General features: G+C 64.8%; 60 protein-coding genes and 2 pseudogenes (1 of these 62 cut by a window edge). 22 read left to right on the forward strand and 40 right to left on the reverse strand.

The genetic code is table 11. The annotated features are described in order from the left end of the window. Positions 1–180: 180 nt before the first annotated feature. From MU521_RS00005 to MU521_RS00045, 9 genes are all read right to left on the reverse strand, one after another. Entirely contained in the window at positions 181–645 is a 465-nt protein-coding gene (locus MU521_RS00005) for a MaoC family dehydratase (protein WP_092687445.1), read from the reverse strand. Positions 646–660: 15 nt separating this feature from the next. Continuing rightward, on the reverse strand, positions 661–2376 hold the full coding sequence (locus tag MU521_RS00010) for an acyl-CoA carboxylase subunit beta (protein ID WP_092687442.1): 1716 nt from the start codon (positions 2374–2376) through the stop codon (positions 661–663). Between the two features lie 2 nt (positions 2377–2378). Further along, the gene (locus tag MU521_RS00015) at positions 2379–4160 is read right to left on the reverse strand and encodes an acetyl/propionyl/methylcrotonyl-CoA carboxylase subunit alpha (RefSeq protein ID WP_092687440.1); all 1782 of its coding nucleotides are present in this window, start codon (positions 4158–4160) and stop codon (positions 2379–2381) included. Next, on the reverse strand, positions 4160–5326 hold the full coding sequence (locus tag MU521_RS00020) for an acyl-CoA dehydrogenase family protein (protein ID WP_092687437.1): 1167 nt from the start codon (positions 5324–5326) through the stop codon (positions 4160–4162). Before MU521_RS00020 ends, MU521_RS00015 begins: the two co-directional genes overlap by 1 nt. A 34-nt stretch (positions 5327–5360) precedes the next feature. Next, complete coding sequence (locus MU521_RS00025) at positions 5361–7043, reverse strand: acetate--CoA ligase (protein WP_092687434.1); 1683 nt, start codon at positions 7041–7043, stop codon at positions 5361–5363. 210 nt (positions 7044–7253) lie between these two features. After that, entirely contained in the window at positions 7254–8624 is a 1371-nt protein-coding gene (locus MU521_RS00030) for a UbiD family decarboxylase domain-containing protein (protein ID WP_092687431.1), read from the reverse strand. Beyond that, positions 8621–10126: a UbiD family decarboxylase gene (locus MU521_RS00035; RefSeq protein WP_092687428.1), complete on the reverse strand. Its 1506-nt coding sequence runs from the start codon at positions 10124–10126 to the stop codon at positions 8621–8623. The genes MU521_RS00030 and MU521_RS00035 overlap by 4 nt, the downstream gene beginning before the upstream one ends. Positions 10127–10129: 3 nt before the next feature. Further along, positions 10130–10624, reverse strand: coding sequence for a ubiD operon protein (locus tag MU521_RS00040; protein ID WP_092687425.1), 495 nt, complete (start codon positions 10622–10624; stop codon positions 10130–10132). A 220-nt stretch (positions 10625–10844) separates the two neighbouring features. Further along, positions 10845–11948: a DUF7537 family lipoprotein gene (locus tag MU521_RS00045; RefSeq protein ID WP_139171028.1), complete on the reverse strand. Its 1104-nt coding sequence runs from the start codon at positions 11946–11948 to the stop codon at positions 10845–10847. A gap of 226 nt (positions 11949–12174) precedes the next feature. Between MU521_RS00045 and MU521_RS00050 the strand changes: the two genes are divergently transcribed. Next, positions 12175–13044, forward strand: a complete 870-nt coding sequence (locus MU521_RS00050) for a DUF2250 domain-containing protein (RefSeq protein ID WP_092687419.1) — start codon at positions 12175–12177, stop codon at positions 13042–13044. A 419-nt stretch (positions 13045–13463) separates the two neighbouring features. Here MU521_RS00050 and MU521_RS21325 read toward each other — a convergent pair whose 3' ends face one another. After that, a complete protein-coding gene (locus tag MU521_RS21325; protein WP_281186981.1) occupies positions 13464–13589 on the reverse strand; it encodes a hypothetical protein in 126 nt (41 codons plus the stop codon). A 432-nt stretch (positions 13590–14021) separates the two neighbouring features. Here MU521_RS21325 and MU521_RS00055 point away from each other — a divergent pair, with 432 nt between their 5' ends. Further along, positions 14022–15140 (forward strand): DUF4367 domain-containing protein, encoded by a 1119-nt coding sequence (locus tag MU521_RS00055; protein ID WP_250864782.1) that lies wholly within the window; start codon positions 14022–14024, stop codon positions 15138–15140. Positions 15141–16086: 946 nt separating this feature from the next. On the opposite strand, the gene MU521_RS00060 is transcribed toward MU521_RS00055, so the two are convergent. Beyond that, positions 16087–16431 carry a hypothetical protein gene (locus MU521_RS00060; protein WP_175452719.1) on the reverse strand — a complete coding sequence of 115 codons (345 nt, stop codon included), beginning with the start codon at positions 16429–16431 and terminating at the stop codon, positions 16087–16089. 7 nt (positions 16432–16438) lie between these two features. Here MU521_RS00060 and MU521_RS00065 point away from each other — a divergent pair. The 3 genes and pseudogenes from MU521_RS00065 to MU521_RS00075 form a co-directional block, all read left to right on the forward strand. Further along, a pseudogene (locus MU521_RS00065) lies at positions 16439–16513 on the forward strand (IS6 family transposase); the annotation flags it as partial. A gap of 57 nt (positions 16514–16570) precedes the next feature. Next, positions 16571–17851 carry a DNA polymerase IV gene (gene dinB / locus MU521_RS00070; protein WP_092687410.1) on the forward strand — a complete coding sequence of 427 codons (1281 nt, stop codon included), beginning with the start codon at positions 16571–16573 and terminating at the stop codon, positions 17849–17851. Between the two features lie 77 nt (positions 17852–17928). Further along, a complete protein-coding gene (locus MU521_RS00075) occupies positions 17929–18546 on the forward strand; it encodes a class I SAM-dependent methyltransferase (RefSeq protein ID WP_092687407.1) in 618 nt (205 codons plus the stop codon). 24 nt (positions 18547–18570) lie between these two features. On the opposite strand, the gene MU521_RS00080 is transcribed toward MU521_RS00075, so the two are convergent. Next, the gene (locus MU521_RS00080) at positions 18571–18960 is read right to left on the reverse strand and encodes a hypothetical protein (protein ID WP_092687403.1); all 390 of its coding nucleotides are present in this window, start codon (positions 18958–18960) and stop codon (positions 18571–18573) included. Positions 18961–19094: 134 nt separating this feature from the next. On the opposite strand from MU521_RS00080, the gene MU521_RS00085 reads away from it, so the two are divergent. Next, the gene (locus MU521_RS00085) at positions 19095–20981 is read left to right on the forward strand and encodes a helicase HerA domain-containing protein (RefSeq protein ID WP_092687400.1); all 1887 of its coding nucleotides are present in this window, start codon (positions 19095–19097) and stop codon (positions 20979–20981) included. Positions 20982–20997: 16 nt separating this feature from the next. Here MU521_RS00085 and MU521_RS00090 read toward each other — a convergent pair whose 3' ends face one another. From MU521_RS00090 to tpiA, 5 genes are all read right to left on the reverse strand, one after another. Further along, the gene (locus MU521_RS00090; protein ID WP_092687397.1) at positions 20998–21708 is read right to left on the reverse strand and encodes a methyltransferase domain-containing protein; all 711 of its coding nucleotides are present in this window, start codon (positions 21706–21708) and stop codon (positions 20998–21000) included. Positions 21709–21789: 81 nt separating this feature from the next. Beyond that, positions 21790–23115: a hypothetical protein gene (locus MU521_RS00095; RefSeq protein ID WP_092687394.1), complete on the reverse strand. Its 1326-nt coding sequence runs from the start codon at positions 23113–23115 to the stop codon at positions 21790–21792. A gap of 75 nt (positions 23116–23190) precedes the next feature. After that, the gene (locus tag MU521_RS00100; protein WP_092687391.1) at positions 23191–23763 is read right to left on the reverse strand and encodes a rhomboid family intramembrane serine protease; all 573 of its coding nucleotides are present in this window, start codon (positions 23761–23763) and stop codon (positions 23191–23193) included. A 174-nt stretch (positions 23764–23937) separates the two neighbouring features. Then, positions 23938–25038 carry a hypothetical protein gene (locus tag MU521_RS00105; RefSeq protein WP_092687388.1) on the reverse strand — a complete coding sequence of 367 codons (1101 nt, stop codon included), beginning with the start codon at positions 25036–25038 and terminating at the stop codon, positions 23938–23940. Positions 25039–25159: 121 nt separating this feature from the next. Continuing rightward, a complete protein-coding gene (tpiA, locus tag MU521_RS00110) occupies positions 25160–25807 on the reverse strand; it encodes a triose-phosphate isomerase (RefSeq protein ID WP_092687385.1) in 648 nt (215 codons plus the stop codon). Positions 25808–25910: 103 nt separating this feature from the next. Between tpiA and MU521_RS00115 the strand changes: the two genes are divergently transcribed. After that, on the forward strand, positions 25911–26477 hold the full coding sequence (locus MU521_RS00115; protein WP_245681126.1) for a response regulator transcription factor: 567 nt from the start codon (positions 25911–25913) through the stop codon (positions 26475–26477). Here MU521_RS00115 and MU521_RS00120 read toward each other — a convergent pair. Beyond that, positions 26474–26989, reverse strand: a complete 516-nt coding sequence (locus tag MU521_RS00120; RefSeq protein ID WP_490166455.1) for a multiprotein bridging factor aMBF1 — start codon at positions 26987–26989, stop codon at positions 26474–26476. The genes MU521_RS00115 and MU521_RS00120 overlap by 4 nt on opposite strands. On the opposite strand from MU521_RS00120, the pseudogene MU521_RS21910 reads away from it, so the two are divergent. Further along, positions 26883–27221, forward strand: a pseudogene (locus tag MU521_RS21910) (DUF8138 family protein); the annotation flags it as partial. The gene MU521_RS00120 and the pseudogene MU521_RS21910 sit on opposite strands and share 107 nt — an antisense overlap. On the opposite strand, the gene MU521_RS00125 reads toward MU521_RS21910, so the two are convergent. The 3 genes from MU521_RS00125 to hisC are packed head-to-tail and all read right to left on the reverse strand — an operon-like array spanning position 27103 to position 29347. Next, positions 27103–27729, reverse strand: coding sequence for a CDP-alcohol phosphatidyltransferase family protein (locus MU521_RS00125; RefSeq protein WP_092687379.1), 627 nt, complete (start codon positions 27727–27729; stop codon positions 27103–27105). The pseudogene MU521_RS21910 and the gene MU521_RS00125 sit on opposite strands and share 119 nt — an antisense overlap. After that, positions 27726–28232 (reverse strand): adenylate kinase family protein, encoded by a 507-nt coding sequence (locus MU521_RS00130; RefSeq protein ID WP_092687376.1) that lies wholly within the window; start codon positions 28230–28232, stop codon positions 27726–27728. The genes MU521_RS00125 and MU521_RS00130 overlap by 4 nt, the downstream gene beginning before the upstream one ends. Next, on the reverse strand, positions 28229–29347 hold the full coding sequence (hisC, locus tag MU521_RS00135) for a histidinol-phosphate transaminase (protein WP_092687373.1): 1119 nt from the start codon (positions 29345–29347) through the stop codon (positions 28229–28231). The genes MU521_RS00130 and hisC overlap by 4 nt, the downstream gene beginning before the upstream one ends. Positions 29348–29440: 93 nt before the next feature. Here hisC and MU521_RS00140 point away from each other — a divergent pair, with 93 nt between their 5' ends. Then, a complete protein-coding gene (locus tag MU521_RS00140; RefSeq protein WP_092687370.1) occupies positions 29441–29902 on the forward strand; it encodes a transporter in 462 nt (153 codons plus the stop codon). Between the two features lie 16 nt (positions 29903–29918). Here the strand turns inward: MU521_RS00140 and MU521_RS00145 are convergent, their stop codons facing one another. Both MU521_RS00145 and MU521_RS00150 read right to left on the reverse strand, forming a co-directional pair. Continuing rightward, positions 29919–31547, reverse strand: coding sequence for a GMC family oxidoreductase (locus MU521_RS00145; RefSeq protein ID WP_092687367.1), 1629 nt, complete (start codon positions 31545–31547; stop codon positions 29919–29921). Between the two features lie 97 nt (positions 31548–31644). After that, positions 31645–32418 (reverse strand): fumarylacetoacetate hydrolase family protein, encoded by a 774-nt coding sequence (locus tag MU521_RS00150; protein ID WP_092687364.1) that lies wholly within the window; start codon positions 32416–32418, stop codon positions 31645–31647. Positions 32419–32480: 62 nt separating this feature from the next. On the opposite strand from MU521_RS00150, the gene MU521_RS00155 reads away from it, so the two are divergent. The 3 genes from MU521_RS00155 to MU521_RS00165 all read left to right on the forward strand — a co-directional run bounded on the left by MU521_RS00155 (position 32481) and on the right by MU521_RS00165 (position 34314). Next, entirely contained in the window at positions 32481–32726 is a 246-nt protein-coding gene (locus MU521_RS00155) for a hypothetical protein (protein ID WP_092687361.1), read from the forward strand. A gap of 61 nt (positions 32727–32787) precedes the next feature. Next, complete coding sequence (locus MU521_RS00160; RefSeq protein ID WP_092687358.1) at positions 32788–33516, forward strand: metal-dependent hydrolase; 729 nt, start codon at positions 32788–32790, stop codon at positions 33514–33516. Between the two features lie 327 nt (positions 33517–33843). After that, entirely contained in the window at positions 33844–34314 is a 471-nt protein-coding gene (locus MU521_RS00165) for a DUF5799 family protein (RefSeq protein WP_092687355.1), read from the forward strand. Here MU521_RS00165 and MU521_RS00170 read toward each other — a convergent pair. From MU521_RS00170 to MU521_RS00205, 9 genes are all read right to left on the reverse strand, one after another. Then, positions 34308–34460: a DUF7557 family protein gene (locus MU521_RS00170; RefSeq protein WP_175452743.1), complete on the reverse strand. Its 153-nt coding sequence runs from the start codon at positions 34458–34460 to the stop codon at positions 34308–34310. The two genes, MU521_RS00165 and MU521_RS00170, sit on opposite strands and share 7 nt — an antisense overlap. Positions 34461–34594: 134 nt before the next feature. Further along, positions 34595–35575: an isocitrate/isopropylmalate dehydrogenase family protein gene (locus tag MU521_RS00175; protein ID WP_092687352.1), complete on the reverse strand. Its 981-nt coding sequence runs from the start codon at positions 35573–35575 to the stop codon at positions 34595–34597. A 123-nt stretch (positions 35576–35698) separates the two neighbouring features. Further along, positions 35699–36316, reverse strand: coding sequence for a 3-isopropylmalate dehydratase small subunit (leuD, locus tag MU521_RS00180; RefSeq protein WP_092687349.1), 618 nt, complete (start codon positions 36314–36316; stop codon positions 35699–35701). Beyond that, positions 36313–37734, reverse strand: coding sequence for a 3-isopropylmalate dehydratase large subunit (gene leuC / locus MU521_RS00185; protein ID WP_092687346.1), 1422 nt, complete (start codon positions 37732–37734; stop codon positions 36313–36315). The genes leuD and leuC overlap by 4 nt, the downstream gene beginning before the upstream one ends. Continuing rightward, positions 37731–37847, reverse strand: coding sequence for a DUF7989 family protein (locus MU521_RS21915; RefSeq protein ID WP_490166453.1), 117 nt, complete (start codon positions 37845–37847; stop codon positions 37731–37733). Before MU521_RS21915 ends, leuC begins: the two co-directional genes overlap by 4 nt. Then, entirely contained in the window at positions 37844–38845 is a 1002-nt protein-coding gene (gene ilvC / locus MU521_RS00190) for a ketol-acid reductoisomerase (RefSeq protein WP_092687342.1), read from the reverse strand. The genes MU521_RS21915 and ilvC overlap by 4 nt, the downstream gene beginning before the upstream one ends. Further along, complete coding sequence (gene ilvN, locus MU521_RS00195) at positions 38838–39485, reverse strand: acetolactate synthase small subunit (RefSeq protein ID WP_092687339.1); 648 nt, start codon at positions 39483–39485, stop codon at positions 38838–38840. Before ilvN ends, ilvC begins: the two co-directional genes overlap by 8 nt. A gap of 2 nt (positions 39486–39487) precedes the next feature. Then, positions 39488–41281 carry a biosynthetic-type acetolactate synthase large subunit gene (gene ilvB, locus MU521_RS00200; protein ID WP_092687336.1) on the reverse strand — a complete coding sequence of 598 codons (1794 nt, stop codon included), beginning with the start codon at positions 41279–41281 and terminating at the stop codon, positions 39488–39490. Positions 41282–41563: 282 nt separating this feature from the next. Then, positions 41564–42802 (reverse strand): LeuA family protein, encoded by a 1239-nt coding sequence (locus tag MU521_RS00205; RefSeq protein WP_175452742.1) that lies wholly within the window; start codon positions 42800–42802, stop codon positions 41564–41566. A 128-nt stretch (positions 42803–42930) separates the two neighbouring features. Here MU521_RS00205 and MU521_RS00210 point away from each other — a divergent pair, with 128 nt between their 5' ends. The 3 genes from MU521_RS00210 (at position 42931) to MU521_RS00220 (ending at position 45255) form a co-directional block, all read left to right on the forward strand. Continuing rightward, the gene (locus tag MU521_RS00210) at positions 42931–43593 is read left to right on the forward strand and encodes a hypothetical protein (protein WP_092687330.1); all 663 of its coding nucleotides are present in this window, start codon (positions 42931–42933) and stop codon (positions 43591–43593) included. Positions 43594–43651: 58 nt separating this feature from the next. Continuing rightward, the gene (locus MU521_RS00215; RefSeq protein WP_092687327.1) at positions 43652–43942 is read left to right on the forward strand and encodes a DUF5779 family protein; all 291 of its coding nucleotides are present in this window, start codon (positions 43652–43654) and stop codon (positions 43940–43942) included. 296 nt (positions 43943–44238) lie between these two features. Next, positions 44239–45255, forward strand: a complete 1017-nt coding sequence (locus MU521_RS00220) for a CPBP family intramembrane glutamic endopeptidase (protein ID WP_175452741.1) — start codon at positions 44239–44241, stop codon at positions 45253–45255. A 101-nt stretch (positions 45256–45356) separates the two neighbouring features. Here the strand turns inward: MU521_RS00220 and MU521_RS00225 are convergent, their stop codons facing one another. From MU521_RS00225 to MU521_RS00235, 3 genes are all read right to left on the reverse strand, one after another. Beyond that, positions 45357–45674: a DUF7521 family protein gene (locus tag MU521_RS00225; protein WP_092687321.1), complete on the reverse strand. Its 318-nt coding sequence runs from the start codon at positions 45672–45674 to the stop codon at positions 45357–45359. 1 nt (position 45675) lies between these two features. After that, the gene (locus MU521_RS00230) at positions 45676–46017 is read right to left on the reverse strand and encodes an ArsR/SmtB family transcription factor (protein ID WP_092687318.1); all 342 of its coding nucleotides are present in this window, start codon (positions 46015–46017) and stop codon (positions 45676–45678) included. A 101-nt stretch (positions 46018–46118) separates the two neighbouring features. After that, a complete protein-coding gene (locus MU521_RS00235) occupies positions 46119–46805 on the reverse strand; it encodes a VOC family protein (RefSeq protein WP_092687315.1) in 687 nt (228 codons plus the stop codon). Between the two features lie 155 nt (positions 46806–46960). Between MU521_RS00235 and MU521_RS00240 the strand changes: the two genes are divergently transcribed. Further along, positions 46961–47641, forward strand: a complete 681-nt coding sequence (locus tag MU521_RS00240) for a hypothetical protein (protein ID WP_217630093.1) — start codon at positions 46961–46963, stop codon at positions 47639–47641. Position 47642: 1 nt separating this feature from the next. On the opposite strand, the gene MU521_RS00245 is transcribed toward MU521_RS00240, so the two are convergent. Continuing rightward, positions 47643–47936 carry a PadR family transcriptional regulator gene (locus MU521_RS00245; protein ID WP_092687312.1) on the reverse strand — a complete coding sequence of 98 codons (294 nt, stop codon included), beginning with the start codon at positions 47934–47936 and terminating at the stop codon, positions 47643–47645. Between the two features lie 163 nt (positions 47937–48099). Here MU521_RS00245 and MU521_RS00250 point away from each other — a divergent pair, with 163 nt between their 5' ends. Further along, a complete protein-coding gene (locus MU521_RS00250; protein WP_092687308.1) occupies positions 48100–48510 on the forward strand; it encodes a JAB/MPN domain protein-containing protein in 411 nt (136 codons plus the stop codon). Here the strand turns inward: MU521_RS00250 and MU521_RS00255 are convergent. Then, a complete protein-coding gene (locus tag MU521_RS00255) occupies positions 48507–48716 on the reverse strand; it encodes a ribbon-helix-helix domain-containing protein (RefSeq protein WP_092661711.1) in 210 nt (69 codons plus the stop codon). The genes MU521_RS00250 and MU521_RS00255 overlap by 4 nt on opposite strands. A 121-nt stretch (positions 48717–48837) precedes the next feature. Here MU521_RS00255 and MU521_RS00260 point away from each other — a divergent pair, with 121 nt between their 5' ends. Further along, positions 48838–49164 carry a DUF5789 family protein gene (locus tag MU521_RS00260; RefSeq protein ID WP_092687305.1) on the forward strand — a complete coding sequence of 109 codons (327 nt, stop codon included), beginning with the start codon at positions 48838–48840 and terminating at the stop codon, positions 49162–49164. Here the strand turns inward: MU521_RS00260 and aglJ are convergent. Then, positions 49161–50204, reverse strand: a complete 1044-nt coding sequence (gene aglJ / locus MU521_RS00265; RefSeq protein ID WP_092687302.1) for an S-layer glycoprotein N-glycosyltransferase AglJ — start codon at positions 50202–50204, stop codon at positions 49161–49163. The two genes, MU521_RS00260 and aglJ, sit on opposite strands and share 4 nt — an antisense overlap. Positions 50205–50279: 75 nt before the next feature. Continuing rightward, positions 50280–50393 carry a DUF8595 family protein gene (locus tag MU521_RS21920; RefSeq protein WP_490166454.1) on the reverse strand — a complete coding sequence of 38 codons (114 nt, stop codon included), beginning with the start codon at positions 50391–50393 and terminating at the stop codon, positions 50280–50282. 89 nt (positions 50394–50482) lie between these two features. Here MU521_RS21920 and MU521_RS00270 point away from each other — a divergent pair, with 89 nt between their 5' ends. From MU521_RS00270 to MU521_RS00285, 4 genes are all read left to right on the forward strand, one after another. Further along, entirely contained in the window at positions 50483–51331 is an 849-nt protein-coding gene (locus tag MU521_RS00270) for a TrmB family transcriptional regulator (protein WP_092687299.1), read from the forward strand. Between the two features lie 48 nt (positions 51332–51379). Then, complete coding sequence (locus tag MU521_RS00275) at positions 51380–52486, forward strand: glycosyltransferase family 4 protein (protein WP_139171027.1); 1107 nt, start codon at positions 51380–51382, stop codon at positions 52484–52486. After that, positions 52483–54012, forward strand: a complete 1530-nt coding sequence (locus tag MU521_RS00280) for an oligosaccharide flippase family protein (protein WP_092687296.1) — start codon at positions 52483–52485, stop codon at positions 54010–54012. Before MU521_RS00275 ends, MU521_RS00280 begins: the two co-directional genes overlap by 4 nt. A 67-nt stretch (positions 54013–54079) precedes the next feature. Continuing rightward, positions 54080–54940 carry an alkaline phosphatase family protein gene (locus MU521_RS00285; protein WP_092687293.1) on the forward strand — a complete coding sequence of 287 codons (861 nt, stop codon included), beginning with the start codon at positions 54080–54082 and terminating at the stop codon, positions 54938–54940. Between the two features lie 21 nt (positions 54941–54961). On the opposite strand, the gene MU521_RS00290 is transcribed toward MU521_RS00285, so the two are convergent. Next, a protein-coding gene (locus MU521_RS00290; RefSeq protein WP_092687290.1) for a sulfatase family protein crosses the window boundary here: on the reverse strand, positions 54962–54985 show its 3' portion. 1335 nt of this gene lie beyond the right edge of the window; only the last 24 of its 1359 coding nucleotides appear in the window; the start codon falls outside the window, past its right edge; the stop codon is at positions 54962–54964.

Raw genomic sequence — 54985 nt, forward strand, 5'->3', positions numbered from 1 at the left:
CGCCGTCGATGTCGGTCGTGGTTCGCTCGATCAGCGCCTCGTAGTCGTCGATGCCGTAGGTCTGCATGAACTCCCAGACGTTCGTCGATTCGACGAACGCCTGGCTCGGCTCGTGGACGATCTCGTCCATCTCCGCAATCGAGTCTGTCATGATACTAAAATTCTGAATTCGGGAAGCTGTTACTCGGTGTGTTCGCGTTTCAGTGAGAGTGCGGTGCGGTCGAACTCACAGACGAGTTGTTCCTCGTCGCCGTTCACCTTGTACACCTCGACGTGCATTGTGACGATGCCGCGTTCGCCGTCGCTGGTCTCGCGCTTGTCGGTCACGGTCGACTGGACGCGGATCGTGTCGCCGTGGAAGAGGGGATTCGGGTGTTCGACGTTGTCGTACGAGAGGTTCGCGACGATGGTCCCGTCGGTTGTGTCCGGAATCGTCAGCCCGACGGCCAGACTCATCGTGTAGAGGCCGTTGACCAGTCGCTCGCCGAACTCGGTGTCGGCCGCGAACTCGGCGTCGAGGTGCAGCGGCTGCTGGTTCATCGTCATGTCGCAGAACTGCTGGTTGTCGCTCTCGCTAACCGTCCGGCGTTTCCCGTGTTCGATGGTCTCGCCGACCTCGAACTCCTCGTAGTACTTCCCTGTCATTGTCTCTCTCGTGTGTTAGAGAATCGTGCCGTGTTTCTTGTCCGGCAGGTCCTTCTCGACGGTCTCGTAGAACGCGAAGCGGTTCGACAGCTCTTCTCGGAGATCGCTGGGCGGGACGATCTCGTCGATGACGACCTCGCTGGCCATTCGGTGGATGTCGATGTCCTCGCGGTACTCCTCGCGGAGTTCCTGTTCGCGTTTTGCGCGTTCTTCTTCGTCATCGATCTCCGAGAGTTTCCGGGCGTAGACGGCGTTGATCGCCGCTTCCGGCCCCATGATCGCGATCTCACCGCTGGGCAGGCCGAGGGTCGATTCGGGGTCGTAGGCCGGGCCGGACATCGCGTAGATGCCCGCGCCGTAGGCCTTCCTGACGACGACGGACTGTTTGGGAACCGTCGCTGAGGACGTGGCGTAGATCATCTTCTTGCCCTGTTCGAGGATCCCCTCCTTCTCGACGCCGGAGCCGGCCATGAAGCCGGGGGTGTCACAGAGATACAACAGCGGGATGTTGTAGGCGTCGCAGGTCCAGATGAACTGAGCCGCCTTCTCGGCGGCGTCAGGGAAGATCGCACCGGCCCGGTGGTTGGGCTGGTTCGCGACGATCCCTATGGGTCGGCCGTCGATCCGGGCAAACGAGGTGATGATCTCCTTGCCGTATTCGGGTCGCAGTTCGAGCGTCGAGCCGGCGTCGACCACCCGGTCGATCACGTCGAACATATCGTAACCCTTGTTCGGCTCCTGGGGAACGACGGCGTCGATCCCCTCCGGGGAGAGCTTCGGCGCAGCGCCGCTGGTCTGTGGTGGGTCCTCGTCGGCGTTGTCGGGCAGGTAGCCGATGAGTTTGGCGACGAGTTCGCGTGCGTGTTCTTCGTCGTCGGCGACGAGGTCGGCACTCCCTGAATACTGGGCGTGGACATCAGGGCCACCCAAGTCTTCGAGGCTGATCTCCTCGCCGGTGACCATTTCGACCATCCGGGGACTGGCGATCGCCATCGCGCTCATACCTCGGACCATGACGGTGAAGTCCGCGAACACTGGGGTGTAGGCCGCACCGGCAATAGAGGGCCCGTACAGCACGCAGATCTGTGGCACCCGACCCGAGAGCATCGAGTGGTTGTAGTAATACTTCCCGATGCCCTCGCGGTTGGCGAAAAAGCCCGTCTGCTGGTCGATCCGGCCGCCCGAAGAATCCATCAGGTAGAGGACGGGCCGTCCCGTTTTCAGAGCCCGTTGTTGCATCCGCAGGAACTTCTCGACGCCCTTGGAGGCCATCGACCCGCGTTTGACCGTGTAGTCGTTGGCCATGAAGTGCAGGTCCCGGCCCTCGAACTCCGCGGCCCCGGTGATGAGCCCGTCGGCCGGGAGCTGGTCGTCGGAGTCGAACTCCGCGAACGTTCCGTCCTCGAACAGGAAGTCGTCGCCGAACCACAGGTCGACCCGGTCCCGAACGAAGAGTTTGCCCTGCTCGGGCAACTGCTCTTTGTACTTTTCGGGACCGCCTTCGAGGATCTCCTCGATCTCCTCGATCAGGCTCTCCTCGCGCTCGGTCGGGCCGAGGTCGTCCGCGCGCCGTTCGGCCGCCTCGCGCTCGTCGCCGTCGTAGGTCGCGCTGCCGATCTCCTCGCCGCTGTCGACGACGAGGATCACGTCGTCCTCGAAGTGCGTCGCCAGCGCCTCCGCGATCGCCTCTGCCTCCGATTCGGTCGTGTCGTCCGAGATTCTGATGCGCATGATTACTCCTCCAGAACGACGAGGGTGTCGCCCATGTCCACCGAGTCGCCCTCCGCGACTGGGACCGATGCGACGGTCCCGCCGGTCGACGCCACCACGTCGTTTTCCATCTTCATCGCTTCCAGCACGCAGACGACGTCGCCCGCCGCGACCTCGTCGCCGGGGTCGACCGCCACCGACAGGACAGTGCCCTGCATCTCGGCCGTGATCGCGCCCGAGGCGGCCACGTCCGCCGCGGCGCTTCCGGACGAGCCACCGCCGGAACTCCCGCCGCTCGATCCGCCGCCGTCGCCGCCCCGCGGGGTCCGTGGAAGGTCGTCCTCGACGACTACGTCGAAGCGCTTCCCGTCGACCTCCACGGCGATTTCGTCGGTCGACGCCGACGGCGTGTCGCCGCCGACCGCGTCGGCACCCCAGCGCTCGACGGCCGCGTCGAGGGCCTCGTCGTCGAGCTCTTCATCGAGGTACTTCGTGGTGTGATCGCCGCCGACGAACCGCTCGTCGTCGAGCATCAGCAGGTGGAACGGGATCGTCGTGTGGACGCCCTCGACAGTGAAGTGGTCCAGGGCACGCTTCGACCGGTCCAGACAGTGGTCGCGGTCCTCGCCGGTGACGATCAGCTTCGCGATCATCGAGTCGTAGTCGCCGCCGATCTCGTCGCCCTGCGCGACCGCGTGATCGAGGCGGACACCGATACTGCTCGGGGGCTCGTACGTTTCGAGCGGTCCCGGCGTCGGCGCGAAGTCCTCGGCCGGGTTCTCCGCGTTGATCCGGTACTCGACGGCGTGACCCTCGATCTCCACGTCGTCCTGTGCGAAGTCGAGTTCCTCGTCCGCGGCGACACGCAGCTGCCAGCGAACGATGTCGATCCCGGTTACTTCCTCGGTGACGGTGTGTTCGACCTGGATTCGGGTGTTGACCTCCATGAAGTAGAACTCGCCGTCCTCGACGAGGAACTCGACTGTGCCGGCGTTGGTGTAGCCGGCTTCCCGGACGCCCTGGCGAGCGGCCTCGCCAATCTCCTCGCGCAGCTCGGCGTCCAGCGCAGGGCTTGGGGCCTCTTCGATGACCTTCTGTTGGCGGCGCTGGAGCGAGCAGTCGCGTTCGCCTAGATGCCGGACGTTGCCGTGTTCGTCCGCGAGCACCTGCACCTCGATGTGTTTGGGGGCTTCGAGGTACTTTTCTACGTAGACCGAGTCGTTGTCGAAGTAGGCCTCGCCCTCGCGCTTTGCGCTTTCCAGCGCGTCCTCGACTTCAGCCTCGCTTCGGACGATCTTCATTCCGCGGCCGCCACCGCCGCCCTCTGCCTTGATCGCGATGGGATAGCCGTACTCCTCGCCCAACTGGCGTACTTCTTCGGGGTCGTCGACGGGGTCGGTCGTCCCGGGGACGACCGGGACACCAGCCTCCTGCATGACGGTCCGGGCTTTTGTCTTCTCGCCCAGCGTCTCCATCGCGTCGCTTGGCGGGCCGACCCAGGTGATGCCGTCGGCGGCCTCGACCCGGGCGGCGAACGCGGCGTTCTCCGCGAGGAAGCCGTAGCCGGGGTGGATCGCGTCGGCGTCCGCTCGCTGTGCCACGTCGACGATCTCCGCCTGGTCGAGGTAGGACTCGCTGGCCGGCGGGGGGCCGACGTTGTAGGCCTCGTCGGCGTACTCAACGTGGCCGCCGTTGCGGTCGGCGTCGCTGTAGACGGCGACCGTCTCGATGCCCAGTTCTTCACATGCCGCCATCACGCGGACCGCGATTTCCCCGCGGTTGGCGACGAGAACTTTCCCGAACATCAGTAGGACTTGGGGAAGCCGAGTTCCTGGCTGATGTGGTTGTACGCCATCTGCTGGGAGACCGGTGCTAGACGGGTGAGGTTGATCTCGCGCCACCACCGCTCCACGTCGTACTCCTTGGCGTAGCCCCAGCCACCAAAGGCCTGCATCGACTGCTTGACGGCCTCGATACCGGCTTCGACGGCCGTTGCCTTCGCGACGTTTGTCTCGTAGCCACAGGGCTCGCCGTTATCGTAAAGCCACTCTGCCTTCTGGCGCATCAGCGTAGCCGTCTCCATGCGTGCGTAGGCCTTGGTGATGGGGAACGAGACCGCCTGGTGTTCGCCGACGGGGCGCCCGAACACCTCGCGGTCGTTAGCGTACTCGATGGCCTGGTCGGCGGCGAGTTTGCCGATGCCGGTCCCGGCGGCCGCAAAGCCGATGCGTTCGGGGTTGAGCATCGATACGAGCGCGGGCCAGCCCTCGTCTTCCGTGCCGAGCAGGTCGTCTTCGTGGACGCGCACGTCCTCGAAGAAGACCTCACAGGATTTGGAGTAGTTGATACCGTGTTTGGGAATTGGCGACACGTCGATCCCGGGGGCGTCCATGTCGACGATGAACAGGCTGATACCGTCGGTGCCTTTTTCAACTTCCTCGCGGGGTGTCGTGCGGGTGACGAGGATCATGTTGTCGGCCCGATCGGAGAAGGTGATCCAGGCTTTCTGGCCGTTGAGGACATACTCGTCGCCGTCTTTCTCGGCCCGGGTCGCGACGTTCAGCGTGTTCGTCCCGGCTTCGGGTTCGGTGATGCCGATGGAGAAGTTGCGCTTTCCATCGGCGATGTCGGGCAGATAGGTTTGCTTTTGATCCTCGGTGCCGTTCTGTTGGATACCGACGGCGGCCATGCCCGCGGTGAGTACCAGGTACCAGGTGCCGGCCATGCCACAGCCCTCGGCACAGAGCGTCTCCATGGCCAGGCCCATCTCCTGCATGCCCATGTCGGCACCCCCGTACTCCTCGGGGACCAGCAGGCCGTGGAAGCCCGCCTCGGCCAGTTCGTCCCAGAACGCCTCGGAAAATTCGCCTTGCTCTTCTTTTTTTCGCCAGTGCTCCGGTCCGTACTCGGCCGCCACGTCTGCCGCGGTCGACCGAATCATCGAACGTTCTGCCGTGGATTCGAAGTTCATTGATATATAATATTGCGGCTCTGCTCAGCAAGCGTCAGGGCTCAACGTCGGCTTCTTCCTCGGCTTCGTCCTGGAGTTCGGTCCGGCGGATCTTGCCCGTCACCGTCTTGGGCAGTTCATCACGGAACTCGATCTCGCGTGGGTACTCGTGGGCCGAGAGTTCCTCTTTTACGTGGTTCTGGATGTCCTCCGCGAGACCATCGGACGGCTCCGACCCCTCGCTCGGAACGACATAGGCCTTGACGATGTTGCCCCGTTCTTCGTGGGGTTTAGGGACGACCGCTGCCTCGGCAACGGCCTCGTGTTCGCCCAGCGAACTCTCGACTTCAAAGGGACCAATCCGGTAGCCCGACGAGAGGATCACGTCGTCGGCCCGCCCCTCGAACCAGAAGTAGCCGTCTTCGTCTTTGTGTGCCAGGTCGCCCGAGAGATACCACTCGCCGTCGGGGCCGTCGACGAAGGCCTTCCGGGTCTTCTCGGGTTTCTCCCAGAACTCGGCGAAGAAACACGGGTAGTCCCCACGCTGGGCGATCTCGCCGGTTTCGCCAGGTTCCATGACCTCACCCGTCTCGGGGTCGACGATGTCGGCTTCGATGCCGGGCAGTGGTTTGCCCATCGACCCCGGCCGGAGATCCATCGTCGGATAGTTGTTGATAATCATATTCCCGGTCTCGGTCTGGCCGTACGTATCGAGGATGGTGACGCCGAGTTCCTCCTCGCCCCACTCGACGACGCCGGCGCTGAGTGGTTCACCGATCGAGAGGGCATGTCGCAGGTCAAGATTGGCGTCGTCGAGTACCTCTTCGTTCTCCCGAAGCATCCGGTAGGCCGTCGGGACCGAGAACAGGACGTTGATCGGGTACTCGTCGAGTAAGTCGGCCCACTCCTCGGGGTCGAACTCGCCCTCGTAGGTGAACAGTGAGGTGCCCCAGAACCACGCGCCGAGCGTGTTGATCGCACCCGTCAGCCAGCCAAGGTCGCCGGTCGACCAGTAGAGGTCCCCGTCTTGGAGGTCGACGGCGTACTTCTGGGTCGCCGCGACGCCGGCGATCCAGCGCTGTTTGTGGAGGACGCCCTTGGCGAGGCCGGTCGTTCCAGACGTGTAGTACAGCAGAGCATCGTCTTCACCGCCGGTTTCGGCAACCTCGTACTCAGTACTCGCCTCGTCCAGCGCGGTGTTGAAGACCACGTCGTCGGCCGGTGCACCACCGCCGCGGTCGACGGTGATCACGTGTTCGACTGCTGGCGCGTCGTCCAGTGCGTCTTCGACCGTATCACGGTTGTCCGTCGTCGTGACGAGGACCTTGGCGTCGCAGTCGTCCAGGCGGTAGGAGATTCCATCGGGGCCAAATCGTTCGTTGACGCTTCCCCAGACGGCGCCGTGTTTGAGCGTCCCGACCAGCGCCACGTAGTGTTCGGGGATTCGGGGCATGTACGAGAACACCCGGTCGCCCTGCTCGACGCCGAGATCGTCGAGGACGTGGGCGAACTGGCTCGACCGATCGGCGAGTTCCCAGAAGGTCATCGTCGTCAGTTCCCCGTCGGTTCCGACTTGATAGAGCGCGACCTGTCCACGGTCGGTCGCGTGGCGGTCGGCGACCTCGTGCCCGATGTTCAGTTCGTTCGGCGCATCCCAGTCGGCTTCCGCGTAGATGTCGTCCCACGAGAACTCTTCCCGAACCGTTTCGTAGTCCGTGAGGTTGTGGCTAGTCACCATACACCGCTCGGAATAGTGTCCCCTTATATAAATGCACCGTAAAATTTTATTGTTATAGTTATTGGAAGAAATATGAGCCAATATTCTTTGAGGGAAATAATAGACCGACGTATTGCGTAAACAGAAGCGTTTTCGATATATTCGTATATTTTTATTTTCAAAGTAATTCTAACGAGGGATTGCAACCTTGATGAAGTCAGGTAGCAAAACTCAGCTGGTAGTTTCTTCGTTCCACAGCGCCAATGCCGTATCGCGGACGACGCTCGGGAACGAGTTCTCGAACGTGACACGTGGTGCGATGTACGTATCCTCCCAGCGCGGATCCCAAGCTGCATTGACGTACACGCGAGACCCCGTCTCGCCGTCCCGTCTGTACCGGGGGCGTGTCGCCGCAGGCGCGTCCGGATCGCTAAAAATCCAGTCGCGAGCGGGGTGGGCCTTCAGCCAGATGTCGGCCAGAACACGGCCGAAGTCCTGTGGTGGGACGTCCTCGTCGACGATGACGACGGTATCGAACAGCGACGAGAACGAGAAGAGAATGTTGGCAAGTTGCCACTCAAACCCAGCATAGAGGACATCGCTGGCCACAAAACAGACACCAAGTTCGGCTTCCGCCGGCACGAGAATCCACTCCACGGGCGAGATGCCCCAGTAGTTGTTGACTCGGTGGTAAAGTGCCGCAGCCGTCGTCAACCCCGTGAGCTGGAGATCGTCAGCGAGCGGCCGGCCGACTGGGGTGACGGGAACGACCGGATCGTCGGTGGTGAGGACACGCTCGACTGACAGCGAGAGCGACTCACTTTTGGTAACGTACTCCCAGGCTTCTCGACGGTCGGACCGGAAGTCCGGCTGTCGGTCGGTAATCTTCGTCTCGACGACGATCTCCGTCGTACTCGGGACGAGTCCGCCGTTCGTCGGCACGAGCGGGACGGCGCTGGCCACCCCACAGGATTGAATCGGCGTGTCGACGCGCTCGGTGACGGCAAGCAGGTACGCAGCCGTGATAGCTGCCGGCGGGACGCCGAGGGTGATCGTGATCGTTGCGTCGTCGCTTAGGAGCGACTGTAAGGAATCGGGCACGCGGACCCTGAGTTTTTCACCACTCACAACCGAGCCATGGATCGGCGCCCAATGTGTCCCGTCAGCCGTTGCAACCGACGCAACACCGAGTGTCAGCGCGGGCCACGTGTCGGCCTCCCCCTGTGGCAATTGTACTTCCTGTACGTCTGCATCTGTCCCCGACGCCGACTGCCCCGTATAGGTCGGGTCCGGGTCCACGGCGCCCGGTCCGAGATCGCTGATCCGCTCCAGGAGGTCGACGAGTGTCGCGTCGGGATCCAACCCGAGTCCGAGCGAGAGTCGCGACCACGGTTGAGCGTCGCGTTGCTGCATCAGATCCGCGCCACTGAACACTCCGCTGACCAGATCGACCCCGTTGGAGCGCTCGAACTGGAGGGCCGGGCCGCTCGCACGAAGCGCCTCACCAGCGAGGACATCGACCGGAACGTCGAATGGCCCGTCGAGGTGCACGAGATCGTCGTCGCCGGCCAGTCCCTGGACGTACTGCGCAAACGGAATCATCGTGACTCGCCCTCCCGCTCGTCGAGGCGGTCGAAGCGTCCAGCGTCTAGTCCGGCCTCGACCAGGCGTTCCTGGGCTTGTTTCCGGGTTTCGGCGGCCGAAGTCGATTCCTTCGGGTCACCATCGGTTGTCGCATCGATGTAAGCTTTGGCAGTCTTGGCCTTCGAGGTTCCCACATCTGCGCTCCCTTTCTCGTCGGGCGTCTGGTAGATGTTGAGCGGGACTTTTGGCATCCGTTCGACACCGAATTGGTGGAAATCGGCATCCGGATCGGCGTCGAGTGCGATCGTCGAAAGCACCGCTCGTGGGTTGTGCGGATCAACATCGGCATCGACGAACACAAAGAAGTCGATATGGAGCATTCCCCACGTCGTGAAGATAAAGTTCGCGAGCTCGTGGAGGTATCCCGGGTAGGGACAGTCCGTCGAAATAACCCAGACGGTTCGTGACGTAAACTGCCACGGAACCGCCATTTCGACATCGAAACCGGCGGCCCTGAGCCCGACCGTCGCGTCGGGCCCGGCCGCCGCGACTCGGAGTGTGCTCGAAGAGTTTTGCCCATATCCGACGCCGGTTCCCTCGACGCAGAAGGGGAGACGTGGTTCTCGTCGGTGCGTAATCGCGTCAACCTCGAACACCGGCATGGACCGACGTGGCCCGTTCATGTACCCGAAGTAGTCCCCGAACGGGCCCTCGTCAAGACGATCCGCAGGGCGAACGTGCCCTTCGAGCACCAACTCGGCCGTCGCCGGGACGTACAGGTCACTCGTCTCGCACTCGACGAGAGTTACGGGCCCGTTCTTGAGTCCACCCGCGAAGGCAGCTTCACTCCGACCGGACGGAATCCACATATCCGCAGTGCACTCGACAGTGGGTTCCGCGCCGATGACGACTGCGATCGGCATCGGTTCGTCCCGTGGTTCGTAGTCATAGTAGTACCGGTTAGGGACCTGCTCGCCGGCCAGTAACAGCAGACTGGCCTGCGAATCGTCGTGGAGCATCATCCGATGGCTCGACCAGCGCCCCCACTCCGTGTCGGGATCCGGTGCGACGATCGTGTGGAGGTTCGAGTATCGCCCCCCGTCACCCTCGTGAATGTACGGCCACGGAAACGAGAGGAGGTCGACGTCACCGCCCGTCCGGATCGTCGTTTTGCAGGGGGCGTCCTGTCGGTCGACGAGTCGCGGCTCCGTCGGTGTGTGGAGTCGGTCGATGACACGGTCGTAGTACGTGCGCCCCGAGAGTCCCGCCGAAAACCCCAGCGCACGAGCAAAGTGGTCCCACGGACGGGAACGGGGGCCGCGGTACGGATCACCGACCAGCTTCGTCTCCGTTTCCAGCCCTGCGATCGACTGGAAAAAGGGAATCGGCCCATCACGGACATTAGCGAGCATCGTCACTGCACTGGCTTCGAGGTCCCATGATACCGACTCCTCGAACGTCCGAATCCAGCCATCCGCAGCGAGCAGGTCGAGATAGTCGCGAAACGAGTTGGCAGCCATTGGTCACTCTCGTTGCTCGAGAGCACGCCCGAGCGGATCGTCGTCCAACTCTTCACGGACCTCGGCGTAGGTGTCGATGAGGGCCGGATGTTCTGCAGCGAGGTAACTAAAGGCGATTTCGCGGAGCGCGTTGGCAGTTGATTCGTACTCGCCGGTTTCGACGAGATATCGGAGTAGTACGCTCAGGTCGTCGGACCGAGTGTTGAGGATATTCGAGCGGGTCTCTTGTTCGGTCGCTAACTGGGTCAACAACTCTCGGTCGAAGCCCGACGTATCGGTTTCATCGAGGAGCTCGATATATCTGGTTTCGCTGACGTTCTCGTGTGGGCCAGCGACGACTGTCACCGGCTCCGGATCGGTGAGTTCGTCCGGGTCCTGTGCGATCCGTACGCGTGCCTCGAAGATCCGTTTTGTCTTGGCATCTGTGATCTGCAGCGTGGTTTCAGCCTGTGACTCCTCGGGTAGATGGTCTGCTGATGTGATGTAGTGGCTTGACATTACAGGGCCCCGATTGTTTCGTGAATGTTCTTGGGACTCTCCAGCGCCACTGTGATATATGTACCGTCAACGCACTCCGAAGCGACTGGCTCGGCGGTCACTTCCCGCTGTGTCGATGGGGCCGGTGTCCTGGCTCAACTGGATGCCGCAAAAATACCGTGCTCTGGGAAAGAAATGACGACTTCGTTTTCGTTTCAATCGAAGGCGATGGACTGGCTGATTAGTCGGTACTCGGTGAGCGGGTGGGCTCGTGGGAACTGCCAGTACTTCCAGCAGAAACACTCTCAGATCCCCAGCCCATGCTGCTACTGTGCAGGACAACACCTCCGTCGGTGGTAATCTGGACTGAGGCCGGACTCGTGACAGGCGAGATCGTATCCTGCTGGGGCCGCTCGGTACTTATCCGGAGGTCCTGGGTGGAGCCATCGAAGTAGAGATAGCGAGTGGCGCCTGCTGTGAGCGAACTGTTCAAACTCACCGTCCCAGTCGTTCCGTTGGAGTCCACTCGCACTGTTGCCGTACGTGGGACGACATCGCCTTCGGTGTGCGTGAGGGAGAGATACGAGTCGTTTTCCACGTCGACGGCAAACTGGGCCTGCACGGTCGCACCCGAGGGCACGTTGGCTACCCAGTCCGGTTTGGAAACGCTCTCGACGCCGGCTTGGCGCAATCTGTACTCATAGGACACCTGCTCACCGCCTCGAGTGAGTGTGACCGACAAGCTGTGAATCTGCCCGGTCTCGGTGACTACAAGACGGCCGTCGAACCGCTCAGCCGCAGGCATCGATGTGTCCGCATCCGATGCGCTATCAGCGGTCAAAACGATCAGCCCGTCACCGGCCGTCTGATTGGCTACCGTAAATTCGCCAACTGAGAGGAAGCCTTCGATCGCGGACAGACTAGTGAGTCGCTCCTCGGATCCATCGAGAACCCGATAGTTCGACTGCCCACCTGCGGACGTGCGGACGAATTGTGTGGTTTCGTTGCTCCACTGGTCGATAGCCGTGGATTGAGTGTCACCTACCGTCCCAGAGGCCGAGAGACGATGCGTTGCGAAGCCAGCCCCGATGACGAGACGTGCGTCGATATCCATCTCCGCCGAGGACTCGTTGATCTGGAGGATAGCCCCATCAGCTGTCACAGCGTTCCGGTTCGCTTCGACGAGCGCTGACGCGTTTGACAGCGTCCCATTCGTGACGCCAGGCACCTGTTCGGTCGAGACGTTCGTCGGTTCGGAGGGCTCTGTTTCACCGCTCAAAACGCCCATGCAGCCCGCCAGTAGGAGAACTGGAACGAGTACGAGAAGGACAATTTGTCGTTTCACAGTTGAACATTATCCCGGGTAATCAAAGTGGTTGAGTAAGAACAAAGATCTCTTTGTGTGTAACCTGTTCTCACGGCTCTGAGACTGAACTTCCCGTGTCGTATTCGAATTGATAGACGATGCTGTTGAACGGAGTTTGTCACGGCGAGGAAGCGCTCTCGTTCCTTGGTGATACACTGACCGACACGGTGGCTTCAAGCGAGCGACGGGTGTACTGGGAGCTAGGATGGTCTCCGAGGCCGAGATCGAGCGCCTTCGGTTGGAAGCCGACACGATCATGACCCGCTATCAGACGGTCGAAGAAGCACTCCAGGACGCGCGAAATGAACCTGGCGACCATTGGGACGAGGAAGAACTCACGGTCACACTGGAGACCCCACAGGGTGAGTCCATCGAGGTCGTGCTGGATCTCGATCAAGACCCAGCGGCCAACGCTCAACAACGCTACGAACGGGTGAAGGAGTTAGAAGCCGAGCTCGAACAGCAACAGGCCGTCGTCGGCCAGCTGGCCCCACTACCAGCCGATCCGGTGGCGTATCGCATTCTGTATCATCTCGATACGGTGGAGGGGAACTATCCGCGGTCGATGGCCGGGCACCTCGATGCCGAACGGAAACAGGTCGAGGCACTGTGTGAGGAGATGGAAACAGCCGGCCTCCTGGAGCGCGTCGAGTCGGGGACAGTCAAGCAACGCCGTGTCAAGGCGAAGAAGGCCGACGAGGTCCGCCAGCACCACACCTACTACCGCCTCTCGCGTGAGGGCGATCATCTCCTGCGCTTTCTGGCAGACCGGGACGGGAAGAAGAACGTCCTCCGGCACTTGCCGGACGGACAGAAGATTGCAAAGCGACTGGCCCGCGGCGGCCCCGACTATCCGCGGATGACCGCCGAGGAACTGGACATGGACTTCGAGTACGTCCGCCACCTGTACCGTGCGCTTCGGCGCGTGGGACTGGTGACTACCTACGAGGGGAGTACGATCAAGGCTAGCGAGCGCAAGCTGAAACCCAAAGACGAGACCCACCGCAAGCACACCTACTACGTGACGACATCCGTGGCTGACGAATTGCTGCGGGAGTTAGACAAAGAGGATTGAATTAGTCGTGGTTAGATAGTATTTAAATATGTAATTTATGAATTTGTAGCATGAATATAAACCCACGGCTGATTTTCGTGAGAAGATCATTCGACGTCAGAACGAGCACTCAAAACCCGAACTGATAGACGCTATGGCGGAGCGGGTCGGTGAACGGACAACAAGCGTCAACCCACTCACTACGGCGATGTTTTCCGAAGTTAGACCTGGGACACAACCTGTTGAGTATGCGCGTAGGAGTGATGATTATTCTAATCAAGAACTAACAACCTCTCTTGGAATGTGCTCCGCGTTGGTTACTATTCATCTTGTTTCACTGTTGTCGGCACTATTCCGTGAGATACTATCGGGAGAATTCGGGGTCTTCGGCGCCTGGCGCGTGTCCGGCACCTGTTTGGGCTGTCCGCTGTTCGTTAGTCTCAGTCACCACTCGGAGCGATGTCGTGGCTGGTGTCGTCCTCCGAGCGTCGCCAGCGCTGAAGAGCGAGGAGAACGGTGACGGTGATCGTGACAATACCTGCGAACTGTGTTCGAGTCGGACGCATACCTGTCCCTTGTGGGGACTGGATATTAAACGACGATCCGGTGTTTCAGAGCTAGAGACTCCGTCGGATGCCGTCGCGGATTCTTCGACGGCAGCGAGTACTCGGTCGGATGGACAGACGCGCCACGGGATCATGGTTCCCAGCCGACATTGATCCACTGGAGCAAAGACGACCTCGGACTCGCTCCCTCGATGGGTGAACAGAGTCTGAACTAGACGATCGGCTACGGATGTCTCTGACGCACACTCCAGATTCACCACGAGCGCGGGGCCGTAACTGAAGCCCTCCTCGACCATCTCTCGTGAAGGCCATCTTGGGGACGGACCGCTCCCCGTCGAGCAGTGTGTCCATTGTTTATATTTTGGGGTGTGATTCCGGGTCGGAAACCCTGTTTCCCGTCTTAATGTGATGGGAACGGAAGATGGGAGTGTAATGTCCGCTGACGACTTTCCGCCCTCCAGATTGGTCGCGATGCTCGGAGCCCTCCTCCTGGTCTCCAGTGCCGTGACCGGTGCTGTCGCAATGGCAGCCCCGATAGGCAGTACACCGACCGCCGACGGACCATCTGACGTCTCCGATACGTCCGGCGAGGAGATCGTCGACACGTTCAAACAGCGAGTCGACTCGATAGACACGCTGGTGCTGACCAAGACGACGAAAATGACCATGGACGGGAACCAAACCTCGACGACCGAGACGAAACTCTGGGCCGACTTCGAGACTGATCGAATCCGACGCGAAGTCGTCGGTTCCGGTTCTGGCTCGGAGACGATCACCGTCCGGAACGAAACCGGGACGATCACCTATCGACCCGATGAGAACCAGTACAATACGTACGATGTGAGCTCGAACGTCTCGACGATGGCCACACGCATGGTCGGGTCCGCCGAGTTCGAGTACGAGGCCAGTGAGACAGTCGACGGCAACGAGGTCTATCGACTCCGTGCCATTCCGAACACCACGTCGGACCGGAATGCTGACGTAACGGGGACAGTCTGGGTCGACACCGAGACGTACTTCCCGACGAAAGTGACCGTCGACACCGACACCGAGCGGATGAACTACACCATGACGATGCAGTTCTCGAACGTCAGCCTGAACGATGACCTGTCGGACTCGCGATTCACTATCGACATCCCGGCCAACGCCAGTGAGCCCGAGCCGCATCATCACGAACGACACACCTTCGATTCACTCTCGGACGTCCGTTCGGAAGCCGAAATGTCGGTGCCCTCACCCGAGGTTCCCGACGAATACGAGTTCGAGTCAGCCTATCTCTCCGAGGGCGACGACTACTCGGTAGTGCGCCTTCGTTACACGAACGGGTCAGACGGCGACGTGAGCCTCTCGAAGCGATCTGATACTGGCTACAACTACAGCGACAACGACGTGTTCGAGGCCGTCGACATCGGCAACCGGACTGGCTGGTACAACGAGTTCGACGGCAACTCGATCCTCATCTGGGAGTCTGCTAACCACACCTACACCCTCTATGGCGACCTCTCGAAATCGGAGACGATCGAGATAGCCGAGCCCATCGAGGGTGAATAAAGCGCGTGTTTCAGACCCTGCAATAGTGCGACCCGGTTGATATCCCCACACCCCCTATCCTGACATACCCGCCCCGGGTCAGAGGCGGGACACCCAGTATCTGACCACGGTTCAGAGCCGTCTCCGTTAGTCACCCGCTACTTCCAAACCCCCACCCCTCTTTTTGGCTCTTCCGTCGGACCGCGCCAGTTTCGGTTCGGGAGACCTCGTCGGTCTTCGACTGTTTTGAAGTCGGGTATGCCGAATCCCGTTTGCCCCCCGACGGTGACAGCCGCCGGTCTCTGTGGATACCAGTTCCGGCACTGCGTCAGGCCCCGAAACACGTCGGCGGGAGTCTTTAGGACACTGGAAGTAGTGCACGATGCTGACAGCTGCTGACGGTTGGTCTCTGGTACACGCTCCGACCGCCGATCAACAGTGCGCTGTCAGCTGGTCCCCCATGAAACGTACTGATACCGACGCTCGTGACATCGCCGATCGGATCCGGGCACAACGGACCCGGCAGCACAACGGTTGCGACGACCCAGAAGGATAGGCCACCCGACCCTCCTCACCCACAGGACCCTCGACGATTTTTCCGACTCCTTACCACTACGTCGAGGACACTGGTCCAGTCGCTGATAGACAGAATTGGAATCGGACTAGTCTCACGCCCCGTGGCACGATGTAGTGGCAGAAGACGCCCTCAAGAGACACTCACGAGGGCGTTCACGAGTCCGACGAGTGACATTTGGTGTTGTCGACTTCCGACGAAACACTCGACGGCAGCCTCGTGGTCGGTATCGGGCTCGATCGAGACACGATAGACGGCACGCGTGATACGCAAATCGACACGAGCGGACGACTCCGCTTGTTTCGGCTACTCTCCGACGAATTGTCTGCTCGGTAGCTGTGCCCCGAGCGGGAATTTACTCGGGCTCGGTGGCCCGATAGCGAGGGCTGTGCGTCACTCGGGGCCCTGCCAGCGCGTGACCTCACCTGTCGCACCGTCGTCGCTCGCGAAGATCCGGACCGCCTCGCTGGCGGGGTCGGCGGCGACTTCGAGCGTGGTCCCGGCCCCGATCGTTTCGTCGTCAGCGAAGTTGCCAACCCGATCGGTGAACAGTCCCGGCGCTTCCTGTGGCTGTGCAAGGAGCGTATCCGCGTCGGTGTCCGACGTCACTTCGGTGGTGAGGGTTCCGAGGTCGCCCCCCTCGGGTGGTTCGTAGGTGAACGACGGCACCTCGGGTGGGACAGCCTGTCTCGCTTCCCCGGCCGTGAGTTCGTCGGTCGGAACCCGAACCGTGGCCACGGGGTATTTCAGCAACGCCGAGCGAGACACAGCCGACGACTGGCTCCAATCGTTCGCCTTCGCATGGAATCAGCTAATCTGACCACTACCCGTTCCGCCGGGCGAGAGACTTAGGTGGGGGCGGTCCGAACCCCAGCGCATGGACGGGCGGCTGCCGGGCGTCGACGACGGCTCGCCGGAGCAGGTGATCTGTCACGTCGACATGGACTGCTTCTACGCCGCCTGCGAACGCCTCCGTGAGCCTGCCCTCGAGGACGAACCCCTCGTGGTCGGGATGGGCTACGAGTCCGGCGAGGCACACGGCGCAGTCGCCACCGCCAGCTACGAGGCCCGCGAGTTCGGCGTCGAGAGCGCCATGGCCATCTCGCAGGCGCTGGAACTGCTCCCCCGGAAGGTCGACGCCGTCGACGACCCGGAGATCGACCCCGAGGCGGCTGGCTTCTACCGGACGGTCGACCTGGACTACTACGAGTCGGTCGCCAGCGAAGTCAAGACGATCCTGCACGACACCGCCGACACGGTGCGAGAGGTGAGCATCGACGAGGCCTACCTCGACGTGACCGAGACCGTGGAGTGGGCGGCGGCCGCCGAGTTCGGCCAGGACCTCAAGGACCGGATCGAGGAGGAGGTGGGTGTCGTCGCCAGCGTGGGGGTCGCACCGACGATGAGCGCGGCCAAGATCGCCAGCGACCACGACAAACCCGACGGGCTGGTGATCGTCGAACCCGGCGAAGTCCGGGCGTTCCTCGCACCGCTGGACGTTGCGGAGGTCCACAACGTCGGTCCCGTCACCGCCCGCGAACTCCGGTCGATGGGGGTGGAGACGGCCGGCGACCTCGCCGACGCCGATCCGGAGCGCCTCGAAGCCCGCTTCGGCGAACGCGGCCGCGAGATCTGGTCGTACGCCCGCGGCGAGGACGACAGACCCGTCGAACCCGTCGGGAAGCCAAAGAGCCTCTCCCGAGAGTCGGCGTTCACCGAAGCGACCGACGACGGCGAGCGCAAGCACGAACGGGTCCAGGCGCTGGCCGGCGACGTGGCCGAACGCGCGCGGAGCAAGGACGCGCTCTATCAGACCATCGGAATCAAGGTCGTCACGCCACCGTTCGACGTGCACACCCGCGCGGAGTCGCTCCCGGGGCCCGTCGAGGACGCCGACCTCGTAGAAGAGGTCGCGCTCGACCTCCTGACGGAATTCCACGACGACGAGGTGCGGAAGGTCGGCGTGCGCGTCTCCAATCTGGACTTTTCGGACGCCCAGCAGGCCAGCCTGGACGGCTTCGAGGACGCATCGGCGGGTGACGCAGGGACCGGTCGGCGGGAGAACCACTCGCTGGGCGCGTTTACCGAGCGGGACGACACACGGAAGGGCGACGACCAGGACCCGGAGGGGCAGACCTCGCTGGGCGAGTTCGAGTGACGGCTCTCGGGAACGGCGGACCAGACGGTTACGGCGAGACCGCACATTGTATTACCGGCGGGCGTCAGCGTCTGAACATGGACCCCGAGGACGTTCGCCAGGACTGGGCCGACCGTTCCGGGCGGTTCTCGCCCTCCTACTACGCCGAGATCGGTCCCAACGAGGTGAGCGAGACCATCGGCCGCGTCCTCGACCACTACGCCATCGAGGACGCCAGCATCCTCGAAGTCGGCTGTGGCTGTGGCCGCCACCTCGAACACCTCCGTCGACAGGGCTTCGAGAACCTCACCGGGATCGACATCAACCCGGACGCCTTCGAGGTCATGGGCGCCCACTATCCCGAACTGGTCGAGACCGGCACGTTCCTCGACGGTGCCCTCGAAGACCACCTGCCCGAGATGCCTGACGGGGCGTTCGACGCCATCTACACCGTCGAGACGCTCCAGCACGTCCACCCCGACGACGTGTGGGTGTTCGACGAGTTTCAGCGGCTCACGACCGATCTGCTCGTGACCGCCGAAAACGAGGGGAACGGACCGAACCGCGGGCGAGGCGAGACCGACGTGAGCTACGTCGACGACGAGTTCCCGCTGTACCACCGCGACTGGAAACAGGTGTTCTCCGAACGTGGCTTCGCCCAGTTGATCCGCGAACCCACGAAGCGGGACACGATCCGCGTGTTTCGGGCCGTCTGAATGGCCGACTGTCCCGCATCCGTCTCAGTCCAGCCCGCTCTCCAAGTTCTCCAGGAGTTTCCCCACGAACAGCCCCATCCGCGGCGAGAGATCAGTCCCGTTGTCTGTCTCGGCCTCGCCGTCCCCCTCACCGGCGGTCCTCGTCGGCGACTCTGACGGATGTGTCCGGAGCATCTCGACGAACGACTCGCCGTGGGTCATCGCCTCCATCATGTCCACTACGTCGACGATCATCCCCTCGTCGGACGTATCGAGGTCGTCGTAGTACTCTTTCTCCCAGTCGGAGTACTCGATGGTCCAGGCGTGTCCGCCGACGGCGTCGATGATCCGGTCGAGCGCGCCGACTTCCAACCGGCCGTCACCGGTCTCGACGTATACGGTGCGGTCCTCGACGGTGGTCTCGTGACGGCGCATGGTGAACGGGTTCGGTATGTGTGTTCTTCACACCGCTTGGTAATATTGGTTCGGCCCGTGTCGGCGGTGGAACCTCCGTCTGACGGCTGGCTGACGGAGGATTATGTCGCCTCGGTGTGAGTACCCGACAAGCGATGGGAGACGAGAAAGAGACAATCACTGTCGCCGAGTTGAGCGACGGCCCGCCGACGGGGACGACACCGAACGAGTCGGTCGACCTGCCGGTCGTCGAGATCCTGACCGGGCGCGGGTTCGTCACCGGCAAGAGTGGCAGCGGGAAGTCCAACACGGCCAGCGTGATCGCCGAGAACCTGCTCGACGCCGGCTTCGGCATCCTCATCGTCGACATCGACGGGGAGTACTACGGTCTGAAAGAGGCGTACGAGATCCTCCACGTCGGGGCCGACGAGGAGTGTGACATCCAGGTGACGACCGAGCATGCCGGCAAGATCGCCTCGCTGGCGCTGGAACAGAACGTTCCCATCATCCTCGACGTGTCCTCGTTCCTCGACGAGGACGAGGCCGAGACCCTGCTGACGGAGGTCTCCAAACAGCTGTTCGCCAAGGAGAAGAAGCTGAAACAGCCGTTCCTGATGCTCGTCGAGGAGGTCCACGAGTGGATTCCCGAGAAGGGGTCGATGACCGAAGCGGGCAAGATGCTGATCAAGGTCGCAAAACGCGGCCGGAAACACGGCCTCGGGATGGTCGGGATCAGCCAGCGGCCGGCCGACGTAAAGAAGGACTTCATCACGCAGTGTGACTGGCTGGTCTGGCACCGGCTGACCTGGAACAACGACACGAAAGTCGTCAGCCGCATCCTTGGCAGCGAGTACGCCGAGGCAGTCGAGGACCTGAACGACGGCGAGGCGTTCATGATGAACGACTGGACCGAGCGCGTCCAGCGCGTCCAGTTCCACCGCAAGCAGACCTTCGACGCCGGGGCGACCCCCGGACTGGACGACGTGGACCGACCGGACCTCAAGTCGGTGAGCTCGGATCTGGTCTCGGAACTCGAAGAGATCAGCGAGGAGAAACAGCGAACCGAGGACCGCATCCAGGAACTCCGCGAGCAACTGGACGAGAAGAACTCCCGAATCGCGGAACTGGAAAAGGAGTTGCAGGACGCCCGCGATATGTCCCGGATGGCCGACCAGTTCGTCGACGCCCTGCTGGACACCGTGAAAGGCGTCAACCCCGGCCGCACCGAACAGGAGCGGATGCGCGAGCAACGACAACTGGCGGCCGGTGAACCGTCGGTCGACGATGCGCCAGACGGAACCACCAGTGAGGCCGCCACGGAGGAAGCGGCGGGTGACACGGCCGCCGACGACGACGACCCGGACCGCCAGCCGATGCCCGATTTCGGGGCGGAGGAGGCGGACAGGAGCACGGACGACGCGACGGCCGACGGCGACGGAACTGCGACGGCCGACGGTGGGGCGACAGCAGGACATAGCGGCGACGATTCCGACCCTGAATCGGATCCGGCCACGACCCCGACCTCGTTCTTCGAGGGACCACCTGGCGAGGACAGCGGGACAGACGAGGCGATCAGCCGCAACGGCGAGGGTGACGACGCCGACGACGGCGACGTGGCGGCGGCGATGGCTGCGGTCGGAGACGACGAGGGGTTGAACGACGGCGAGTCCGGCGAAGCGGTCTCCGTCGACGCCGACCCCTGGCCCGGCGAGGTACCGCCCGAAGGCGAAGAACTCGTCGAGCAATTGCGCCAGGCCATCGACGCGATGCCGCCGAAGACGCGGGGCATGTTGCGGTACTACCGGAAGGAAGGCCCCGCCAAGCCCCTCGACGCGCACTTCGCCGGCGGCGGCGACGGCGACCGCACCAGCGCGTACGCCCACAACCGCACCCTCCGGACCCACGGCTACATCGAACACGTGGGCCGTGGCTACTACGGCTATAGACTCTCCGACCTCGTCGAGGAGGAGGTCCCCGGCGAACCGGACGCCGACGAACTCGACGCGCTGGTGTCCGCCATCGAGGAAACGTTCGTGAAGTGACTGCTGTCGTCGCCGGCTACGCTTTCTCCAGTGCGGTCCGGTAGTAATAGGCGTCGTGTGGCCGCCGCACGTCGGCGACGCGCCAGACGGTCTTCGCGGCCGCCTCACGGAGTCGGTCGGGACTCACGAGTCGGAAGAGCAGGGTCGGGTCCACCGTCCCGTCGTACTCGTAGGTGACGACGCGGAACGCGAGGCCGGGCGTGGGATCGGCCCGGAAGCCGAGCATGTCCGGGGCACCCTCGTCGGTCGGGTCGTACCCATCGACGACCACCGTTCCGTCGGCCGTCGTGACGGCGGCGAGGTCGTCGAGCAGCGACCGCAGGCCCTGCATCGATTTCGACAGCCCGAGTTGCGTGCCGACACAGAGCACCGACCGAAAGCGGTCCCGCGCGAACCGCTCGGGGAGGGCAAACATATCGCCCCGTCGCACATCTGTGACACCGCGTTCGTCCATCAGCGTCACGAGCGCCGGATCGACGTCCAGCGCGACCGTCTCGAACCGGTCCTGGAAGTGGAGGCTGTCGCGGCCGGCCCCGGCACCGAGGTCCAGCAGGGGACCGTCGAGCCACGTTGTGACCCAGTCGGCGGCCGGTTCGTCCGGAAACTCGCCGAAGTAGAAGTCCTCGACCGGGTGGACCTTGCTCGCCTCGCCATCGCGCTGGTGGAGCGGCGTCTCCCGCTCGCCGCGGTACTGATCCAGCAGGGCCTGTCCGAACGCACTGGGCATGGCAGTGAGTCGGAGCGAGCCGACTAATGGCTGAGGATTTACGCCAGTCGAGTCGGCGCTGGGGGTCCGGGAGCGGACCGTTCACCTCACGACCGATTCGAGACAGTCGAGATACCGGTCGGTGAACGACGTGGCGGCGTCGGCGTCGAACGTTCGTCGCCAGTAGCGGCCAGTGAGGTGGATCGTTCCGCCGACGGTGGCGACGCCGATCCCCACTGGAGCCAGCGTGAACGACGGCGGCGAGAACCAGAGCGTCGGGTCGTCGTCGGGGATGAATCCCGGCCACGGGGCGGGCATCCGGCCGAGATTCGACAGCACGGCGGTGTCGACGAACCGACGACCGAGTCCGTCCAACAGTTCCGGCACCCACTCCTTCAGGCCGACGGGCGTCCCTGACGGGAGGAGTTTGGCCACCTCGTGCGGTATCGTGGTCCGGTCGCGGTCTTTGACTCGACGGGTCTGCTCCACGACGGTCCGCAGGGTCGTCCCTGTGCCCCGTCTATCCCGTCGTCGGGTACTCACGCTGGCGATGGTCGTGAACATCCCGACCACGTCGTAGAACCACTCCCTGGGGCGCAGGTTCAGTGGCATCATCACGCTGATCCGTCGGGCTGGCTCCCCGTGCTCCCGGTTCCAGGCCTCGATACAGCGGTGAAGTGCCGCCAGCAACACGTCGTTGACCGTCGCCCCCTCCGACCGCTCTCCCAGCACCCGTTCGGTTAAGTCGGCGTCGAGCCGTCGCCGCTCGAACAGCCAACCCTCGGTCTCGACGCCCCCGTTTCCCGCGATTCGGGCCGGTTCTCTGAGCGTGGTTCCGAGAGAGCGGAGGCCGTCGCCCAGCAGCTTCAGGGCGGTACGTGGACTCGTCGGACCGGCGTCCCCGACCGCCGCGCGAGCCGTCCCAAGGTCCACCGATGGGGCGTCGAGGGCTTCACCGCGGTAGGCGCGACACACCGAGCGGACGAACCGCGCGCACCCCACGCCGTCGGCGGCGACGTGGTTCGAGCAGATCAGCACGCGGTCGCCGTCGGCCTGCCCGTCGCCGCGACCGACGAGGATCCGGAACGGCAACTCCGCAGTTGGATCGAATCGCTCGCGGTAGAACGCTGACGTCTCGCTCGCAGACAGGTCATCGGCGACGGTAACGGTCCCGGGCGGGAGCTCCGAGATTGCCCCGGGAACGACCCAGTGACAGCGACCGTCCCGCCCGTCGGACTCGTCGTGCGGTCGTCTGCGTGCACGGGCGAGCGGGTGGACGTTACAGGCCGTGACGACGGCCGCCCGGAGACGGGCTGGGTCGATCCCCGCCGTCGTCTCGACCTCGAACTGGACGTTCCAGGGTCCGTGCATGCGCTCGATGTAGAAGATCGCCTCTTCCAGCGGCGTGAACGGAACCGTCTCGGTCATCGGTGACTCGTCACTGTCTCCGTCTCGGGCTCCGGTCCTGATTTATTTGCGGCTTCAGGACGAGCCGTTTGCCCGTTATCCTCCGGTTCCGGCCTCCGGCCGGACGAGCCACAGCGCCTCGGCCAGTCCACCGGCGATCCAGCCCCCGAGGTGGTGGTCGGTGATCCGGACGCAGAAGAAACTCCCCGTCAGGAAGCCCCGGGTGTACAGGACCAGCGCGAGCACGGCGATTGCCCCGCCGAGGATCGCTCGCACCGCGTCCGCGTCTCCACATCCGGTCACGACCGCCGCGGCGCGGACGAACGTGGCCGCGATCAGCCCGGCCACTGCGAGGCTGGCCCCAACACCGTGAGCGGAATAGAGGATCGGGAACAGGATCGAGACGGGAACGTGCGCGGCGAGGATCACGACGAGGACGCACTCATCACTCGTCAGGGCCGTCAACACCCCGCCAAACAGCAGGAATAGGACCATGTTCCCCAGGTAGTGGCACAGTCCCTCGTGCATGAACAGACTCAGCACGTGGGCGTTGGCGAGGTTGACGAGCGAGGCGAGCGGGCCCCACACCCCGAACGCGGGAATCCGGACCAGCTGGATGCCCGCAAGCGTGAAGACCCCCGCGACGCCGAAGGCGGTCAGCACCGTCACCGGCAGGTAGTCCCGGACCGTCGGTCCGCCGCTGCCGTCCCAGTCTGCTCGCGCTCGTCCGGTACAGTTCGGCGGACGGTGTACCCCTGCTTCGCTCCGAGCCGTCGCTCACAGACGCGCACACTCACAGCGGTCACAAAAGTGTCGCTGAATCGAACAGGTCGATGCGAGCGGTTACATCAGGCCGAAGCGAGCGGCCCAGATGTAGTTCCCCTCGTTGATCGCCCGTGCGAGTGCCGTAATGTCGCCGTCGATGCGGACGCCCCGCCCGTCCGTTCGCACCGCTGTGTAGTCGACCGCAGCGGGCTCCCAGACGATTTCCTGATCGCCGCCGTCTGCTCTGAGGGCACCCTCGTCCGTGACCCCGAACCGGTCGCGAGCCTCGGTTGCTGTGGCCTCGTCCTCGAACGTGTAGAGTTCGACCTTCCGCTCGGTCTCGAAGTCGATTGCGACGGACTTCGACACGGCGTCGATCCACGCGTCGTCGTCGAGCTGGTAAGTGTGGAGCATGTCCAGCTCCGAGAGTCGGCTGACGGGGTGGTCACCGAGGTCGACGGAGGAGCCAGCGCGCTCGACTGCGCCGGTCAGGTGGCCGTAGTTTCTCTCTCCCGGCTCTTCGGATAGGCTCCCGATCTGGTCGACTAGGACGCCGTCCTCCAGCGCGTAGGTACTGCTGACGAACTGCTCGGATTCGTTGTAGGTATTGAGCGTTTTCGTGACCGAGACGGAATCGACCTGTTTGAACGTCCGCCCGTGGTTCGACATGTACTCTTTCAGTTCTTTTTTGCTGTCCGAATCGGGCAGCTCGTACACCGTGAGGTGTTTCAGGGATTCTTCGTCGTCTCCCGTCTGGATCGTCATCGACGCCATCGCGGGGATCCCCTTACTGTGGTGCCAGGACTCGCCCTCCTGCTCGACGACGAAGGGGCTGCCGCCGGCGATTACATCTCTCGGCACCAGCGGGTAGTCGGACCGGTCCGCGGGCTGTGGCGCGGGTTGGCCGTACCACTCGGTGAACGCCGACCACGGAACATCCTCCATTTCGCCGACAGCGCTGTAGATGCTGCTGAAGTCGGCATAGCCGGACGCGACTGCCTGGTCCATCCTCGTCGGTGTGATCCATGAGGCCGGTTGCAGAGAGACATCCCGCTCGTCCTCGCCCAGAATCCCGAGATCGAGACAGCCCGCGAGACCGGCGGCCGCTGCCGCACTACCCAGCCCTTGGAGTGCCCTTCGCCGGGAGAACCCCTGGCGGTCAGGTGCGTCATCGTCCATATGGACCCGGGACGACACGCGCGAACGAAAAGGGTTCGTGATCGCTCGGACCGCCGAAGGACACGCGAGGCCGACTCCGAGGATACCCTCCGGGCCCGGGAATCGCGACGCTTCCGGACTATCAGGCCACCGGGTCCACGAGGTCTTCCAGCGCCGCCCTCGGGTCGTCGGCCTTGGCGACGCCACTGGCGAGCAGGACGCCCTCGGCACCGAGGTCCTGTGCGGACGCCAGGTCCTCACCGGTGGAGATGCCAGCACCGCAGAGCACGTCCACGGAGGCGTCGACGGCGGCCGCGGCGTCGACGGCGTCCCGGACGATGTCGGGATCGGCCTTGCTGACGGGTGTGCCGGTCCCGATCAACTCCGGCGGTTCGACGGCGACGGCGTCGGGGCCCAGCGCCGCGGCGGCGGCGATCTGATCGGGGTCGTTGGCACAGACGATGGTCTCGAAGTCGACGCGTTCGGCGGCGTCGAGGCTCGCGTCGAGGTCGGCGAGTTTCAATCGGTTCTCGGAGTGGTTCAGCAGGGCCCCGACCGCGCCCGCGTCGGCGGCGGCCTCAGCGAGCGTCGAGCCGGTGTGACTGCCGTGCTCGACGGGGCTGACGTGCTGAACCCAGGTCTCGACGCCGGTGTCGGCCACGGCCGAGAGGTGGGCGGCCTGCGGTGCGATGGCGATTCGGACGCCAGTGGACTCGCTGACCTCGTGGGCCGCGGTCGCGACCGCGACGGGGTCACACGGGTACGCCTTCAGGTTGACGAGGACGAACATAGCGAGAGGGGCGACCGCGGCGTGCATAAAGGGTGGGAGTTCGGCACGGTGAGTCGGAGGGCCGTTTTAATACGCCGGGGCCAGTACGATTGCAGTGATAGTCGTGTCATCGCCAACTTCGGAGGCGACGGTGCTGGTCGCGGAGGACGAACAGCACCTCGCTGACCTCTACACCGACTACCTGGCCGAACACTACGAGGTGCTGACGGCCTACGGCGGGGAAGACGCAATCGAGGTCCTCCACGACGACACTGTCGAGGTCGACGTGGCACTGCTCGACCGTCGGATGCCCGACCTCTCGGGCGACAAGGTCCTCGCGGATATCAACGAGAACGGGTCGGACTGCCGGGTCGCGATGGTGACCGCGGTCAACCCAGGCTTCGATATCATCGACATGGGCTGTGACGACTACCTCGTCAAACCGGTCTCCCGGGACGACCTGCTCGACGTAGTCCACCGCCTGCTCAAGTTGTCCGAGTACAGCGAGAAACACCAGCAGCTCACCTCCAAGAAACTGAAACGCAACGTCCTCAAGGTCGAGAAGAGCGCCGCGGAACTAGAACGGAGCGACCAGTTCGAGCGTCTGACCGCCGAGATAGACGGGCTCGAAGCCGAGCTAGACGAGATCGGCGAGGACCTCTCTATCGAAGATGTCCAGCGTCACATCTAGGAGTCTTTTCGCTGTACCACGTCGCCCAGCGTGTACTCACCGTCACTGGAGCCGCCGCTCCACTCCGTGTCGTCGGCGCTCCCGCCACCCTCGGTCAGGACGATGTCGAGTTCACTTTCGAGTTTCTGCTGCACCGAGTCGCTCGGAAGGGTGTCACCGAGTTCGAGTTTGCGGATGAGACTGGCCTTCTCGTTGAGCTGATTGGCCAGTTCCTCCTGGTTCAGTCCCGCGTTCTCCCGGGCCTGTCGGATGCGCTGGTCGTAGTCCTGTGCCACTTCGTCCATCTCGTCGAACATGTCGCGGCGGCGACCGCCACCACCACCACCGCCACCCGACGAAGCGCTCGTCCCGGAGCTCGATCCACCGCTGGACCCCGAACTCACCGAGTCCGAGCCGGAGGAACCGCTCGTCGAGTATTTCGTGGACGAGCTAGAACTGCTCTCGGTGCGGACCTCGGTGCCGAAGTCGGCACAGTCGTCGCACACGTCGAGTTCCGCGCCCTCGACTTTCACCGTGTTCGGCGAGGCCGTATCGGCGCCGCACATCTCACACTGGACCATGAGTGACTCTTCGCCGTGCCCGTGTATAAATCGTACGCCAGGCGACACAGCCGTCGAGACGGCCGTCAGGACAGCGCCCGGAACGCCCCGACGAACCGCTGGAGCGCCGTCAGGTGACCGACGACCGCGAAGACCGCGAGCAGCCAGCCGACCGCCGTCAACCCGTAGAGTTCCGACGGAATGACGAACGAGTACAGGGCGATCACGCCGATCAGCGCCAGCCGGTCGGCCCGGCCTAGCAGACCGCCATAGACCCGATCCAGCCCCACGGCCTGAGACTGCGTGCCGAGATAGGAGGTCATGAGGACGCCGGTGACGGCCGCCAGTCCGAGCGGGTAGCGGTCGACGCCCGCCGCCAGCCCGACGATCATCACGATGTCGGCGTAGCGGTCGAGAACGTGATCCAGCAGGTCCCCGGCCCGCGAGTCCGTCCCCAGACGCCGGGCCAGTGCACCGTCGAGCAGGTCCAGCCAGCCGTTCAGGAAGACGAACAGCGCACCGACGAGGTACCAGATCGGGTCGGTCGCGCCAACCCGGCCACCGCCACCGAGGTAGAACGCGCCACCAGCACCGGCCGCCAGCACGAAGGCGATCACGCTCACGACGTTGGGCGTCACACCCAATCTGCTCGACGCACTCACGAATGGTGTCAGCGCACGGTCGGCCAGCGGCCTGAGTCTATCCAGCGTCATAGATACTCGATGAACGAGACGGTCCCCGCGCTCGGTTCGCGCTCGCCGTCGATCACGCGCTCGATCTCACCGGCCACTGCCTCGGGGTCCCGGTCGGTCGCGTCGATCTCGTAAACGGCTTCCTCGCCGTGGCGCTCGACTGCCTCCGCGAGGATCACGTCCAGGGCCTCGCTCTCGGCGTTCTCCTCGGCCTTGGCCGCAGGCTCACCCCGCTCGGTTAGTCGCCGTTCGAGTTCCTCGGGGTGACAGCGCAGGACGATCACGCGGTCCACGTTCAGTTGATGGGCCAGATGGGAGTCGAGCAAGAGGTCCTCGCAGTCGCCCAGCCAGTCGGCCACGGCGTCGAGATCGGCGACGAGGCTGTCGCGTTCCTCGTCCCGGCCGGTCGCCAGCCCCTCCTCGCGGATGACCTCGTTGAGGTGGACGGGTTCGAGGTCCGTCTCGACGAGGTCCGTCGCGGTGGTCTTGCCCGTCCCGGGCGTGCCTGTCACCGCGACTCTCACGCGTCGATCACCTCGTTCAGTACCTCGACCGCCCGCTCCATCTGCTCGGGTGTGCCGCAGGTGATCCGAATGCACTCGGGGAGGCCGAAACTCGAACAGTCACGGACGATGATCCCCTCGCGCTGGGCGGCGTCGGTGACGGCTTCGCCGCTCGCGGTCTGCGACCGCTCGCCAGCGGGACTGCCTCCCTCGCTATCCCCAACTTCCGCCAGCACGAAGTTCCCCTGGCTCTCCCAGGTTCGGGCGTCGAGGTTCTCGTAGAGGTACTCGCGGGCGTCTTCGACCATCGCCACCGTCTTCTCGATGTGTTCGTCGTCGTCGAGTGCCGCCAGCCCCGCTCGGCAGGTGAGTTCACCCGTGTCGAAGGGGGTGTGAATGCGGGCGTAGGCGTCGGCCCAGTCCTCGGGGACCAGTCCATAGCCCAGGCGCATCCCGGCCAGGCCGTAGGCCTTCGAGAAGGTCCGGAGGACGGCCACGTCGTCGCGCTCGCGGACGAGGTCCACCGCGCTCTCGACGTCCGCGAACTCGCCGTAGGCTTCGTCCACGAGGATCAGCGTGTCCTCGCCGGTCTCGTCGGCCAGCCGTTCCACTTCGTCCAGTGGCATGACCGAGCCCGTCGGGTTGTGCGGGCTGGTGACGGCGACGATGCGCTCGCCGTCGTAGGCGTCGAGGACCCTGTCGGCCGTCTGTACGAAGTCGTCGGCCTTCGACAGGCAGTAGGTCGCCACTTCGCCGTGGTGATAGCGGGCGCTCATGGCGTAGTAGGCGAAGCCCGGACGTGGCACCAGCACGCGCTCGCCAGGGCGGATGAGTGCCCGCGAGAGACAGTCGAGGACGCCGTCCCCGCCGTTTGCTAGCCAGACCTGCTCGGACGCGACGTTCCAGTCGTCGGCCAGGCGTTCGATCAGGTCGGTGTGTGAACTCTTCGGGTAGAGGTGTACGGAGTCGGCGTGCTCGCGGATCGCGGCGGCCGCCTTCGGGCTGGGACCCAGTACGTTCTCGTTCGAGGAGAGTTTGACCAAGTCGTCGGGATCGAGTCCCAGATCCCGGGCGACCTCTTCGATTCCCCGCCCGGCCCGGTAGACGGAGTGGTCCGACAGGTCCCGTGGTTCCATGTACGGGGGAAGCGGACCGCGATTCTTAAGCCTGCTTGAACGAGGTGGCCGGAACTCACCAGTTTCAAGAGGTGATGCCCACAGCACTCGGGTATGGCGTCTATCGACCTGACAATCGGGTACGTAATCCACATGCTGTTCGCCGGCCTCTGGACCGGCGCTGTCCTGTTCATGACCTACGGCGTCCTCCCCATCGCCCGGGAGGGCAGTATCGACACCGACCCCTTCGCCGACATCACGAGCCGCCTGCTCACGCTCTCGCGGGCCTCCGCACTGATCCTGTTCCTGACCGGTGGCCACCTCGCGGGCAACCTCTACACCGTCGGGACTCTGACCGGTTCGACGCGTGGCTACCTCGTCATCGCCATGATCGTCCTCTGGCTGGCGCTCGCGGGCCTGGTCGAGGTCGGCACCAGCAAGATCAGCGACGGGCTCGCGGAACGGAAACTCCGCGAACCCGCGAACAACGCTCGACCCTTCTTCCTCGCCGGCTCCGTGGCCGCGCTCGGTCTGCTCGTGGTCGCCGGCCTGCTCCTGAGCGGCTTCGGCATCTGATCACGACGCCTTTCTCTCAGAGCCGTTCGTCGACGTGATCCGCACACTTCAGCGACAGCGCCGCGATGGTCAACGTGGGATTCAGCGCCCCGGGCGTGACGAACACGCTACTCGACGCCACCGAGAGGTTGGGCACGTCGTGCGTCCGTAGTTGTGGGTTCACGACGCTCTCTGCAGGATCGGTCCCCATCCGGGTCGTCCCCATGTGGTGGAAGGCCGGGCCGGTGTTCTCGGGGCCGACCGTCCAGCCGATGTCGACGCCGAGTTCCTCCAGGATCGTGTGCTGGATCTCGTTTGCTCGTCGGATCGTCCGCTTCGTCCGGGAATCGAGCGACCACGTGATGTCGGGCACGGGGTTGCCGTGGTCGTCGGTCCGAGACGTGTCGAGCGTGATCCGGTTTTCCTTCCTGGGTAACTGGCCGACCAGTCCGCCCATCGCGATGTTGTTGCCGTACGCATCCCGCAGCGAGGAGAGCAGGTCGTCGCCGAACTCGTCGGCGCTCAGGGCCAGTTCCACGGGCGACGGGCCGGCGTAGTTCAAAAACTCCAGTTTCATCGGGCCGAGGTCGGCGTCGCTGCCCGGAATCCCGCCGTCGCTCCCCTCCGTGGCGCGGCCGGGCTCGTCGTAGAACTGGTGACACTCGCTGGTGATGAAGCCGACGTGATTCTGCCGGGTGCGCTCGTCGAGCAGGCCACCGGCACCACAGAAGAGGTGTTCGGTGAAGTAGCGGCCGACGAGTCCGGAACTGTTGGCGAGGCCGTCCGGATGATCGGTCGAGCGCGACATGAGCAACAGTCTGGGAATCTCGACGCCGCCACAGGCGAGGACGAACTCGCGAGCGGTCTGGCGGTGGGTCTCGCCGTCGGGCGTGGCGTACCGGGCGGCCTCGACCCGTCCCGCGTCGTCGGTGACGAGTTCCTGGACCGGGGCGCGGTCGATCACGCGAGCGCCCGCATCCTCGGCTTTGCGGACGTGCACGTCGGCGCTGTACTTCGCGCCGGAGGGACAGACCGGCTTGCAGGTGCCGTAGCCGACGCAGGCGCTCCGGTCGTCGTAACCTTCCGAGTTGCGGGCGTTCGGGACCGAGTGCATGACGACGCCCAGCCGCTCGCAGGCCTCGGCGAACAGCGAGTCGCTGTAGGACGGCTCGAACGCGGGCAGTGGATGTGGGTCGTCGCGGGGCGGCGCGAATGGGTTGTCCGAGGCTCCCGCGACACCCAGTTCCGTCTCCGCCGTAGCGTAGTAGGGTTTCAGATCGTCGTAGCCGATGGGCCAGTCGGCGGCGACGCCGTCCCGCGTCCGGCGCTCGAAGTCGGCCTCGTGGTGGCGCATCACCATCCCCTGCCAGTGGAGCGTGGAGCCGCCGATTCCCTTGACGCGGGCAGCGTTCAGGGGATAGAACAGCTCGCCGCTGGAACTGTAGGCGTCGCGCTCGCCGCCCATGTTCCACACCGAGTTATCGGAATGGGCCGGCCTGATGGCCCGCTCCATGCGGTCGAGGCGCGACTCGAATTCGAACCGCGGGCCCGCCTCCAGCACGACGACCTCGTGGCCCCGCTCGGCGAGTCGGTGCGCGGCGAGCGCGCCCGCCGGCCCCGCCCCGACGACACACACGTCGACCCGGTCGCTTGGCCGTCGATCCATTTCGGCCGGGATTAGGTGAGCCTAAACTTATGGCTTCTGGTGTCGGCCGACGGACACCCGTGGCTGGGAGGCGTGGAGAGAACCGAGAAAACGCGACTCAGGGGATATGAACGGTGTTGCGCAGGGTGCCGACTCCCTCTATCTCGACTTCGACCTCGTCGCCGTCGGCCAGCGGGCCGACGCCCGCGGGGGTCCCCGTCGAGATCACGTCGCCGGGTTCGAGCGTCATGTAGGTCGTGATCTCCTCGATGAGTTCGGGAACGGAGAAGATGAACTGGTCGCGCGAGGACTGCTGTTTGACTTCGCCGTTGACGCGACACTCGATGGTCGCGTCCTCGGGGACGTGTTCCGGGGTCGAGACGAGCGGGCCGATGGGTGCGGCGTCGTCGAAGGCCTTGCCGCGGACCCAGTTCCGTTCGACCTCCTGGTCGTCCCGGTTCGAGAGGTCGTTGAGACAGGTAAAGCCGGAGACGCGGTCCATCGCTTCGTCGGCGCTGACGCCCTTGCAGCGCTCGCCGATGACGACGGCGAGTTCGGCCTCGTAGTCGATGCGAGCCTTGTTCGCCGGGAGCGTGAGTTCCTTGTTGTGGCTCGTGACCGTGTTCGGCGGTTTGAGAAAGAGCATGGGCCGATCCGGCACGTCCGCGTCCTGTTCGGCGGCGTGGTCGGCGTAGTTGAGGCCGACACAGACGATCTTGGTCGGCTCACAGGGCGAGAGAATCTCCACGTCGTCGGGGGCGAACTTCTCGTCGCCAAAGGAGATGCGCCCGTACGGTCCGGCCGCGGCCGTCACCAGCTCTTCCCCGTTCTCGACGGTCCAGCGACCCCCACGCACGTTGCCCGCGGAATCCCGGAAGCGCACGCGTTTCATGTCCCGCGAATCGGAGCGCCGCCTGATAAGCGTTTACAAGCACTCATCACTTACACCGGCACGTGTCCCGACTGGCCTGCTGCCTGCTGGTGATTCTCGCCATCGTGCCGACGGCTGGGGTCGTGACGGCTGGCGCGCCCGATGGAGCATCGACGGCCGCCACGACCACCGTGAACGCGACAGCGACGGAGACTGCCACGCCCGACCGGACGGTGATGGCCTCGGACGGTACCTTCGGCGGGTTCACGCTCGGGGCGGCGATTCTGGCGGTCCTGGTCGCGGGCTCGTATCGCTATCTCCGGGGCTGAGCCGGTCGGCTCTGCAGGCTCCTGTACCGTTAAGTGGGCTTCGACCCAACCGAGTCGTGCAATGGATCTCACCTGGCACGGTCACGCGACCTGGAGTGTCTCGGTCGGTGACACGGACATCCTGATCGACCCGTTCTTCGACAATCCCAAGACCGACGCCGAGGCCCCCGATTTCGACCCGGACGTGGTACTCGTGACACACGGCCACGACGACCACGTCGCCGACGTGGGCGAGTACACCGACGCCACGCTCGGCGGGACGCCCGAAGTCGTCGGCCACCTCGCGGATGCACACGACTTCGCCGAAGACGACGTGGTCGGGTTCAACCTCGGCGGCACCGTCGAGTTCGGCGACGCCTACGTGACGATGCACCGCGCCGACCACACGAACGGCATGGGCGAGGGCTTCGTCGCCCCGAGCGGCGGCAACTGTGCGGGCTACGTCATCAGCGACACCGTCCCGACGCAGGTGGCCGACGAGGATTCGACGACGTTCTACCACGCCGGCGACACCGGCCTCATGACCGAGATGCGCGAGGTCATCGGTCCGTACCTGGAACCCGACGCCGCAGCCCTACCTGTCGGCGACCACTTCACCATGGGCCCGATGCAGGCCGCCATCGCGGCCGACTGGCTTGACGTCGATCACGTCTTCCCGATGCACTACGACACCTTCCCGCCCATCGAGATCGACACCGACCGGTTCGTCGACGAAGTGGCGGCGACCGACAGTGACGCCGCGGTCCACGTCCTCGACGGCGACGAGTCGGTCGATCTGGACGAGCTGTAACTGAGACGGCGCTGTTTTTTTCGATGGTGGCGGCGTGTCAGCGACCCCCACTGTCATAAACGACCGTCCATAACCGGCGACACTATCAGTGGGGATGGGCGAATTGAGTTAGTTGCTACTTCGGTCGGGGGGTGGGACCGGCGACCGAGGGGGCACCGTGTTACAGGCTTCGGCCTGTCGGACGACGCACCATGGGTGGGGACCCAGTTGCCACGTGGGGGTGGCACCGACACGCATCGTCCGCCGCGGACTCCGTTTCTTCGTGACCGACCATCGAGCGACGCGTCCGTGACAACGCTGAAGCCACTCGGCCGCCACACTCGATACATGGAACACTGGACCGACCGGATCGTCGGCGACCGGATGACGGTCGACCAGCAGTTCACCGACCGCGTCGAGTCGTCACCGTTCTCCCGCCAGCAGTGGGGACTGGTCATGACCGCCATCGAATTCGAGATCGAAGAGCCGACCGACGACGACGCGGCACAGCTCGTCGCCGACACGTCCGCGCTCCCGTCGGTCCTCCCGGAACTGGACTCGATGGACGAACATCCGATGGCCGGGCCAGGCGGTTCGGGCGGACCGGGTGGACGTGGGGGTGACGGCGATGGTGTGATCGGTGGAATCAAGCAGGCCCTCGGGCTGGGAGGCGGGGGCGCTGACGACGACCTCGACGAGGAGCGACTGGCGACGGCCGAGCGGCTGGCCGACGAGTACGCCACGGAGTTACAGGCACACCTCGAAGAGACCGGCCGGTGGAGTACGGTCCGGGCCGCGGCCGCCGAGTCGGATCAGTAGTCCTCGTCGCTGCCCCGGAACAGCGTCAGCTCCTCGGCCTGGTAGATGTTGATGAGTTCGTTGATGACCTCGTCGTAGCTCTCGTCTTCGACCCGGAGGCCGTCCAGTCGTTCGATGGTCTCCTCGTCGAGATCGACGGTTGGCATACACCGACACTGACTCCCCCCATTCAGTTAAGTTCCACGTCGCTTCGGTCCCGGTGGAGACCGACGGGGCCCTCCTCTTTCACTCGTTTTGCTCCGACCGCTGCCGGCCGGCGTGGGACCCGTAATCGGCTCGCCTACAGCGCGTCCAGCACCGCCTCGGTCACGTCGGCAGTCGACGCATCGCCGCCAAGATCCGGCGTCCGCGGCCCGTCCTCCAGCACGGCCGTAACTGCATCCCGGACCTGCGTCGCCTCCCCGCCGTAGCCCATGTGATCGAGCATCATCGCCGCGCTCAGGATCATCGCCGCCGGGTTCGCGATGCCCTCGCCCGCGATGTCCGGTGCCGACCCGTGGACCGGCTCGAACAGCGCGTTGTCCGGCCCGATGTTCGCGCTCGGGAGCAGGCCGAGCCCACCAACGAGTCCAGCCGCCAGGTCCGAGAGCATATCGCCCGCGAGGTTCGGACAGATCACCACCCCGTAGTCTTCGGGGTGCATGATGAGGTGCATCGCCAACGCGTCCATCAGCGCCTCGTCGTACTCGTAGTCGCCTTCCCCGGCGACGGCCTCACAGGCTTCGAGGAATCGCCCATCGGTCTTTCGCATGACGTTTGCCTTGTGTGCCACCGTCACGTCCGAGAAGCCGTTCGCCTCGGCGTACTCGAAGCCGAATTCGGCGATCCGCCGGGAGGCCGACTCGGTGATGAGCCGCGTGAGCGTTGTCACGTCGTCGGTCAGGTCGTCCTCGATGCCGGCGTAGACGCCCTCCGTGTTCTCCCGGACGAACACGAGGTCGGTCGCGGGCTTGACCGCGTCCACGCCCGGGTACGCGCGGGCCGGGCGAACGTTTGCGAACGAGTCGACGGCCTCCCGGAGCGGGAGGATCACGTCCGCGGCGGTCTCGCCCGCCGCGCCGAACAGCGTCGCGTCGGCCTCGGCCGCGAGGTCGTAGGTCTCCTGTGGGAGCGCCTCGCCGCGCTCTTCTTTCACGTAGTCGCCCGCCTCGCCGTCGACGAACTCGAAGCCGAGATCGAGTGCTTCGAGGACCTCGATGGCCGCAGGGACGACTTCGCCGCCGATACCGTCGCCGGGGATGACCGCGATCCGGTGTGTCATTACCACGTCGGGCGACCGCCCGAGCGAATAGGCTTGCGGTTTCTCGGAACGACGCGACGACAGCCCTGGCTATCGTCGGCGAGATTCCGAATCGAAAATCCGCAGGCTGTCCCGAGTGCCGGCTCAGACGTACGGCAGGCCGTCGGCCGTCTCGGAGATGGCCTGCTGGTTGGCCTTCATCAGGGCCGTCGTGTCCCAGATGCCATCCACGAGGGCCTTCCGCTGGCCCTCGTCGACGGTCACGTCGACGGTCTTGCCGTCGTAGGTCACAGTTTCGTCGGCCACGTCGATGTCGATCTCGGCGTCAGGGTTCTCGTCGACGAAGTTCTGCAGGTCCTCGATGGTCTCCTGGTCGCCCGTCACCGTCGGCATCCCGAGTGCGAGACAGTTGCCGGCGAAGATCTCGGCGAAGGACTCGCCGATGAACGCGTCGATGCCCCAGCGCATCAGCGCCTGGGGCGCGTGTTCGCGGGACGAGCCACAGCCGAAGTTCGCGTTGACGACCATGATATTGGCGTCCTGGAACCGATCCTCGTTCATCGGGTGGTCCTTGGGCTCGTCCTCGTCGTCGAACCGCTGATCGAAGAAGGAGAACTCCCCGAGGCCGTCGAAGGTGACGACCTTCATGAACCGCGCCGGAATGATCTGGTCGGTGTCGATGTCGTTCCCGCGGATCGGGATCCCCGAGCCCGTGACTTCCTTGACTTCGGGGATCTCTACCTCATCAGCCTCCCGACTCATACACTGACCACCTCCTCGAGATCGCGCACGTCAGTCACTTCCCCGTTGATCGCCGCCGCGGCGACCATCTGGGGGTTCATCAGGACCGTCCGACCGTCCTTGCTCCCCTGGCGGCCGACGAAGTTCCGGTTCGAGGAGGAGGCACAGGCCTCGTCACCCTCCAGCTGGTCCTCGTTCATCCCCAGACACATCGAACAGCCGGCGTTGCGCCAGTCGAAGCCGGCCTCGGTGAAGACATCCTTCAGCCCTTCCTCCTCGGCAGCCCGCTGGACGCGCTGGCTGCCGGGGACGACGAACGCGCGCACGTCGTCGGGGACTTGACGGCCCTCGACGATCTCCGCTGCGCGTCGCAGGTCGGGCAGGCGGGCGTTCGTACACGACCCCAGGAAGGCCACGTCGATGTCGTAGCCCTCCATCGTGTCGCCGGGTTCGACGCGCATGTGTTCCTGGGCGCGCCGGGCGGTGTCTTGTTTCTCTGGCGGGAGGTCCTCGGGTTCCGGGATGGGATCGGTGACCCCCACGCCCTGGCCGGGCGTGGTGCCCCACGTGACGACGGGTTCCAGTTCACTCGCGTCGATGTGGACCACGTCGTCGTACTCCGCGTCGTCGTCGCTGCGGATGGACTCCCAGTACGGCTTGAGTTCCTCGAATTTCTCGGGGTGCTCCTGGAAGTAGTCCGTTTGCTCCAGCCACTCGTAGGTGGTCTCGTCGGGGTTGACGTAGCCCGCGCGAGCGCCACCCTCGATGGACATGTTACAGATCGACATCCGTCCCTCCATGCCCAGATCCTCGATGGCCTCGCCGGCGTACTCGTAGACGTAGCCGACGCCGCCCTCCGTGCCCAGACGGCGGATAATCTCCAGGATGATGTCCTTGGCCTCGACGCCCTCGGCGAGTTCGCCGTCGACCTGGATCTTCCGGACCTTCTGTTTCTCCATCGCGATGGTCTGGGTCGCCAGCACGTCACGGATCTGGCTGGTCCCGATGCCGAACGCCAGCGCGCCGAACGCGCCGTGGGTGGAGGTGTGGCTGTCGCCACAGACGATGGTCTTGCCGGGTTGGGTCAGTCCCTGCTCCGGGCCGATGACGTGGACGATGCCCTGCTCGCCGGTCTCCGGCGAGAGGAACTCGATGCCCGCGTCACGGACGTTCTCCTCCAGTTCGGACATCATCTCTTCGGCCGCGTCGTCGCTGTAGGGCCGGGACTGGTCCGCGGTGGGGACGATGTGGTCGACGGTCGCCAGCGTCAGGTCTGGCCGGGCGACCTCCAGGTCCCGTTCCTGGAGCATCCCGAACGCCTGCGGGCTCGTGACCTCGTGGATGAGGTGCAGGCCAACGAACAGCTGATCCTGCCCGTTTGGCAGCGTCGTCACCTTGTGTCGATCCCAGACTTTGTCGTACAGCGTATTGTCACTCATGCTGTCTCAGCTCGTCCTTCGGTGCCACGCTCGAAGGCACGCTCCGCGCCTTCGCCGTGTGGCGGTGTGTGGTCCACGTCGCGCATCGTCTGTCGGTCGGATTCCTCGGTCATTCTTGCTCCTCGTCCCATGCGAAGAGGTCGCGCAGGCGTTCGCCGACCGCCTCGATCTGGTGGTCCTGTTCGGCCTGTCGGTACTGCTTGTAGGCCGGCCGGTTGGCCTGGTTCTCGTTGATCCACTCGCGGGCGAACTCGCCGTTCTGGACGCCCTCGAGGATCTCTTCCATCCCTTCGCGGTCGATGACCGACTCGCCGCGGGTTAGGCCGCCGTACTCGGCGGTATCGGAGACGGAGTTCCACATCTCCATGTGGCCGCCCTCGTACATCAGATCGACGATGAGTTTGAGTTCGTTCAGACACTCGAAGTAGGCCATCTCCGGGGAGTAGCCCGCGTCCACGAGCGTCTCGAAGCCGGCCTTCACGAGGTCGGTCACGCCGCCACAGAGGACGGCCTGCTCGCCGAACAGGTCGGTCTCGGTCTCCTCGCGGAACGTGGTCTGGATCGTGCCGGCACGCGTACAGCCGATGGCCTTCGCGTAGGCCAGCCCCTCCGCTTTGGCCTCGCCCGTCGCATCCTGATAGATGGCCAGCAGGCCGGGCGTCCCCTCGCCTTTCTCGTAGTTCCGGCGCACGAGGTGGCCCGGAGACTTGGGCGCGACCATGGTCACGTCCACGTCTTCCGGGGGCTCGATCTGGCCGTAGTGGATGTTGAACCCGTGGGCGAACTGGAGCGTGTCGCCGGCGTCGAGTTCGTCGCGGATCTGGTCGTAGACCGCGGGCTGAACGGTGTCGGGAACGAGCATCTTCACGATGTCGCCCTGGGACGCCGCGTCGACCGGCGTCGTCACTTCGAGCCCTTCGTCTTTGGCGGCCTCGCGCGAGGACGACCCCTTCCGGAGGCCGACGACCACGTCGACACCGCTGTCTTGGAGGTTGAGCGCGTGGGCGTGGCCCTGGCTCCCGTAGCCCAGTACGGCCACGGTCTTATCTTCGATGTTCGATACGTCGGCATCCTCGTCGTAGTAGATCTCGCTGGTAAATTCGTCAGTCATCGTCTGCTGGCACCTCTGTGTCCGCAGTCAGTTTCACTTCGTCTTCGACTTCCGCCGTCTGCTGTTCGCCGCGGGAGAGCGCGGCGTAGCCCGTCCGGACGATCTCCCGGATGCCGAACTGCTTGTACGCGTCGATGGCGTCGTCGATCTTCTGGACGTTGCCGGTGATCTCGACGGTGATCGTTCGGGGCCCGGCGTCGAGGGTCTCGCCGCCGTACATCTCGGTGATAGCGTGAACTTTGTCCGGTTCCTCGCCGTTGACCTTCACGATCACCAGTTCACGCTGTATCGAATCGTGGTCCAGTTCCCGCACCGAGATCACGGGGATCAGCTTCCGCAGCTGCTTTTTCGCCTGCTGAATCCCGGGTCGGGTCTCCTCGATGACGATCGTCATGCGCGCCCGGCTCTCGTCCACGGTTGTACCAACCGTGAGACTCTCGATGTTGAATTGCCGCCGACTGAACAGGCCCGACACCTCCGCCAGGACGCCGGGCTCGTGTTCGACCAGCGCCGACAGCACCGCGCGGCGCGGTTCGTGTTTCGCCTCCGCTTCGGGGTCGATGCGAATACCGTCCTCGTTGCGCCGGCCCTCGGGTCGCATCCGCTCGCCCGGGCCCGGCCCTGGAAGTTTCCCTGTCATCGTCAGATCTCGTCCAGATGGTCTTCCGACAGCGCGAACAGGCTGTTGTCACCGCCGCTGGGCACCATCGGGTACACGTTCTCTTCGGGGTCGATGATCGCGTCGACGACCGCCGGCCCGTCGTAGGCAAGCGCCTTCTGGATGACCTCGTCGACTTCGTCGTAGTCTTCCAGCCGGAAGCCACGAGCGCCGTAGGCCTCTGCGAGCTTGTCGAATTCGGGCACCCACGGATACTCCGAGGCCATCCGGCGACCCTCGTAGAAGCCGTCCTGCCACTGGCGGACCATCCCGACCGCCTCGTTGTTCAGGACGACGATTGTGATGTCGAGGTTCTCCCGCACCGCAACGGAGAGTTCCTGACTCGTCATCAGGAAGGAGCCGTCGCCCTCGAAGGCGATAACCTCCTTGTCGGGTTTGGCCAGTTTCGCACCGATGGCCGCGGGGAACCCGTAGCCCATCGTCCCCAGGCCGTGGGAGGTGACCCACGTCCGGGGTTCCGTCCAGGTCCAGTACTGCCAGGCCCACATCTGGTGTTGCCCGACACCGGCCGTGACGATGGTGTCGTCGGGCATGGCCTCGTCGAACTGCTCGACGATGTACTGGGGCTTGAGCGGTCGATCCTCGGGCATCTCGTAGTCCAGCGGGTACTCGTCTTTCCAGGTCTGGCACTGTTCGCGCCAGGCCTCGGCCCTCGGCGAGTCCGTCATGGCGTCGGCCAGCTGGTCCAGCACCGCCTTGGCGTCGCCCAGCAGGGGGTAGTCGGCCTTGACGTTCTTACTGATCTCGGCCGGGTCGATGTCGACGTGAACGATGTCGGCATCCGGCGCGAACGTCTTCACGTCGCCGGTCAGCCGGTCGTCGAACCGCGTCCCGATGGCGAGCATGCAGTCGGTCAGCGTGATCGCCATGTTGGCGTAGCCGGTGCCGTGCATGCCGGCGATGCCCATCGACAGCTCGTGGGTCTGGTCGAAGGCACCGGTCCCCGGCATCGTCGTCATGACCGGAATGTCGTGTTCCTTGGCGAACGCCCGCAGTTCGTCGCTGGCGTTGGCCTTGATCACGCCACCGCCGGCCAGGATGATCGGTTTCTCGGCGTCGGAGATCACGTCGGCCACCTCGGAGACGGCGTCCTCGTCGGCCTTCTCCGGCGGGTTGTACGTGTCCGGCATCTCCGGCTTGCCCGGTTCCACGTCGGTCTCGGGCTGGGTCACGTCCTTGGGCAGGTCGACCAGCGTCGGTCCCTGCCGGCCCTCGTCGGCCAGCGCGAAGGCCGTACTCACGTCGTCGCCCACCTCGTCGGGCGAGGCCGCGAAGTGGTTGTACTTGGTTATCGGCTGGGTGACGCCGATGGTGTCGGTCTCCTGGAAGGCGTCGTTGCCCACCAGGTCGGTCGGTACCTGCCCCGTCAGCGCGATTAGCGGGTCCGAGTCCATGCTGGCGTCGGCGATGCCGGTCACCAGATTGGTGGCACCCGGGCCCGAAGTGGCCATGCAGACGCCCGGATCGCCGGTGACGATCCCGTATGCGTCGGCGGCGTGGACTGCACCCTGTTCGTGGGCCATCGTGACGTGGGTCATGTCCGACTCGCTGTACAGCGCGTCGTAGACGGGCATGATCGCCCCGCCCTGCACGCCGAACAGGTAGTCGACGCCGGCGTTTTTCAGGGCCGCGACGACCGCGTCCGCGCCGGTCTCGATGGGTTCGACGTGGCTCTCGCCCTCGGGTTCGTCCGGTCTGTCGTCCGTCGCTTCCGTTTCGACTTCGTCCGCGTGTGGTGTCTGTGCGCTATCGCTCATGTGGGTTCCTCCGTCCGTTGTGTGCGTGGTCGTTGCATGTGTCGCCTCCCGGTCGCTACCGACTGTGCTGCAGAATTCGGGGTGAGAACGTGTGTAGGGGCTACAGGGCCCCTACGATACCCGCGAGAATCACGAGCGCGCCGCTGGGGTCGGGGGCGCTCCCGGGTCCAGCACGCGCGGTCATCGTATGCCGAGTAGGCCCGTCCAGTGATATAATTCTTCCGAGTCGTCACGCCCTTTACCAGCCGCTGACGGGCGCGAGCACCGCGAGGGGAGGCCATGTTAGACCCGGACCTCCTCCTCGGTGACGCCGACTTCACGGGCGAACTTCTCCAGCACGTCCATCGTGACCCGCTTTTTTTCGGCGCCGTAGTCTTTGACGCGACGGGTGACCTCACGGACTTCCTCCTCGGTGGGGTCGTACCCGGCGTCGACCAGCCGCTCCCGGACGGAGTGCTGGCCGGTGTGTTTCCCGAGGACGAGCTCGCGCTCGGCCCCGACCATCTCCGGCGTCATCACACCCGGCTCGAACGTGTCCGAGTTCTCGATGACGCCCGCGGCGTGGATGCCGCTCTCGTGGGAGAAGGCGTTCTCGCCGACCACCGGCTTGTTCGCCGGCACCGGAATCGACGACCGGTCCTCGACGAGCCGCGACAGCTCGGTGATGCGAGTCGTGTCGATGTGGGTCTCCACGTCGTAGAGACTCTCGAGGGCCATCACGACCTCCTCGTAGGCCGCGTTGCCCGCCCGCTCACCGATGCCGTTGACCGACACCTGCGACTGGCTCGCGCCAGCTTCGAAGCCCGACAGGGCGTTCGCCGCTGCCAGCCCGAAGTCGTCGTGTGTGTGAACGTCCACGCGCGCGTCGATGGCATCGACTACCTTTTCGACCATGTCGTAGAACCGCCGCGGCGTGGCGACGCCGCAGGTGTCCGGAATGTTCACCCAGTCGGCGCCGGCCGCGTCGGCGGCCTGTACGACCTCGATCAGGAAGTCTTCGTCCGTTCGCGTGGCGTCCATCGGCGAGAACATACACTCGACGCCGGCTTCCGTGACACGCTCGACGCTCTCGACGGCGGCCTGTTTGGCCTCCTCGCGAGTGGCGTGCATGGAGTCCTGTAGCTGCACGTCGCTGGTGGACACGAACACGTGTACCAGATCGACGCCGCTGTCGAGTGCAGCCTCGACGTCCTCGTCGACCACGCGCGCTAACCCACAGACTTCGCTGTTCTGTGCGGATTCGGCGATGTCGCGGACGGCCTCGAACTCCGCGTCCGAGTTGACCGGGAACCCCGCCTCGATGACGTGGGTACCCATGTCGTCCAGCACAGCCGCTATCTCGCGTTTGTCGTCGTACGAGAACGACGTGCGTGGCGACTGCTCACCGTCGCGCAGCGTGGTGTCGAAAATGCGCGCTTCTGTTATCTCAGAAGTGGAATCCAGTGTGCCCTGGAAGAACTCGATCCGCCGGGGATCCCGACGTGCCCTCTGTATCGTTGGACATTGTAGCACTTGTTCCAAAACCCCGTATCGTATATAAAACTGTCCGTGCGACACGGCGTGTGCGTTTAATTGTCATATATCCAACGGGGAACTGCCATGGCCGACCCCCAGCAGGATTTTTTATATTCCGGGCCACAGATCAGACTATGTCCCTGCAATCGCGGCCCATCGCCCTCCTCCGGCGGTACTCCCTGGCGCTAGAACTCGCCGGTACGGCCACCGGGCTCCTCCTCGTCTGGTATTTCACCGACATCTCGGCCGGCGGCCTCGGCGGTGCAGCGATCGGAATCACCGCGGCGACGGTCTGGCCCCACGTCCGGCGGCGCTACGGGATCAATCGGGGCTGGGGCAAGCTCCCGCTCGGACTCGCACTGATCGGACTGGGCGCGTACGCCCTCGCGTTCACCGGTGGCAACGACGCTCTCAAAGTGGCGTTCCTGGTCGTCGGCGCGTGGTTGGCACTCGATGGCGTCTACGACCTGCAGTCCGGTGCTGGCCGGACCGACCCGGGTGCACCCGACGCCATGGACCGGTTCGGTGACGCGTCCATCGTCGGCCAGTCCCTCGACGAACGGCCGAAATCCGTCCCGGAACTGGACGACTCGCTCGACCTCTCCCGGTCGCGGATCGAGGACGCACTCGACACCCTGCTGGATCTGGACGTGATCGAACGCGACGGGGAGCGCTACACGTCGCGGCTGGACGACCGGAGCCTCACCGACACACTCCGGACCGAACGGCGGCGGGCGCGTGAGCGGGTCGACGGCCTCCCCCAGCGCATCCTTCGGCCGTTCCGGCTATTCACCTGAACGGCGTCCCGTCAGACGTTGCGAGGGGTTTTTGCCGGGCCAGTGCGAGGGAGCCGGTATGAGCGATTTCGACCTCGACCTGCAGGCGGTCGAGGACCAGATGGACGACGACGAGCGCGAGGGGAGCCGGATCGTGCTCGGCATCCTCGACGGCTCGACGCCCGACGAGGAGTGGATCGCGGAGGTCGACGGCGGTGCCGTACTCGTGCTGGACGTGGAGGGCGACGTGAACGAACTCGCCGCCGGATTCGCCCGCCAGGTGACGGAAATGGGCGGCGAATTGATGCGGTTTCGGAACTTCCTGCTCGTGACACCGCCGGGCGTCGTCGTCGACACCGAGCGGCTGTAACGGAACGGGTCGAGACAGGGACCTCGTCCCGTCCCCCGGCAGGAACACCGAATCGTCGGACGGTCACGTCTCCGTGGACCGTTCGGTACGGGATGCACGGCGACGGAACAGCCACGGCGTCGACATGCAGTGGAGGAGCCGTACAGGGCTGCCGCTTGCATCAATCGGCTCGGGTAGTGGCCCGACGGACGCTGTTCGGGCCCCGAAACTGTGGTCGCCATCGCTTGTGCCAGACTTCAGCGTCTGAAGCCAGGCAGGTACTGTCGTTTGTGTACGGCACCTCCCCCCGAATGGCGATGTCGAATCAGAGTTCCCCCGCCGACGCGAGCGACGACACCGCACGTTCGGCCCTCGACTCGGCCGACGGAGAGAGCGATAGTCCCCTCCGGCGAGCGGGCCAGGCACTGGTCGCACCGTTTTACAACCACAGACATGGACGGGTCAGAGCGTTCTGGCGCGTCTTAGTACCGCTTCTCGTCTTTCTGGCTGGTTCCCAGGTCGTCGCCTCCGTGATCGGTCCGCGGTTCGGGATGACCGCGGGGAGCCTTCTGATGTACTCGCTCCGGGCCGCCCTCGTCGTCGGCCTGCTGATCGTCTGGGCGCGATACGTCGACCGCCGCACCGTGTCTGCGTACGGAATCCACTTCGGCTCCGACAGTCTCCAACATCTCCTCGCGGGACTGGTGATCGGTATCGGGATTCACGCCCTGGCGCTGGTCGTCTTCCTCGCTGGCGGGTGGGTGGAGGTGACCGGTTTCGTCAACATCGGAGCCGCCACGCTTCCGTTCACACTGGTCGTCCTCGGATGGACCGTCGCGTGGGTCTGTGTCGGAATCTCCGAGGAACTGCTGTTCCGTGGCCTGTTCATCCCCAACGCCGCCGAGGGACTCGGTCACCTATCGAACCGGGCCGCCCTTATCGGTGCCTGGGCCGTCTCGTCGGCGGTGTTCGCGGTGGTGCACTTCGGTCAGGTCACCTCGCCGGTGGCATTTCTGTTCTGGAGCCTGATCGGAGGTGGCTTACTCGGAACCGCGTACGTCGTCACCGGCGACCTCGCGTTACCGCTCGGGCTCCATATCGCCTACAACTTCGCCGGCAACACCCTGTTCGGGCTCACGATGGTCGAGAGCGAGCGGGTCCCGAGCGTTCTCGATCTCACGTTTACCGGCCCGAACGCCATCGTCGGGATTCCCGGGGCGGTCAACGCGGCGACCGTCGTCGTCGGCGTCGCCGCCACGCTGGCGTGGGCTCGATACCGCTGTGGCGGGCTCGGTCTCCAGACCGACCTGGCAACCTGGGAGTCCCGGGACTGACTGGCGAGTCTCCTCGGGGATGGACCGTCCCGGCACGGACAGCACGGCACGTGCGTCGATCTGGACGCCAGCGGGCCGTCGCCGATCACAGGCGGTCTGGTTCAGTCCCGACGTGGCGTCCACAGTCCGTACAGAATCAGCCCCAGACCGGCGATCTCGACGAACTGGTTGGCGCTGTTGACGATCGGAGCGGGGACGTTCAGCAGGACGTACAGCAAGAGCGCCAGAATGCCCGGAACGAACAGCACCAGAACGAACCCGATCGCGATGAACAACATGGGACGGCTCTGGTTCTCGCGGTACGCGGTGTAGGCGATGTAGCTGATCGCCACCCCGAACAGAACGACGATCGCTTCGCTGGCCTGGCGGACGACACGGAGCGTTTCGAGGTCGGTCGACTGGAGCAGTATTTCGAGCATATCAGGGTCCCTCTACGAACTGCACGAAGCGGTCGCGCATCCGATCACGACGCGAGATCGTTATCTCGAACCCATCCTCGTCGAGATCGAGTTCGATACCGTCGAGCCGTGTCCGGTACAGTTTGTAGTTTTTGCCGTCGGTGACTGGCTGAATCTCTTCGGTAACCAGATCGTACTCGCGAAGTCGTTCGAGGCGGCGATAGACCGTCGGCTCCGAGACGCCTGCGCGGTCGCTGAGTTCGGACGCGGAGCGAGGCTCCTTTTTCGCCTCCACGAGGATGGTGCGCACGCACTCGTCACCGAGTAGATCCGCGAGCCCCTCGGGATCTCGCACGTCGGACACGATATGTGATCCATCTCCCAGCTCGCTGATATGCGTTGTGTCGGCCTCCTGGTCGTGGCTGGCTTCAGCCGGTGAAGCCACACGGAACCGCTTTCAGGGGCTCAGACGAGCGTCACCCGGTGCCCGTCGGGATCTTCGAGTCGGATACCTTCGCCCAGTTCGGTCACCGACCGTGCCTGCTCACGCACGGATTCGACGACCGCGTCGCGATCCTCGACCCCCAACCCCACGTCCACGTGGACCCCGCCGCGTCCGTCCGCGAGGCCGAGCTGCGGTTCCCACAGTTCGAAGTCGAACGGCCCCGCGGTCAGCCGAACTCGCTTGCGGTCGTCACCCCGTCCCATCAGTTCCATCCCGAGGTCGCGGTAGAACTCCTCCGCGCGCTGGAGGTCGGCGACTTCGACCACGACCTCGAAGATGCCGGTGATGCCGTCCGTCGCGGTTCCCTCGTCGCGCTGGCCGATTTCGACGCAGTTCCCGTCCACGTCGTACAAGTACAGCGACTTGGCGTCCCCGAACTGGTGTTCCACGAGGTCGAATGACTCCGAGAGACGGTCCCACCAGCCGTCGTAGGCCGCCGGCGGCGTCGAGAACGCGTAGTGGGTGTGGACGCCGCCCCGTGGGACGGCGGTCGGACGGCGCAGGATCAGATCCGTCTCGCCGGCGGCCAGCACCACTTCAGCTTCCCGGTCGCGTCGCACGTCCAGATCGAGAAACGACTCGTAGAACGACTGGGCGCGATCGAGGTACTTGGCCTCCAGCGCGAGCCAGCGCAGATCCGTGAGCATACCTGCACTTGGTTCCGTCCGGCCTTAACGGTGGGCGACGGGGAACGCCGTGGCGACGCCCGGCCGGGAGCCGGAGTGTACACTGGTAGCCAACAGCCGAGGGGTCGTTGCCAGTTTACGATTATTTTTGAGTCGTGGCCCCGTACGGCCGATATATGCCGATGAAAGGCTCGGGACCGGCGACGGAGTATCGCGAGATCGACCGCCGCGAACACGGCGTCGGGTGGATGGCCTACCCCAACGAACGGATGCAGCGTGCCAGCCACGCCTTCGAGGTCGACGGGGACGTGTACGTCGTCGATCCGGTCGACGTGGGCGGACTCGACGACCTGCTCGCGGAGTTCGGCGAGGTCGCAGGCGTCCTGATCCTGCTGGATCGACACAAACGCGATTCGGCCGAGGTCGCCAACCGCCACGACGTACCGGTGTACGTGCCCGACTGGATGGACGGGGTCGCCGGCGAACTCGACGCGCCGGTCGAGCGCGTCCACGTCGAACTCGACGACACGGGAGTCGGGGTTCACAAACTCATCGACAACCGGTTCTGGCAGGAGGCCGCCGTCTCCATCGAGGACCACGGCGAGTTACTCGTCCCGGAATCGGTCGGGTCGGCGAGTTACTTCCTGTCGTCCTCGGAACGCCTGGGCGTTCACCCGGCGCTCCGGCTCAAACCGCCGACGAAGCTCAAGCGGTTCTCGCCCGGGACTGTACTGGTCGGACACGGAACCGGGATTCACGAGGACGCGACCGAGGCGCTCCACGACGCGGTGTCGGGGTCGCGCTCTCGGACACCCGCACTCTACGCGAAGATCGGCAAGGAGTTCGTCTTCGGCTGACTCAGGCTGTCACGACTTCCAGATCGTCGAGGTACGAATCCTCCCACTCCCGGCGGTCCGAGAGGGTCTCCGTGCCGGCATCGGTCAACTCGTAGGAGTTGGTCCGGCGGTCGATCTGCCCTTTCTCGACGTAGCCGCGTTCGACCAGATCGTCGAGGTTCGGGTAGAGCCGTCCGTGGTTGACCTCACCTTCGTAGTACCCCTCCAGTTCGGACTTGATCGCCAACCCGTAAGCCTCGTCGAGTCCGGCAAGGACGTACAGCACGTCGCGCTGGAACGCGGTCAGGTCGTGCATCGTCTGTTATATGTTATGGTTTGACAGGCAAAAACGTGTTGCCAGGGAGATACCACCGTCCAGTCGATTGGTAGCGTATTCCGTGTCGCCGTCGGGTCGTCGGCCCGCGGTTGGGGAATCGAGATGACGATGCAATTAAATCGCCGTGTCTCGAACAGCCACTGTGGTCTACATCACGCGGGGGTTGGCCGAGACGCTGCTCAGGCTGGGAGAGGACCGTGATCCGGAATCGACCACGATCCGGCTCTCGGTGTCACCGGCAAGCGACCTCGACGAGGCCGACCTGCCGCCGGAGACGCCGGTGTTCACACACTTCTACATGCCCGAAGCCGGCGGCTCCGTCGGCGCGGTGTTCGGCATCGACCTCGGAACGCCCCCGGGACAGACGCAGGGACTGTTCGTCTCCCATCCCGTCGGCGACCTGTCGATTTCCGAGCGTGACGACCTCGCCGAAGTCGTCTTCGTGGCTGTGCCGCCGTACGAGGAAGAGTCGCTGGCGGCGTTCGACCGGAGCGGCCGCCGGAAGGATCTGGAGGTCGTCGACGCCGAACCGCCCGAGGAACGGGTCGCCTAGTCCAGATAGCCCAGATCCTGTAGCTGTTCGGTTATCTCCTGGAACTCCGACTCGGTGAGTTCGCCGCGTTTCTCGTGTTGAATGACGATACTCCGGAGCAGGAACCGCACCAGATCGCTCGTACTCGAAAAGCTGGTGCCCTCGATGGTCTCCTCGACGCGGTCGGCCAGGTCCTGGGGGATCGAGACGGTGGTGTAGTCTGTCATGTGGGCTTGGAGGTCGACCGCCCGGAAATGGGTTGTGTTGTCGCTGGTCTACCTGTCAACAGTCCTGGGGTCGAACGGCGAGGGATAGGGTTTTCGGGGCTGGAAGCGAAAGGAGACAACGATGGGAGTTCGGCCACCACAACAGGACGACGACGAACCGGATGCCATCGAGTTCGGCATCGCGGCGCTGGACGCCCGGCTCTCGGAGGCAGGGGTGGCGTTCCCGGCGGACAAAGACAGCATCGTCGCCACGCTCGGCGACCGCAAGATTCCCTACAACGCGACCGGGAACACGGTCACTGTCGAGGAGGCCATCGACCGCTCGGGCAAGGAGTACTTCGAGACCGAACAGGAATTCCTGAACGCGCTTCACCCGGTGTTCGAGGAGATGCGCGAATCGGCTTCCTCGAGTGTCCTGATGCAGCTGCGAGCGCTCGTCCCCTTCTAATCGCGTTCGTCGGCGGACGCGAGTTCGTCGGCCTCCGGGTCGCCGTCCGCGTCGGCTGCCCCGTTAGCCGGTGCCCGTGGGGCAGGGTCCTCGGCCACCGTGTCGGGTCGCTCACCACCCAGTTGCTCGGCCAGTTCTTCGAGTCGGCGGGTCTGCTCGCGGTTCAACGCGACGATCATGTCCGAGAGGACGCCGAAGATCAGGAGCTGCACCCCGACGAGAATCGAGAACACGCTGACGATAGCGATGACCTCGTGTGACGTGCGGGGCGGAACGAACCAGTCGTAGGCGACGTACCCACCCAGGACGAACCCGACGAGCGAACTGAGTGCGCCGACGCTCCCGAAATAAAAGAGCGGGTTGTTCGTCTTGGCCATCTGGTACAGCGTCAGGATGATCGTCGCGCCGTCACGGAACGGGTGGAGGTTCGTCTCCGATTCGTCGGGTCGGGCTTCGTACCGGATCGGGACCACCTCCGTCCGGACGCCGTGTTTGACGCACTCGACGGCCATCTCGGTCTCGATCCCGAACCCCGTTTCGGTGAGTGTGAGCCGCTCGGCCGACTCGCGGGTGAACGCGCGATAGCCGCTCAGGATGTCTTCGAGGTTCCGGCCGTGAATCCAGCGGAACGCCCGGTTGATGATCCGGTTGCCCGTCCTGTTGAGCCGGGACATCGCCCCCGACTCCATGTCTGCGAACCGGTCGCCGATGACGTGTTCGGCACGCCCGGAAAACAGCGGTTCGAGCATCGCCTCGGCGTCCTCGACGCGGTACGTGGCGTCGCCGTCCAGCATCAGAATGTAGGGGGCCTCGACGTGGCGGAGCGCCTCGCGGACCGCCTGCCCCTTCCCCGTCCCCGACTGGACGATCACCCTGGCCCCGTGGTCGCGGGCGATATCGCGGGTGCCGTCCGTGGAGTCGCCGTCGATCACGAGGATGTTCTCGAAGCCGTGCTCGGAGAAGGACTCGATGACAGTACCGATAGTCTCGGCCTCGTTGAGCGTCGGCACCAGCACACAGACCTCCGAGCGGTCGGGCATCGTCGCTCTATCGTTACGGTGGCCGCAAAAAGGTACGGTTCCCGACTCCCGAACCGACCCGTGGCGGCGCGATTCTCACCCCTCGTCGCGGTGTTCGCTCATGTGTTCCCACATCTCGGTACACCCGCACCCGTCGCTCACGCCGTCCAGATGCTCGTCCGCCTCCTGTTGTGCAAGGTCGTCCGACATAGTTACTCAGTCTGTGAGTAACCAGTTCGTTGACGAGCGATAAATACCTTTCGGCGAGTTTACAAGGCCGGCCGGCGACAGGCCGAGGTATGACCGACGAAGCGGTCGGCCTGCTGGACCGACTCGGCCTGACCGAGTACGAGGCGACGGCGTTGCAGGAGTTGCTGACGCTGGGACGGACGACGGCCCCGAACCTGGCACAGGCGACGGGCATCCCGAAGGCCCGCATCTACGGCGTGCTGGACTCGCTGTCGGATCGCGGATTCATCAAGATCATCCCCGGTCGGCCCAAGGAGTACCAGCCGAAATCGCCCGACACGATCCTGGAACGGGCCAAAGAGAACCGACGCCAGGAGTTCGAGGGATTCGTCCAGGAACTCGAGGAGGTGCGCGAGGAGTTCCTCGCGGAGTTTCAGCCACGCTTCGAGCGCGCCAGCGAGGACATCACGCCGACCGAAGAACTGTTCCACGTCGTCGACGTGGGCCAGCCGAGCGAACGCGAGACCCGCCAGCTCTACCACGAGGCCGACGAACGCGTCCGGATCATCACCAAGAGTTTCGAGTACTTCGACTCGGTTCGGCCGGCCTTCGAGGACGCCATCGACCGCGGGATCGACGTGGACGCGCTCTTTCTCCATCCCGACCTGCTGGAAGCCGAGAACCGGCCGATCCAGGCCGAGATCGTCGCGGAACTCCGGGCGACGTACCCGTCCGTCGACCTGCGGTTCAGCGAGGAACAGCTCCCCTGGCGCGGGACCGTCGCCGATCCGAGCATGGATTACGAGGCCGGACGCGCGATCATCCTCGTCGAGGAGAAAGACGTGCCCCTCCACATGCGCCAGGCCGCACTGACCGACAACGGGTCGTTCGTCGCCGGACTCCAGCGGTACTTCGATCTCGTCTGGGAACACGAGAGCGTCGCCGAGTATCCGGACTGATCGGTGCGGACCGCGGGATATATTAGCTGCCCCTCCACGTCTCGGAACATGCGCGTCCTCTATCTCACCGAAGAGGCCATCTCGTTTTCCGACGCGATGGTCCGAGGGGGCGCGATTCACGTCCGGAACGTCGTCACCGGTCTCCGTGACCGGGGCCACGACGTGACCCTGCTCGACTGGAACGACGCGCCGGAACGCCCGTTCCAGCTCTCGGTGTCGCCACGGACCCGGTTCGTCGACGGACCGCTCCGGACGCTCGGCCACGCCGTCCGGATCGGCGACCGACGGAACGTGGACGTGATCGTCTCGAAGACGCGCAAGACCTACCTCCCGGGACTGTTCGCCGCCCGACGGTTGGGCGTCCCCCACGTCGTCCACGTCGGGTCGAGTCTGGACCCGCCGGTCGAGGGCCTGAGGGGACGCCTCGATCTGGCGTCGTTCGGGGCACGGCTCCGCGCCCCGCACGACGGCTACCTCGTCGTCTGTGCTCACATCGGCGACCAGTTGCGGGAGCGTGGTGTCGCTCCCGACCGCATCTTCGACGTTCGCAACGCCGTCGACGTGGACCGGTTCCACCCGGACCGGGTACCGACGCCGCTGGCCGACCGGTTCCGGGACCAGCTCCCGGCGGATGACGGACTCGTGGTCGGCTTCGTCGGCGGCCTCCAGCCCTACAAGGGCCTCGACGACTTGGCGGACGCACTGGAGCGGACGGAACGGGACTGGCACCTGCTGGTGGCCGGCGACGGGCCGGATCGGGACCGGCTGGAAGGACGATTCGGCCAACAGGCGACGTTCCTCGGCTCCGTCCCGTACGAGCAGATCCCGGCGCTGTACCACGAGTTCGACGCGTTCGCGCTCCCCTCTCACACCGAGGGACTGCCCCGCGTCGTCCTCGAAGCGCAGGCGACGGCCACACCGGTGGTCGCCACTCGCGTCGGCGGTGTCCCGGAAGTGATCGAGGACGGCGGGACGGGCCTGCTCTGTGACCCCCACCAGCCCGCCGATCTGGCGGACGCGCTGGACCGACTGACGCCGGACGCGGGGGAGCGCGACCGTCTGGGCCGGCAGGGCCGGGCGGCCGTCGAGACCGAGTTCTCCTGGCCGGCGCTGTACGAGCGGTACGAGCGGGACCTGCGGCAGGTGATCGAATGAGCGATACCGATCAGGCGATCCGCGACGTGGTCAAGGGGGCGAGCGTCGTCACCATCGGGCTGTTCCTCGAACTCCTCATCGCGTTCGTCGCGCAGGTCGTCGCCGCGCGCTACCTCTCGGCCGCCGACTTCGGTGGTCTGACTGCAGGGACGGCGCTGCTGGACATCGGAGCCATTCTCGCCGGTCTCGGCCTGGCGTCGGGACTGACGCGGTACCTCCCGCGGGTCGAAACGGGCGAGAAGCGCATGCTCGCGCTGGTGACCGTCGTGCTTTCGCTTGCGACCTCGACGGCGCTGGGTGTCGCCGTCGCGACGAACGCCGCTTTCATCGCCAGCGAGGTGTTCGGCAACCCGAACGTCACGGTCAGTATCCGCGTGTTCGGTGCCGCGATCCCGTTCGCGACGCTGTTGAACGTCGCGGTCGGCGGCATCCGCGGCCAGGAGCGGTCGACCTACTGGGTGCTGGTCAAGAACATCGTCCACCCCATCGTTCGCATCGGGCTCGTCGTCGCCGCCGTCCTGTACGGTGCCGATCAGGCCGGACTGGCCGGGGCCTACGCCGTCCCGTACGTCGTCAGCGCGACCATCGGACTGGTCCTGTTGCACCGGACGCTCCCGCGCACCCGCACCGCGTTCGACCGCGACCGGATCGAGGAGCTGACCCGCTACTCCCTGCCGTTCACCGTCACCGGTGTGTCGAGCTTCGTCTACCGGAGTATCGACATCTTCCTGGTGCTGTACTTCATCGGTGACGCGGCGACCGGCGTCTACGGCGTCGCCTACGCGGCCGTGAGCTTCATGGGCATGTTCTCGACGGCGGTGAACTTCCTGGGGTCGCCCATCGCGAGTCGGCTGGAGAGCGACGGTGCCGTCGCGGACGTGATGGCGATGTTCCGGGCGGTCGTGCGGTGGTTGCTCGTCGCCAGCGTCTGTGCCCTGGTGCCGCTGGGCGTGTTCGCGACCGACTTCATCGGCGTCATCTACGGCTCGAAGTACGCCGCGGGCGGGACGGTCCTGACGATCCTCGCCGTCGGGTTCGCCGTGAAGAACGTCCTGAGCATCCACAATTCGATCCTGGAGGCGGTCGGCCGCTCGAAGGTACTCTCGTTCAACAGCGCCCTCGCGGCCGTCACGAACCTCGCCCTCAACGTCGTGCTCATCCCGCGCATGGGCATCGTCGGCGCGGCCGTCGCGACGACCGCCTCCTTCCTCCTGCGGGACGGCCTGGCCGCGATCCAGGTCTACCTCGCGCTCGACGAGACGCCGCTGTCCTGGCGCGCCACTCGGTCGGTCACCCTGGCCGTCCCTTTCCTCGCGATCGTCTGGACAGTCGTCGCGCCGGCGACGCCTGGAACCGTCCTCTGGCTGGTCGGCATCACGGGCGTGACTGCGACCGCCTACGTCGTCGCGGTGTTGCTGGTCTTCGGGCTCTCGGAGACCGACGTGATGATCATCCGGTCGGCCGAGGAACAGTACGGCCTCCCGCTTGGACGGGTCGACGGGCTCATCCGCTGGCTCGCGAATTGACGGTGGCGAGAGTGGACCGTTCGGGAAACCAACACACCTAACTCGGCCGCTCTGGCACCTACGGGTGATGGGTCTCGATCCGCGACACGCCCTCTCCGAGGTGCGCAAGAACTTCACCTCGCTCAACTGGTGGCGAAACCGGGTGTTCGTCCCGTTCGTCTTCGGTACGGCGACCAGGCTCTATCCGGGGTATCCCGGGTACGACGAGGCGGTGCGCGTCATGGAGGAGGACTGGGACACGATGATCGTCCTCGACGCCTGCCGAGCGGACTGCTTCGAGCGGACCGTCGATCTCGACCGCTTCGACGAGTACCAGTCCCGCGTCAGCCTCGGGAGCCACTCCAGCGAGTGGACCCGCCGGAACTTCCAGGGAGGTTCGTTCGGGGACACGGTATACGTCTCGGCCAACCCGCACACCGCACTCGAAGCCGGCGACGCCTTCCACCACGTGGTCGAACTCTGGGAGACCGACTTCGACGACGACGCGGGCGTCGTCCGCCCCGAAGTCGTCCGCGACGCCGCCATCGAAGCCCACGAAGAATTCCCCGACAAGCGGCTGATCGTCCACTTCATGCAACCACACGGGCCCTACATCGGAAGCGACATCGGCGACGACCCTGACGACGAACGGCGTCACTGGCGGGCCTACACTGAGAACCTCGAATACGTCTTGCCCTTCGCCGACGATATCATCGAAGTAGTGCCTGGAAAAACCGTCGTCACCGCTGACCACGGCCAGATCCACGCGACCGGGATCGCCGACAAACTGGGCTTGGGCGGCCACAAACCCCGTCTCCGCCTCCCCGAACTCGTCGAGATACCGTGGGCCGTGCTGGACGGCGAGCGCCGCGAGATACGGGCCGGCGAGACCAGTCAGGCCCAGGGCGAACAGGTTCAGAATCGGCTCGAGGACCTGGGCTATCTCTGAGCACTCGGGATGGGAGTTCCCTCACTCAACGTATCCGAGGTCCTC

The sequence above is a fragment of the Halorientalis regularis genome, assembly GCF_023698535.1.
In the GTDB taxonomy this organism is placed as follows: domain Archaea; phylum Halobacteriota; class Halobacteria; order Halobacteriales; family Haloarculaceae; genus Halorientalis; species Halorientalis regularis.

Excerpts from the sequence above, each read along its gene's own strand:
- MU521_RS00035 (WP_092687428.1), bottom strand. The coding sequence starts at position 10,126 with ATGGCTGCCAACTCGTTTCGCGACTATCTCGACCTGCTCGCTGCGGAT.
- leuC (WP_092687346.1), bottom strand. The coding sequence starts at position 37,734 with ATGAGTGACAATACGCTGTACGACAAAGTCTGGGATCGACACAAGGTG.
- MU521_RS00010 (WP_092687442.1), bottom strand. The coding sequence starts at position 2,376 with ATGCGCATCAGAATCTCGGACGACACGACCGAATCGGAGGCAGAGGCG.
- MU521_RS00090 (WP_092687397.1), bottom strand. The coding sequence starts at position 21,708 with ATGCCCAGTGCGTTCGGACAGGCCCTGCTGGATCAGTACCGCGGCGAG.
- aglJ (WP_092687302.1), bottom strand. The coding sequence starts at position 50,204 with ATGCCCGACCGCTCGGAGGTCTGTGTGCTGGTGCCGACGCTCAACGAG.
- MU521_RS00210 (WP_092687330.1), top strand. The coding sequence starts at position 42,931 with ATGTCCCTGCAATCGCGGCCCATCGCCCTCCTCCGGCGGTACTCCCTG.
- MU521_RS00170 (WP_175452743.1), bottom strand. The coding sequence starts at position 34,460 with ATGCCAACCGTCGATCTCGACGAGGAGACCATCGAACGACTGGACGGC.
- MU521_RS00050 (WP_092687419.1), top strand. The coding sequence starts at position 12,175 with ATGGTCTCCGAGGCCGAGATCGAGCGCCTTCGGTTGGAAGCCGACACG.
- MU521_RS00270 (WP_092687299.1), top strand. The coding sequence starts at position 50,483 with ATGACCGACGAAGCGGTCGGCCTGCTGGACCGACTCGGCCTGACCGAG.
- MU521_RS00225 (WP_092687321.1), bottom strand. The coding sequence starts at position 45,674 with ATGCTCGAAATACTGCTCCAGTCGACCGACCTCGAAACGCTCCGTGTC.
- MU521_RS00085 (WP_092687400.1), top strand. The coding sequence starts at position 19,095 with ATGGGAGACGAGAAAGAGACAATCACTGTCGCCGAGTTGAGCGACGGC.
- MU521_RS00020 (WP_092687437.1), bottom strand. The coding sequence starts at position 5,326 with ATGAACTTCGAATCCACGGCAGAACGTTCGATGATTCGGTCGACCGCG.
- ilvN (WP_092687339.1), bottom strand. The coding sequence starts at position 39,485 with ATGACAGGGAAACTTCCAGGGCCGGGCCCGGGCGAGCGGATGCGACCC.
- MU521_RS00235 (WP_092687315.1), bottom strand. The coding sequence starts at position 46,805 with ATGCTCACGGATCTGCGCTGGCTCGCGCTGGAGGCCAAGTACCTCGAT.
- hisC (WP_092687373.1), bottom strand. The coding sequence starts at position 29,347 with ATGGAACCACGGGACCTGTCGGACCACTCCGTCTACCGGGCCGGGCGG.
- MU521_RS00160 (WP_092687358.1), top strand. The coding sequence starts at position 32,788 with ATGGATCTCACCTGGCACGGTCACGCGACCTGGAGTGTCTCGGTCGGT.
- MU521_RS21920 (WP_490166454.1), bottom strand. The coding sequence starts at position 50,393 with ATGTCGGACGACCTTGCACAACAGGAGGCGGACGAGCATCTGGACGGC.
- MU521_RS00260 (WP_092687305.1), top strand. The coding sequence starts at position 48,838 with ATGGGAGTTCGGCCACCACAACAGGACGACGACGAACCGGATGCCATC.
- MU521_RS00055 (WP_250864782.1), top strand. The coding sequence starts at position 14,022 with ATGTCCGCTGACGACTTTCCGCCCTCCAGATTGGTCGCGATGCTCGGA.
- ilvB (WP_092687336.1), bottom strand. The coding sequence starts at position 41,281 with ATGAGCGATAGCGCACAGACACCACACGCGGACGAAGTCGAAACGGAA.
- MU521_RS00040 (WP_092687425.1), bottom strand. The coding sequence starts at position 10,624 with ATGTCAAGCCACTACATCACATCAGCAGACCATCTACCCGAGGAGTCA.
- MU521_RS21915 (WP_490166453.1), bottom strand. The coding sequence starts at position 37,847 with ATGACCGAGGAATCCGACCGACAGACGATGCGCGACGTGGACCACACA.
- MU521_RS00025 (WP_092687434.1), bottom strand. The coding sequence starts at position 7,043 with ATGGTGACTAGCCACAACCTCACGGACTACGAAACGGTTCGGGAAGAG.
- MU521_RS00080 (WP_092687403.1), bottom strand. The coding sequence starts at position 18,960 with ATGCGCCGTCACGAGACCACCGTCGAGGACCGCACCGTATACGTCGAG.
- MU521_RS00220 (WP_175452741.1), top strand. The coding sequence starts at position 44,239 with ATGTCGAATCAGAGTTCCCCCGCCGACGCGAGCGACGACACCGCACGT.
- MU521_RS00240 (WP_217630093.1), top strand. The coding sequence starts at position 46,961 with ATGCCGATGAAAGGCTCGGGACCGGCGACGGAGTATCGCGAGATCGAC.
- MU521_RS00145 (WP_092687367.1), bottom strand. The coding sequence starts at position 31,547 with ATGGATCGACGGCCAAGCGACCGGGTCGACGTGTGTGTCGTCGGGGCG.
- MU521_RS00140 (WP_092687370.1), top strand. The coding sequence starts at position 29,441 with ATGGCGTCTATCGACCTGACAATCGGGTACGTAATCCACATGCTGTTC.
- leuD (WP_092687349.1), bottom strand. The coding sequence starts at position 36,316 with ATGAGTCGGGAGGCTGATGAGGTAGAGATCCCCGAAGTCAAGGAAGTC.
- MU521_RS00245 (WP_092687312.1), bottom strand. The coding sequence starts at position 47,936 with ATGCACGACCTGACCGCGTTCCAGCGCGACGTGCTGTACGTCCTTGCC.
- ilvC (WP_092687342.1), bottom strand. The coding sequence starts at position 38,845 with ATGACTGACGAATTTACCAGCGAGATCTACTACGACGAGGATGCCGAC.
- MU521_RS00030 (WP_092687431.1), bottom strand. The coding sequence starts at position 8,624 with ATGATTCCGTTTGCGCAGTACGTCCAGGGACTGGCCGGCGACGACGAT.
- MU521_RS00095 (WP_092687394.1), bottom strand. The coding sequence starts at position 23,115 with ATGACCGAGACGGTTCCGTTCACGCCGCTGGAAGAGGCGATCTTCTAC.
- MU521_RS00005 (WP_092687445.1), bottom strand. The coding sequence starts at position 645 with ATGACAGGGAAGTACTACGAGGAGTTCGAGGTCGGCGAGACCATCGAA.
- MU521_RS21325 (WP_281186981.1), bottom strand. The coding sequence starts at position 13,589 with ATGCGTCCGACTCGAACACAGTTCGCAGGTATTGTCACGATCACCGTC.
- MU521_RS00285 (WP_092687293.1), top strand. The coding sequence starts at position 54,080 with ATGGGTCTCGATCCGCGACACGCCCTCTCCGAGGTGCGCAAGAACTTC.
- MU521_RS00075 (WP_092687407.1), top strand. The coding sequence starts at position 17,929 with ATGGACCCCGAGGACGTTCGCCAGGACTGGGCCGACCGTTCCGGGCGG.
- MU521_RS00150 (WP_092687364.1), bottom strand. The coding sequence starts at position 32,418 with ATGAAACGCGTGCGCTTCCGGGATTCCGCGGGCAACGTGCGTGGGGGT.
- MU521_RS00015 (WP_092687440.1), bottom strand. The coding sequence starts at position 4,160 with ATGTTCGGGAAAGTTCTCGTCGCCAACCGCGGGGAAATCGCGGTCCGC.
- MU521_RS00275 (WP_139171027.1), top strand. The coding sequence starts at position 51,380 with ATGCGCGTCCTCTATCTCACCGAAGAGGCCATCTCGTTTTCCGACGCG.
- tpiA (WP_092687385.1), bottom strand. The coding sequence starts at position 25,807 with ATGTTCGTCCTCGTCAACCTGAAGGCGTACCCGTGTGACCCCGTCGCG.
- MU521_RS00175 (WP_092687352.1), bottom strand. The coding sequence starts at position 35,575 with ATGACACACCGGATCGCGGTCATCCCCGGCGACGGTATCGGCGGCGAA.
- MU521_RS00165 (WP_092687355.1), top strand. The coding sequence starts at position 33,844 with ATGGAACACTGGACCGACCGGATCGTCGGCGACCGGATGACGGTCGAC.
- MU521_RS00215 (WP_092687327.1), top strand. The coding sequence starts at position 43,652 with ATGAGCGATTTCGACCTCGACCTGCAGGCGGTCGAGGACCAGATGGAC.
- MU521_RS00105 (WP_092687388.1), bottom strand. The coding sequence starts at position 25,038 with ATGGACGATGACGCACCTGACCGCCAGGGGTTCTCCCGGCGAAGGGCA.
- MU521_RS00280 (WP_092687296.1), top strand. The coding sequence starts at position 52,483 with ATGAGCGATACCGATCAGGCGATCCGCGACGTGGTCAAGGGGGCGAGC.
- dinB (WP_092687410.1), top strand. The coding sequence starts at position 16,571 with ATGGACGGGCGGCTGCCGGGCGTCGACGACGGCTCGCCGGAGCAGGTG.
- MU521_RS00255 (WP_092661711.1), bottom strand. The coding sequence starts at position 48,716 with ATGACAGACTACACCACCGTCTCGATCCCCCAGGACCTGGCCGACCGC.
- MU521_RS00125 (WP_092687379.1), bottom strand. The coding sequence starts at position 27,729 with ATGACGCTGGATAGACTCAGGCCGCTGGCCGACCGTGCGCTGACACCA.